This is a genomic window from Pseudomonas panipatensis (genome assembly GCF_900099785.1).
GTDB lineage: Bacteria > Pseudomonadota > Gammaproteobacteria > Pseudomonadales > Pseudomonadaceae > Pseudomonas > Pseudomonas panipatensis.
Map to the genome: position 1 here is coordinate 453,834 of NZ_FNDS01000003.1, position 55,153 is coordinate 508,986.

At 66.5% G+C, this 55,153-nt stretch carries 51 protein-coding genes and 4 pseudogenes (1 of these 55 running past the window's edge); 33 read left to right on the forward strand and 22 right to left on the reverse strand.

The annotated features are described in order from the left end of the window. Both BLQ74_RS09800 and lafA read right to left on the reverse strand, forming a co-directional pair. Positions 1–258, reverse strand: the start of a protein-coding gene (locus BLQ74_RS09800) for a winged helix-turn-helix domain-containing protein (protein ID WP_244507166.1). The gene continues 576 nt to the left of window position 1, outside the view; only the first 258 of its 834 coding nucleotides appear in the window; it begins with the start codon at positions 256–258; its stop codon lies off the left edge, out of view. Between the two features lie 240 nt (positions 259–498). Continuing rightward, the gene (gene lafA / locus BLQ74_RS09805) at positions 499–1,362 is read right to left on the reverse strand and encodes a lateral flagellin LafA (protein ID WP_090262366.1); all 864 of its coding nucleotides are present in this window, start codon (positions 1,360–1,362) and stop codon (positions 499–501) included. Between the two features lie 480 nt (positions 1,363–1,842). Between lafA and BLQ74_RS09810 the strand changes: the two genes are divergently transcribed. From BLQ74_RS09810 to BLQ74_RS09825, 4 genes are read left to right on the forward strand one after another with little or no spacing between them, the layout of a single operon-like run. Beyond that, complete coding sequence (locus BLQ74_RS09810; protein WP_090262367.1) at positions 1,843–5,334, forward strand: glycosyltransferase; 3,492 nt, start codon at positions 1,843–1,845, stop codon at positions 5,332–5,334. Positions 5,335–5,351: 17 nt separating this feature from the next. Beyond that, positions 5,352–6,512, forward strand: a complete 1,161-nt coding sequence (vioA, locus tag BLQ74_RS09815; protein WP_090262368.1) for a dTDP-4-amino-4,6-dideoxy-D-glucose aminotransferase VioA — start codon at positions 5,352–5,354, stop codon at positions 6,510–6,512. Beyond that, positions 6,488–7,210, forward strand: coding sequence for a class I SAM-dependent methyltransferase (locus BLQ74_RS09820; protein WP_090262369.1), 723 nt, complete (start codon positions 6,488–6,490; stop codon positions 7,208–7,210). Before vioA ends, BLQ74_RS09820 begins: the two co-directional genes overlap by 25 nt. A gap of 10 nt (positions 7,211–7,220) precedes the next feature. Further along, the gene (locus BLQ74_RS09825) at positions 7,221–7,817 is read left to right on the forward strand and encodes an acyltransferase (protein WP_212633133.1); all 597 of its coding nucleotides are present in this window, start codon (positions 7,221–7,223) and stop codon (positions 7,815–7,817) included. Here BLQ74_RS09825 and flgA read toward each other — a convergent pair. Next, positions 7,798–8,604: a flagellar basal body P-ring formation chaperone FlgA gene (gene flgA / locus BLQ74_RS09830; RefSeq protein WP_244507167.1), complete on the reverse strand. Its 807-nt coding sequence runs from the start codon at positions 8,602–8,604 to the stop codon at positions 7,798–7,800. The two genes, BLQ74_RS09825 and flgA, sit on opposite strands and share 20 nt — an antisense overlap. An 81-nt stretch (positions 8,605–8,685) precedes the next feature. On the opposite strand from flgA, the gene flgB reads away from it, so the two are divergent. The 14 genes from flgB to BLQ74_RS09900 all read left to right on the forward strand — a co-directional run bounded on the left by flgB (position 8,686) and on the right by BLQ74_RS09900 (position 20,299). Continuing rightward, the gene (gene flgB, locus BLQ74_RS09835) at positions 8,686–9,054 is read left to right on the forward strand and encodes a flagellar basal body rod protein FlgB (protein WP_090262370.1); all 369 of its coding nucleotides are present in this window, start codon (positions 8,686–8,688) and stop codon (positions 9,052–9,054) included. Between the two features lie 4 nt (positions 9,055–9,058). Beyond that, positions 9,059–9,490 (forward strand): flagellar basal body rod protein FlgC, encoded by a 432-nt coding sequence (flgC, locus tag BLQ74_RS09840; protein WP_090262371.1) that lies wholly within the window; start codon positions 9,059–9,061, stop codon positions 9,488–9,490. Beyond that, positions 9,487–10,155 carry a flagellar hook capping FlgD N-terminal domain-containing protein gene (locus BLQ74_RS09845; RefSeq protein WP_090262372.1) on the forward strand — a complete coding sequence of 223 codons (669 nt, stop codon included), beginning with the start codon at positions 9,487–9,489 and terminating at the stop codon, positions 10,153–10,155. The genes flgC and BLQ74_RS09845 overlap by 4 nt, the downstream gene beginning before the upstream one ends. Positions 10,156–10,181: 26 nt before the next feature. Continuing rightward, positions 10,182–11,369, forward strand: a complete 1,188-nt coding sequence (flgE, locus tag BLQ74_RS09850) for a flagellar hook protein FlgE (RefSeq protein WP_090262373.1) — start codon at positions 10,182–10,184, stop codon at positions 11,367–11,369. Between the two features lie 9 nt (positions 11,370–11,378). After that, positions 11,379–12,104, forward strand: coding sequence for a flagellar basal-body rod protein FlgF (gene flgF, locus BLQ74_RS09855; protein ID WP_090262374.1), 726 nt, complete (start codon positions 11,379–11,381; stop codon positions 12,102–12,104). Between the two features lie 52 nt (positions 12,105–12,156). Next, positions 12,157–12,942, forward strand: a complete 786-nt coding sequence (flgG, locus tag BLQ74_RS09860; protein WP_090262375.1) for a flagellar basal-body rod protein FlgG — start codon at positions 12,157–12,159, stop codon at positions 12,940–12,942. Positions 12,943–12,947: 5 nt separating this feature from the next. Next, complete coding sequence (gene flgH, locus BLQ74_RS09865) at positions 12,948–13,610, forward strand: flagellar basal body L-ring protein FlgH (RefSeq protein WP_090262376.1); 663 nt, start codon at positions 12,948–12,950, stop codon at positions 13,608–13,610. 13 nt (positions 13,611–13,623) lie between these two features. Further along, complete coding sequence (locus BLQ74_RS09870; RefSeq protein WP_090262377.1) at positions 13,624–14,727, forward strand: flagellar basal body P-ring protein FlgI; 1,104 nt, start codon at positions 13,624–13,626, stop codon at positions 14,725–14,727. 9 nt (positions 14,728–14,736) lie between these two features. After that, the gene (locus tag BLQ74_RS09875; protein WP_090262378.1) at positions 14,737–15,783 is read left to right on the forward strand and encodes a lytic transglycosylase domain-containing protein; all 1,047 of its coding nucleotides are present in this window, start codon (positions 14,737–14,739) and stop codon (positions 15,781–15,783) included. Continuing rightward, entirely contained in the window at positions 15,780–17,147 is a 1,368-nt protein-coding gene (flgK, locus tag BLQ74_RS09880) for a flagellar hook-associated protein FlgK (RefSeq protein WP_090262379.1), read from the forward strand. Before BLQ74_RS09875 ends, flgK begins: the two co-directional genes overlap by 4 nt. Positions 17,148–17,183: 36 nt before the next feature. Continuing rightward, positions 17,184–18,098, forward strand: a complete 915-nt coding sequence (flgL, locus tag BLQ74_RS09885) for a flagellar hook-associated protein FlgL (protein ID WP_090262380.1) — start codon at positions 17,184–17,186, stop codon at positions 18,096–18,098. Positions 18,099–18,111: 13 nt separating this feature from the next. Beyond that, positions 18,112–19,149, forward strand: coding sequence for a hypothetical protein (locus tag BLQ74_RS09890; RefSeq protein WP_090262381.1), 1,038 nt, complete (start codon positions 18,112–18,114; stop codon positions 19,147–19,149). Between the two features lie 103 nt (positions 19,150–19,252). Beyond that, positions 19,253–19,579, forward strand: a complete 327-nt coding sequence (locus tag BLQ74_RS09895) for a tryptophan synthase subunit beta (protein WP_090262382.1) — start codon at positions 19,253–19,255, stop codon at positions 19,577–19,579. 108 nt (positions 19,580–19,687) lie between these two features. Then, positions 19,688–20,299 carry an eCIS core domain-containing protein gene (locus BLQ74_RS09900; protein ID WP_090262383.1) on the forward strand — a complete coding sequence of 204 codons (612 nt, stop codon included), beginning with the start codon at positions 19,688–19,690 and terminating at the stop codon, positions 20,297–20,299. Here the strand turns inward: BLQ74_RS09900 and BLQ74_RS09905 are convergent. Next, positions 20,277–21,188: a LysR family transcriptional regulator gene (locus tag BLQ74_RS09905; RefSeq protein WP_090262384.1), complete on the reverse strand. Its 912-nt coding sequence runs from the start codon at positions 21,186–21,188 to the stop codon at positions 20,277–20,279. The two genes, BLQ74_RS09900 and BLQ74_RS09905, sit on opposite strands and share 23 nt — an antisense overlap. A 129-nt stretch (positions 21,189–21,317) precedes the next feature. Between BLQ74_RS09905 and BLQ74_RS09910 the strand changes: the two genes are divergently transcribed. After that, a complete protein-coding gene (locus BLQ74_RS09910; protein ID WP_090262385.1) occupies positions 21,318–22,202 on the forward strand; it encodes an EamA family transporter in 885 nt (294 codons plus the stop codon). Between the two features lie 36 nt (positions 22,203–22,238). On the opposite strand, the gene fnr is transcribed toward BLQ74_RS09910, so the two are convergent. Both fnr and BLQ74_RS09920 read right to left on the reverse strand, forming a co-directional pair. Next, positions 22,239–22,997, reverse strand: coding sequence for a fumarate/nitrate reduction transcriptional regulator Fnr (gene fnr, locus BLQ74_RS09915; RefSeq protein ID WP_090262386.1), 759 nt, complete (start codon positions 22,995–22,997; stop codon positions 22,239–22,241). Between the two features lie 106 nt (positions 22,998–23,103). Further along, positions 23,104–25,134, reverse strand: a complete 2,031-nt coding sequence (locus BLQ74_RS09920) for an NAD(+) synthase (RefSeq protein WP_090262387.1) — start codon at positions 25,132–25,134, stop codon at positions 23,104–23,106. A 169-nt stretch (positions 25,135–25,303) separates the two neighbouring features. Here BLQ74_RS09920 and BLQ74_RS09925 point away from each other — a divergent pair, with 169 nt between their 5' ends. The 5 genes from BLQ74_RS09925 to BLQ74_RS09945 all read left to right on the forward strand — a co-directional run bounded on the left by BLQ74_RS09925 (position 25,304) and on the right by BLQ74_RS09945 (position 29,242). Then, the gene (locus tag BLQ74_RS09925) at positions 25,304–26,215 is read left to right on the forward strand and encodes a universal stress protein (protein ID WP_090262388.1); all 912 of its coding nucleotides are present in this window, start codon (positions 25,304–25,306) and stop codon (positions 26,213–26,215) included. Between the two features lie 120 nt (positions 26,216–26,335). Further along, complete coding sequence (locus tag BLQ74_RS09930) at positions 26,336–27,121, forward strand: ferredoxin reductase domain-containing protein (RefSeq protein WP_090262389.1); 786 nt, start codon at positions 26,336–26,338, stop codon at positions 27,119–27,121. Between the two features lie 103 nt (positions 27,122–27,224). Beyond that, positions 27,225–28,121 carry a universal stress protein gene (locus BLQ74_RS09935; RefSeq protein ID WP_090262390.1) on the forward strand — a complete coding sequence of 299 codons (897 nt, stop codon included), beginning with the start codon at positions 27,225–27,227 and terminating at the stop codon, positions 28,119–28,121. Positions 28,122–28,178: 57 nt separating this feature from the next. Continuing rightward, positions 28,179–28,415: a hypothetical protein gene (locus BLQ74_RS09940; protein WP_090262391.1), complete on the forward strand. Its 237-nt coding sequence runs from the start codon at positions 28,179–28,181 to the stop codon at positions 28,413–28,415. Continuing rightward, positions 28,412–29,242, forward strand: a complete 831-nt coding sequence (locus BLQ74_RS09945; RefSeq protein WP_090262392.1) for a CHAD domain-containing protein — start codon at positions 28,412–28,414, stop codon at positions 29,240–29,242. The genes BLQ74_RS09940 and BLQ74_RS09945 overlap by 4 nt, the downstream gene beginning before the upstream one ends. Here BLQ74_RS09945 and BLQ74_RS27420 read toward each other — a convergent pair. The 3 genes and pseudogenes from BLQ74_RS27420 to BLQ74_RS09955 all read right to left on the reverse strand — a co-directional run bounded on the left by BLQ74_RS27420 (position 29,239) and on the right by BLQ74_RS09955 (position 31,369). Then, positions 29,239–29,415 carry a hypothetical protein gene (locus BLQ74_RS27420; RefSeq protein WP_170842786.1) on the reverse strand — a complete coding sequence of 59 codons (177 nt, stop codon included), beginning with the start codon at positions 29,413–29,415 and terminating at the stop codon, positions 29,239–29,241. The genes BLQ74_RS09945 and BLQ74_RS27420 overlap by 4 nt on opposite strands. Before the next feature lie 17 nt (positions 29,416–29,432). Then, positions 29,433–30,008 carry a GNAT family N-acetyltransferase gene (locus BLQ74_RS09950; protein ID WP_090262393.1) on the reverse strand — a complete coding sequence of 192 codons (576 nt, stop codon included), beginning with the start codon at positions 30,006–30,008 and terminating at the stop codon, positions 29,433–29,435. A 532-nt stretch (positions 30,009–30,540) separates the two neighbouring features. After that, positions 30,541–31,369: pseudogene (locus BLQ74_RS09955) on the reverse strand (IS5 family transposase). A gap of 519 nt (positions 31,370–31,888) precedes the next feature. Here BLQ74_RS09955 and BLQ74_RS26985 point away from each other — a divergent pair. From BLQ74_RS26985 to BLQ74_RS09965, 3 genes and pseudogenes are all read left to right on the forward strand, one after another. Then, a complete protein-coding gene (locus tag BLQ74_RS26985) occupies positions 31,889–32,290 on the forward strand; it encodes a hypothetical protein (protein ID WP_139199048.1) in 402 nt (133 codons plus the stop codon). A 171-nt stretch (positions 32,291–32,461) separates the two neighbouring features. Beyond that, positions 32,462–33,445: a hypothetical protein gene (locus tag BLQ74_RS26990; protein ID WP_139199049.1), complete on the forward strand. Its 984-nt coding sequence runs from the start codon at positions 32,462–32,464 to the stop codon at positions 33,443–33,445. Between the two features lie 177 nt (positions 33,446–33,622). Then, positions 33,623–33,937, forward strand: a pseudogene (locus BLQ74_RS09965) (IS5/IS1182 family transposase); the annotation flags it as partial. Positions 33,938–34,239: 302 nt separating this feature from the next. Here the strand turns inward: BLQ74_RS09965 and BLQ74_RS27665 are convergent. The 6 genes and pseudogenes from BLQ74_RS27665 to BLQ74_RS09990 all read right to left on the reverse strand — a co-directional run. Beyond that, positions 34,240–34,362: pseudogene (locus BLQ74_RS27665) on the reverse strand (IS110 family transposase); the annotation flags it as partial. A gap of 7 nt (positions 34,363–34,369) precedes the next feature. Next, a pseudogene (locus BLQ74_RS09970) lies at positions 34,370–34,531 on the reverse strand (IS110 family transposase); the annotation flags it as partial. Positions 34,532–34,631: 100 nt separating this feature from the next. Beyond that, entirely contained in the window at positions 34,632–35,579 is a 948-nt protein-coding gene (locus BLQ74_RS09975) for an aliphatic sulfonate ABC transporter substrate-binding protein (protein ID WP_090262396.1), read from the reverse strand. A gap of 55 nt (positions 35,580–35,634) precedes the next feature. Beyond that, positions 35,635–36,678 (reverse strand): L-glyceraldehyde 3-phosphate reductase, encoded by a 1,044-nt coding sequence (gene mgrA, locus BLQ74_RS09980; protein WP_090262397.1) that lies wholly within the window; start codon positions 36,676–36,678, stop codon positions 35,635–35,637. A gap of 9 nt (positions 36,679–36,687) precedes the next feature. Beyond that, a complete protein-coding gene (locus BLQ74_RS09985) occupies positions 36,688–38,022 on the reverse strand; it encodes an LLM class flavin-dependent oxidoreductase (RefSeq protein WP_090262398.1) in 1,335 nt (444 codons plus the stop codon). 91 nt (positions 38,023–38,113) lie between these two features. Further along, entirely contained in the window at positions 38,114–40,360 is a 2,247-nt protein-coding gene (locus tag BLQ74_RS09990; protein ID WP_090262399.1) for a TonB-dependent receptor, read from the reverse strand. Positions 40,361–40,573: 213 nt separating this feature from the next. Here BLQ74_RS09990 and BLQ74_RS09995 point away from each other — a divergent pair, with 213 nt between their 5' ends. Further along, a complete protein-coding gene (locus BLQ74_RS09995) occupies positions 40,574–41,605 on the forward strand; it encodes a LacI family DNA-binding transcriptional regulator (protein WP_212633134.1) in 1,032 nt (343 codons plus the stop codon). Positions 41,606–41,623: 18 nt separating this feature from the next. Here the strand turns inward: BLQ74_RS09995 and BLQ74_RS10000 are convergent, their stop codons facing one another. Together BLQ74_RS10000 and BLQ74_RS10005 are read right to left on the reverse strand one after the other, a co-directional pair. After that, the gene (locus BLQ74_RS10000; RefSeq protein ID WP_090262400.1) at positions 41,624–42,055 is read right to left on the reverse strand and encodes a GNAT family N-acetyltransferase; all 432 of its coding nucleotides are present in this window, start codon (positions 42,053–42,055) and stop codon (positions 41,624–41,626) included. A 104-nt stretch (positions 42,056–42,159) separates the two neighbouring features. Continuing rightward, entirely contained in the window at positions 42,160–43,497 is a 1,338-nt protein-coding gene (locus BLQ74_RS10005; RefSeq protein ID WP_090262401.1) for a ferredoxin reductase family protein, read from the reverse strand. Between the two features lie 170 nt (positions 43,498–43,667). Between BLQ74_RS10005 and BLQ74_RS10010 the strand changes: the two genes are divergently transcribed. Beyond that, on the forward strand, positions 43,668–44,429 hold the full coding sequence (locus BLQ74_RS10010; RefSeq protein ID WP_090262402.1) for a bestrophin-like domain: 762 nt from the start codon (positions 43,668–43,670) through the stop codon (positions 44,427–44,429). Positions 44,430–44,500: 71 nt separating this feature from the next. Here the strand turns inward: BLQ74_RS10010 and BLQ74_RS10015 are convergent, their stop codons facing one another. From BLQ74_RS10015 to BLQ74_RS10025, 3 genes are read right to left on the reverse strand one after another with little or no spacing between them, the layout of a single operon-like run. After that, entirely contained in the window at positions 44,501–45,175 is a 675-nt protein-coding gene (locus BLQ74_RS10015; RefSeq protein ID WP_090262403.1) for a DUF3313 domain-containing protein, read from the reverse strand. A 47-nt stretch (positions 45,176–45,222) separates the two neighbouring features. Beyond that, positions 45,223–46,500, reverse strand: a complete 1,278-nt coding sequence (locus BLQ74_RS10020; protein WP_090262404.1) for an OmpP1/FadL family transporter — start codon at positions 46,498–46,500, stop codon at positions 45,223–45,225. A 46-nt stretch (positions 46,501–46,546) separates the two neighbouring features. Then, the gene (locus tag BLQ74_RS10025) at positions 46,547–48,154 is read right to left on the reverse strand and encodes an arylsulfatase (RefSeq protein ID WP_090262405.1); all 1,608 of its coding nucleotides are present in this window, start codon (positions 48,152–48,154) and stop codon (positions 46,547–46,549) included. A gap of 427 nt (positions 48,155–48,581) precedes the next feature. On the opposite strand from BLQ74_RS10025, the gene BLQ74_RS28015 reads away from it, so the two are divergent. The 3 genes from BLQ74_RS28015 (at position 48,582) to BLQ74_RS10035 (ending at position 51,545) form a co-directional block, all read left to right on the forward strand. After that, on the forward strand, positions 48,582–49,451 hold the full coding sequence (locus BLQ74_RS28015) for a sulfatase-like hydrolase/transferase (protein ID WP_212633135.1): 870 nt from the start codon (positions 48,582–48,584) through the stop codon (positions 49,449–49,451). An 87-nt stretch (positions 49,452–49,538) separates the two neighbouring features. Then, entirely contained in the window at positions 49,539–51,104 is a 1,566-nt protein-coding gene (locus BLQ74_RS28020; RefSeq protein ID WP_212633136.1) for a sulfatase-like hydrolase/transferase, read from the forward strand. Between the two features lie 111 nt (positions 51,105–51,215). Then, on the forward strand, positions 51,216–51,545 hold the full coding sequence (locus BLQ74_RS10035; protein ID WP_090262406.1) for a hypothetical protein: 330 nt from the start codon (positions 51,216–51,218) through the stop codon (positions 51,543–51,545). A 193-nt stretch (positions 51,546–51,738) separates the two neighbouring features. Here BLQ74_RS10035 and BLQ74_RS10040 read toward each other — a convergent pair whose 3' ends face one another. Both BLQ74_RS10040 and BLQ74_RS10045 read right to left on the reverse strand, forming a co-directional pair. After that, a complete protein-coding gene (locus BLQ74_RS10040; protein ID WP_090262407.1) occupies positions 51,739–53,853 on the reverse strand; it encodes a TonB-dependent copper receptor in 2,115 nt (704 codons plus the stop codon). 299 nt (positions 53,854–54,152) lie between these two features. Then, positions 54,153–54,506, reverse strand: a complete 354-nt coding sequence (locus BLQ74_RS10045) for a DUF2946 domain-containing protein (protein ID WP_170842788.1) — start codon at positions 54,504–54,506, stop codon at positions 54,153–54,155. A gap of 236 nt (positions 54,507–54,742) precedes the next feature. Between BLQ74_RS10045 and BLQ74_RS10050 the strand changes: the two genes are divergently transcribed. After that, positions 54,743–55,123, forward strand: coding sequence for a DUF2946 domain-containing protein (locus tag BLQ74_RS10050; RefSeq protein WP_139199050.1), 381 nt, complete (start codon positions 54,743–54,745; stop codon positions 55,121–55,123). Positions 55,124–55,153 lie beyond the last annotated feature (30 nt).

Genomic DNA, 55,153 nt, shown 5'->3' on the forward strand with positions numbered 1-55,153 from the left:
TTGGTTGAGGCTGCCCTGACCGACCACGCGGTCGCTCCAGGCATGCGCCAGCAGTTCGTCGCGCGGCACCACTTCGCCGGGTTCGCGCAGCAGGCGTTCGAGCAGGCGGCTACCGGAAAAGCCCAGTTCGACCTTCTCGTCGAAGCCGTCGCGCTGCAGCACCAGTTGGTAAAGCTCGGGGTGGAAATGCGCCAGGCAGCCATCCGCCAGGCCGGTGCGGATGATGCGGATGGGTTCGGGGCGGGCGTCGACTGCCAAGGAAATCTGACTCATGTGCATGGGTGAGGGCAGCGACCAGTGATGTAACGAGTTTTTTTAGGTTTGTAAGAAGAGGCCGACATTCTGGCGTCAACAAAATGTTGATACAAGTCCTAAATAAGTCGTATAGCGCTTGACAGAGCGTGCCGCGGGTCGTTCCGGGGCGGCGATTTCCCGGGGGAACGACAAACGCCCCGAACGAGTCGGGGCGCTTGCCGTGGTCTTGCGTGTTGGCGTGGATCAGCCCAGCAGGGACATGACCATGCCCGGCATCTGGCCGGCTTGCTTGAGCATGGAGATGCCGGACTGCATCAGCATGCTGTTCTTGGTCATCGAGGCCGATTCGGAAGCGAAGTCGGCGTCCATGATGGTGCCCTTGGCCACGTCGGTGTTGTCCTTCATGTTGGCCAGGTTGTTGGCGGTGTGGTTCAGGCGGTTGATGTTGGCGCCGAACTGGGCGCGCAGGGAGCCGATGCTGTCCAGGGCGGCGGACAGTTTGTCGATCATCGCGTTGGCGCCGGTCACCGAGGTGATTTCAGTGCCGCCGCTGGTGCCGCCGAAGGTCGCGGAGATGCCGCTCAGGGCGGTGGATACGCCGCTGACGTTGCTCGAAGCGTCCAGGCTCAGGGTTTCGCCGCTGCTGGCGCCGATCTGGAAGGAGATGGCCGCGGTGAACTTGCCGCCAGTGGCGAACAGTTTGTCGCCAGCGTAGCTGGTGTTGTTCATGATGTTGCCCAGCTCTTTGCCCAGCTCGTCGTACTCGGACTGCATGGAGGTCTGGTCTTTGCTGCTGTTGGTGCCGTTGGCCGACTGGGTGGCCAGGTCTTTCATGCGCTGGACGATGTCGGTCATTTCGCTGAAGGAGCCTTCAGCGGTCTGCAGCAGGGAGATGGCGTCGTGGGTGTTGCGGGTGGCGACAGACATGCCGCGCGACTGAGCGTCCAGACGGGTAGCGATCTGCAGGCCGGCGGCGTCGTCGGCGGCGCTGTTCACGCGGTAGCCGGTGCCCAGGCGCTGTTGGTTGGTGGCCAGCTTGGCGTTGGTCTTGCTCAGGTTGGTCTGGGTGACCAGGGCGGAATAGTTAGTGTGAATCGACAGAGCCATGGCGGTATTCCTTCGTTCGAGTGGACGGTTGAAGCCGGCTTAGATCGGCTGCTGAAGGGATAAGGCGACCGCCTTTTGGCGCCACTTAAATGTCTGTCGAAAAAAAGCCGCCAGGCCCGTCGGGCCTGGCCCTGGCCGCGTTTCCCGGGCCATTCCGGGAAAAAAGTGGCGTGGCGTTCCGCGCTATCCGAACAAGGCATGCAGTCCATCGAGCGATGGTCGCGGGTCCATCGTTGGATGGGTTGGAGCGTGCGCGGAAACGCTGCTTCCGCTTGCCGGCGAATTGCCTGCCGCAGCGGAAGCAGCGCTCCTTTCCCGCTGCCGGTTCGCCTTGTTCATTCCTTTTAAAATCAATTGGTTGGATGTTTTTTCAGAGTGGCTCGCTTTGTGCACCCCGGCGGCGGATGACGTTTGCGTTTCCTGCCTGAGAGGTGTGTGTTGAGTCACTGCAAAGAAGCCGGCCCGATAGTCAGCGTGGTGATGCCGGTGTATCGGCCCGATTTCCTCGCCGAAGCGCTGGACAGCGTGTTGCTGCAAACCTATCGGCCGCTCGAACTGGTGGTGTCCGACGATTGCCGCAGCGACGCCGTGCGCGCGGTGGTCGATGCGTTTCGCGCCCAGGCCGACTTCCCGATCGTCTATCGGCACAATCCCAAGGCGCTCGGCGAGCAACTCAACAGCGCCGCCGGCGTCGCCCTGGCTAGCGGCGAATACGTCAAGTTCCTGCATGACGACGACCGTTTGGCGCCGGGCTGCGTGGAAGCCCTGCTGAGCGTGATGCGCAGCGAAAGCCAGGTGGTGCTGGCCAGTTCGCGGCGGCGCCTCATCGACGAGGACGGCTTGCCGCTGCCGGACATTCGCGAGACGCGCTTCCCGTTCGCGGAGGATGTGCTGCTCGATGGTCCTGACCTGGCGGCGTTCTTCGCCGACCACCTGATCAACTTCGTCGGCGAGCCGAGCGCCGTGCTCTGCCGGCGCAGCGACCTGCTGGCACTTGGCGACGAATTGATGTCGCTCGACGGCCAGATGGTCTCCTGGGTCGGCGACCTGACCCTCTATGTGCAACTGCTGCGGCAAGGCAACCTGGCGCTGCTCGCCGAGCCGCTGGTCGATTACCGGGTGAGCGCCTCGCAGACCACGCAACTCGCGCGCGACAACCGCGAGATGGTGAGCCAGAGCCACCAGCAGTTCCAGCAGGCGCTGCGCAAGCTCGGCTGGCACCGTCCGGGCGGCGGGAGCAATTGGGTGCGCATGGCGCCGATCACCCGGCTGAAGGCGCGGGTGTTCAAGGCCGTCGATGTGCTGCTGGCGATCCATCAGGCGAGCGGTTTCGGCGGTCTGTCGCTGAACAACTGGCTGGCGGCGCGGCAACCGAACGAGGTCCAGCGCCGGCTGATCGACGAGCGCCTGGCGGAGCAGGGCGGCGGGCCGTCGATCGAGATTCTGCTGGTCGATCGCCTGGGCGATGCCGAGGCCGTGCGGCGCAGCCTGGAGAGCCTGGCCGAACGCAATCTTTACCGCGCCTTCAGCGTGCGCGTGCTGACGGCGGCGCCGGAGAGCCTCGGGGTGAGCGAGGCGGCGCTGGTGGCGCTGGCCGACGAGCCGCTGCCGCGGGTGATCAACCAGGCGCTGGCATTTTCCCGCGCCGACTGGCTGCTGATCGCCGATGCCGGCGTCGAGTTCACCGTCAGCGGCCTGCTCGTCGCCGCCCTCGATCTGCTCGGCGCGCCCGCCAGTTGCCAGGCGGTGTACGCCGACGAGGTGCTGCGGGTGGAGGAGGGCGAACTCGGCCTGGCCCTGCGTCCGGACGTCAACCTCGACCTGCTGCTCAGCTTCCCTGCGAGCATGGCGCGGCACTGGTTGTTCCGCCGCGCTGCCGTGCAGGCGGCGGGCGGCTTCGACGAGGCGGCGGGCGAGGCCTTCGAGCTGGATTTCCAATTGCGTCTGGTCGAGCAAGAGGGCTTGGCCGCGCTGGGGCACATCAGCGAACCGCTGTTGTTCGCCGCGCATCCGCCGCTGCTCGACAGCCCGGCCGAACGCCAGGTGATCGAACGGCACTTGCGCGCCCGTGGCTACCCGCAGGGGCGCCTGACCTCGCGCTTCGCCGGGCGTTACGACATCGACTACGGGCACAGCGAGCTGCCGATGGTCAGCGTGCTGATCGTCGTCGAGGGCGACCTCAATCGACTGCAGCGCTGCCTGCAGACCCTGCTGGAGCAGACCGCCTACGCCCACTATGAGGTGTCGCTGCTGGCCCTCGGCGAGCAGCCGGCGGCGACCGCCGCTTGGCTGCAGGGCATCGAGGACATGCGCCAGGCGCGGCTGCGCGTGCTGCGCTTCGCCGCCGGCGTGAGTCGCGAGGCGGCCTGCAACGAGGCGGCACAGGCGGCCAGCGGCGACTTCCTGCTGTGGCTCGGCGCGGGCGCCGGCATCCTCCAGCGCGACTGGTTGCAGCAACTGCTCAACCATGGCTTGCGCGGCGAGGTCGGCGCGGTCGGCGGCAAGCTGCTGGCGGCCGACGGCAAGGTCCGCGAGGGCGGGCTGTTGCTGGGCCTGGGCGGGCCGGTGGGGGGCGCCTTCGATGGCGCCCCGCTCGACTCGGCGGGCTACATGAGCCGCCTGCTGGTCGACCAGAACCACGCGGCGCTGAGCGGAGACTGCCTGCTGCTGCGCAAGACGCTGTTCCTCGACGCCGGCGGCTTCGACGACGATCCGCGGCTCTCGCGCTGGGCGGCCGTCGACCTTTGCCTGCGCCTGCAGCAGGCCGGTTACCTGAATGTCTGGACGGCGCGCGCGCAATTGATGATGGACGTGCCGGCGCGAACGGACGCCAGCGCCGCCGACGAGGATGTGATGTACCAGCGCTGGCTGCCGTTGCTGGCCCGCGATCCGTCCTACAACCCCGGCTTCAACCTGAACAGCCGCGAGGGCTACACCCTCGGCGATCCGTTGCAGGTCTGGCGGCCGTTGCAGGCCTGGCAGCCGCTGCCGAACCTGCTGGCGCACCCCGGCGACCTGCATGGCTGCGGGCACTACCGGGTGATCCAGCCGTTCAACGCGCTGCGCGGGCAGGCCGTGCTGGACGGCAGCATGTCCCTGGCGTTGCTCGATGTGCCCAGCCTGGAGCGCTTCCAGCCGGACATCATTCTGTTGCAGCGGCAGTTGGGCGACGACCGCCTGGAAGCAATGCGGCGTTACCAGTCCTTCTCCCGCGCCTTCAAGGTCTACGAGCTGGACGACTACCTGCCCGGCGTGCCGATGAAGAGCATCCACCGCAAGCACTTCGTGCCCAGCGAGATGACCCGCTACCTGCGCCGCGGGCTGTCCTACGTCGACCGCTTCGTGGTGTCCACCGAGCCGCTGGCCGAGGCGCTCGGCCACCTGCACGGAGAGGTGCGGGTCATGCGCAACTGCCTCGATCCGCTCTGGTGGGAGGGCCTGAGCAGCCAGCGCCGGGTCTCCGCCAAGCCGCGCGTGGGCTGGGCCGGCGGCTCCAGCCACACCGGCGACCTGGAGCTGATCGCCGACGTGGTCAAGGAGCTGGCCAGCGAGGTCGAGTGGGTGTTCTTCGGCATGTGCCCGGAGAAGCTGCGCCCCTACGTCCACGAGTTCCACCCCGGCGTGCCGATCCAGAACTACCCGGCGGCGCTGGCTGCGCTCGATCTCGACCTGGCCCTGGCGCCGGTGGAGCAGAACCTGTTCAACGAGTGCAAGAGCAACCTGCGCCTGCTCGAGTACGGTATCTGCGGCTTCCCGGTGATCGCCAGTGACGTGCGCTGCTATCGCGGCGAGCTGCCGGCGACCCTGGTGAAGAACCGCTTCAAGGACTGGGTGGAGGCGATCCGCATGCACCTCGCCGATCTGGACGCCAGCGCGCGCCTGGGCGACGAGCTGCAGGCCGCGGTGCGCCGCGACTACATGCTCAGCGGCGACAACCTCGAACGCTGGCGCCAAGCCTGGCTGCCGAGCTGATCCAGCGGAGACCGTGAATGAGCGACAAACCGATCTACGTCACGCAGCCGCACCTGCCGCCGCTGGAGGATTTCCTGCCTTACCTGCAGGAGATCTGGGACAGGCGCATCCTCACCAATGGCGGTCCTTTCCACCAGCAACTGGAAAAGGCGCTGTGCGACTACCTGGGCGTCGAGCACATCGCCCTGTTCGCCAACGGCACCCTGGCGCTGGTCACCGCGCTGCAGGCGCTGCGCATCACCGGCGAGGTGATCACCACGCCGTATTCCTTCGTGGCCACCGCGCACTCGCTGCTGTGGAATGGCATCAAGCCGGTGTTCGTCGACATCGACCCGCACAGCCTCAACCTCGATCCACGGCGCATCGAGGCGGCGATCACTCCGCAGACCACGGCGATCCTGCCGGTGCACTGCTATGGCCGGCCCTGTGACGTCGAGGCGATCCAGCGCATCGCCGACATCTACAACCTCAAGGTGATCTACGACGCCGCCCATGCCTTCGGGGTCGAGGATGCCGGCGGCAGTCTCCTGCGCCACGGCGACCTGTCGATCCTCAGCTTCCATGCGACCAAGGTGTTCAACACCTTCGAGGGCGGCGCCATCGTCTGCCCGGACGCTAAGACCAAGCAGCGCATCGACCACTTGAAGAACTTCGGCTTCGTCGACGAGGTCACCGTGGTGGCGCCGGGAATCAACGGCAAGATGAGTGAAATCAACGCGGCCCTCGGCCTGCTGCAATTGCAGCGGGTGGATGGCGCCATCGAGCGGCGCCGGCAGATCGACCGCCGCTACCGCGCGCTGCTCGGCGGGATTCCCGGTATCCGCTGCCTGCCGGATAGCGGCGAGGCGCTGGCCAATCACGCCTACTTCCCGATCCTGGTCGAGGACGACTATCCGCTCGCGCGCGATGGACTCTACGAGCGCCTACGCGAGGAGAACATCTATTCGCGGCGCTATTTCTATCCGCTGATTTCCGACTTCCCGATGTACCGCGGCCTGCCATCGGCGCAGCGCGGCAACCTGGCGGTGGCGGCCGAGATATCCAGCCGCATCCTCTGCCTGCCGATCTACCCCGACCTGACCGATGAACAGCAGCTGCGCGTGATCGATGTGCTGCGCGGCTGTTCGATCCCTGCCCGCACGAGGAGCCCTTCATGCGCCAATGTTCCCTGTGCCTGAGCCAGGTGCCCAACTTCCTGCCGCTGTCCGAGAGCTATGTGCGCCTGTTCAACGGCTTGCCGGTGGACTATTCGCTGGAAGACTTCGAGACCCTCAACGTCGGCCAGTACAGTTGCCCGCACTGCGGCGCGGCGGATCGCGAGCGGCTTTATGCGCTGTTCGTGCGCGCCTGCCTGAGCTGGACCGGCGAGCAGCCGATGCGCGTGCTCGACATCGCCCCGGCCGTGGCCCTGTCGCGCTTGCTCTGCGGGCTGCCGAACGTGCATTACCGCTCCGCCGATCTGTGCTCGCCGCTGGCGGATGACCAGGTGGACATCACCGACATGGGCCTCTATGCCGATGCGTCCTTCGATTTCATCCTCTGCTCCCATGTGCTCGAACACGTGCCGGACGACGCCAAGGCGATGGCCGAGTTGTTCCGTGTGCTGGCGCCGGGCGGCGCGGCGATTCTCATGGTGCCGATCCTGCTTACCCAGGCGGAGACCGACGAAGACCCCACGGTCACCGAAGTCAGCGAACGCTGGCGCCGTTTCGGCCAGGACGACCACGTGCGCATGTATGCCCGCGACGACTACCTGGCGCGCTTGCAGCGCGCCGGCTTCCAGGTTCAGGCGCTGGACAGCGCGGCCTTCGGCGCCGGGGTGTTCCGCCATCACGGCATCAGCGAGCAGTCGGTGCTCTACATCGGGCGCAAGTGAGGGATAGGGGATGAGCTGTCTCGACGTCAGCCGCATGGGCTTCAAGCATGTCGGCGAAAACGTGCGCATCTATGCCGGCGCGCGAATCATCGGCTGCGAACACATTCATATCGGCAGCAACGTGATCATCGACGACTTCGTGCTGATCTACGCGAATGCCCCGGTGTACATCGGCAGTTACGTGCACATCGCCTCGTACACCTCGATCTCCGGTGGCGAGGCGCTGCTGGAGGACTTTTCCACGCTGTCTTCCGGGGTGCGGATCATCGCCGGCACCGATGATTTCCTCGGCGCCGGCATGGCCAACTCGACCATTCCGGCGCCTTACCGCAAGGTGCATCGCTCGTTCGTGCACGTCGGTCGCCACGCCATCGTCGGCGCCAATTGCAGCGTGCTGCCCGGCGTCCACATCGGCGAAGGCGCGGCCGTGGGCGCCAGCTCGATGGTCGGCAAGTCGCTGGCGCCCTGGGGCGTCTATGCCGGCGTGCCGGCGCGGTGGCTCAAGGCGCGGGAGTCGGAGACCATCCTGCGCCTGGAGCGCGAGTTGATCGCCGAGCGGCCGTTCGAGCCGCTGCGGCCGCCGCGCTTCACTGATAGGTGCTGCTGACCACGCCGGCATCCACCACCTGGGCCTGAATCACTTTCTGGCTGCCCAGGTTGCGCACCTTGATCACGTCACCCTGTTGTCCGTTGGCCAGCGCCTCGCCTGGGGCGCTGGCTTCGATGCCGTCGCGGCTGGCGTTGATGCGCACCTGCTGGCCGCGCTTGACCACCTGCGCCGAGCCCAGCAGCGCCGGGCTCAGGGGCTGGCCGGCGCGGATGCGGCGGCGCGCGCTCTGGCCGATCACCTGGTCGATGCGGGTGAAGAAACCATGCGGCGCGCGGGCGATGTTCAGGGGCTGCAGCTGCAGGTCCTGGCTGCCGAGGATGGCGCCGCGCTCCAGCACGCCGCTGGAGTACACCACTGGGAGGAAGGCGCTGGCCTGGGTGCTGACCATCAGCGTCCAGCCCTCGGTGTCGGCGCAATGCACCTCGAAGCGCTGGCGGGCGAGGGGCGAGGCGTCTTCGCTGCGCCGCTGTACCTGTAGCGCGCTGGCGCAGGCGAGCGCCGGCGGCGCGCCGAGCAGTTCGTGGCTGTATTGCGTGCGCAGGCCCTGCCAGCCATTGCGCCGGGCTTCCTCGGCGAATTGCGCGTCGAGCTGCGCGCCGATCGCCTGTTCGATCTGCCCGCGGGCATCGTCGGCGGCCAGGGTCGGGGACGCGCCGAGGCCGCCGGCGAGGACCAGGAAAAGGGCGGAAAGGGCTTTTCCGCATACCGTCGCCGGGCGACGCGAAAGCGGAAGCAGGCGCCCGGTCAGGCGCCCGGTGTGGTTGATGAAATTCAATGAAATCAAGGCTTTGCTCTCTATCTGAAAGATCGGCACGGTTCCTGCTGAAGAGCACGCCAGCAAGAGTCAGGCCGGAGAGCACCACCGATGAGCATACGGGTAGATGAAGCCTTGGGCGTGCATGTGCGCGCGCTCCAGGTGCGTACGCAGCGCAGCGAGATTCTCGCTGCCAACCTGGCCAACCAGGACACCCCCGGATTCCTCGCCCGCGATATCGATTTCGCCGGCGAGATGCAGCGCCTCGATCCGCATGGCGAGGACGCCGATCTGGCGTTCGCCGACGAACCGGCGCAACTGAAGTACCGCATCCCGAACCAGCCGTCGGAAGACGGCAACAGCGTCGAGCAGGGTGTCGAGCAGGCGGAGTTCTCGCGCAACGTCACCGGCTTCCAGACCAGCCTGACCTTCCTCGGCATGAATTTCCGCGGCCTCAAGCAGGCCATCGAAGGACGTTGAGCCCATGGCATTCGATTCCATCTACCGCATCGCCGGGTCGGCGATGAACGCCCAGACCGTGCGCCTGAACACCGTCGCCAGCAACCTGGCCAACGCCGACTCCGCGGCGTCCAGCGCCAGCAGCGTGTACCAGGCGCGCAAGCCGATGTTCGCCGCGGTGTACGGCAACGACGAGCTGAGCCGTGGCGCCGGCATGGGCGGCGCGCGCGTGCAGGTGCTCGACGTGGTCACCTCCGGCCGCGACCCGCAGCGCCGCTACGAACCGAACAACCCACTGGCCGACCGCGACGGCTATGTGTTCTACCCCGACGTCAACGAGATCGAGGAAATGACCGACATGATGTCGGCCTCGCGCAGCTTCGAGACCAGCGTCGATGTCCTCAATCGCGTCAAGAGCATGCAGCAGGGCCTGCTCAAACTGGGAGAAGACGTATGAGCAGTGTGACCGGCACCAGCGGCACCAGCGCCGCTTCGCAGAGCAGCGACAGCGGCAACCCGAGCGCCAACCTCACCGACGTTTCGCAACTGCAGAACAACTTCATCTCGCTGATGGTGGCGCAGATCCAGTACCAGGACCCCACCAACCCGGTGGACAGCACGCAGTTCGTCAACCAGTACTCGCAGCTGTCCCAGGTGAAGAGTCTGGAGAACCTCAACACCATCCAGAAGAACAGCCTGGTGCTGGCCGACAACCTGCAGAACCTCTCCGCCGCCGGGCTGGTCGGGCACCAGGTGATGGTCTCGGCGGACAGCCTGCAACTGGACAGCGCCGTGGTCGGTGGCCAGGCGCAACTGGAGCACGCCTCCAGCACCACCACGCTGCAACTGACCAGCGCCGCCACCGGCGAGGTCAGCGAAGTTGCCCTCGGTCCGCAGGACGCCGGCAGCGTGTCGTTCAGCATCGATCCCCAGGCGCTCGGACTGGCTCCCGGCAAATACAGCGTCGCGATCAAGACCAGCAGCGGCGAGACACCCAAGGTAGAGATCGGCGGCAAGGTCAGCCATGTACGGGTCAGCAACAACGGCCCAGTGCTCGAAGTGGACGGCGTCGGCACCGTGCCCTTCTACAACATCGTCGAATTCGGCAGCAGCGCTGCCTGAGCCCCTTTGCAGAGGATCTACGCCCGATGAGCTTCAACATTGCCTTGACCGGCCTGAACGCGGTCAGCGAACAACTCGACACCGTCAGCAACAACATCGCCAACGTCGGCACCGTCGGCTTCAAGTCGTCGCGCAGCGAGTTCGGCAGCGTCTACGCCGACAGCCAGGCGATGGGCGTGGAAGTGCTCGGCAACACCCAGAGCATCAGCCTCGGCGGCAGCCTCACCACCACCAGCCGCAGCCTCGACCTGGCCATCTCCGGGGCCGGCTTCTTCGTCATCAAGGGCAGCAACGGCGAGCGCCAGTACAGCCGCGCCGGGGTGTTCAACACCGACAACTCCAACTACCTGGTGAATGCCTCCGGCCAGCGCCTGCAGGGGTACTCCACCGACGCCGCCGGCAACCTGCTGGCCGGCACCGTCGGCGACCTGCAGGTGAAGAGCGCCAGCCTGCCGGCCAAGGCCACCGACAGCCTGAGCTTCGTCGCCAATCTGAACGCCGACAGCGCCGTGCCGGCCACCGCCTTCGATCCGGCCACGGCGAGTAGCTACAACTCCACCTACACCACCAAGGTGTACGACTCCCAGGGCAAGCAACACACCCTGACCCAGTACTTCGTGAAGAACGCCGACAACGACTGGACCAGCCACTACTACGTCGATGGCACCGCCACCGGCACCCAGGCGCTGACCTTCGACAGCGCCGGCATGCTCACCGCCCCGGCGGCTCCGGTGACCCTGGCGGTTGGCGGCCTGGCGGGCGGCGTCGCGCCGCTGTCGATCGCGGTCAACTACGCCGGCACCACCCAGTACGGCTCCGACTTCACCGTGACCACCAACCAGGCCAGCGGCTATGCCTCCGGGGACAAGACCGGCCTGACCGTGGATGACGCCGGCATGGTCTACGTCAACTACAGCAACGGCGAGCGCCTGCTGCAGGGCCAGGTGGTGCTGGCCAACTTCGCCAACGCGCAGGGCCTGAAGGCCGTCACCGGCACCGCCTGGACCGAGACCTCGGCCTCCGGCGCCGCGCTGGTCGGCGCGCCGGGCAACGGTCAGTTCGGCAACCTGACCAGCGGCGCCCTGGAAGGCTCCAACGTCGACCTCACCGCGCAGTTGGTGACCCTGATGGAAGGCCAGCGCAACTACCAGGCCAACACCAAGGTGCTGACCACCGACAAGGAACTCACCCAAGCGCTGTTCAGCGCCATCTGAGGCTGAGCCATGGACCGACTGGCCTATACCGCGATGACCGCCGCCAGCCGCACGATGCAGTCGCTGCAGGTGCGCGCGAACAACCTGGCCAACGCCAACACCCCGGGCTTCCGCGCCGACATGGAGCGCGCCCGCGCGGTCGACGTGAGCGGCTACGGCTACGACAGCCGGCACCTGGCGAGCGTGGAGAACAACGGCGTCGACATGACCCCGGGCACCCTCACCGTGACCGGCCGCGACCTCGACTTCGCCATCCGCGGGCAGGGCCTGATCGCCCTGCAGGACGGCAACGGCGAGGTCTACACCCGGCACGGCAGCATGGTCGTCGACAGCGAAGGGCGGCTGACCATCAACGGCCGCCAGGTGATGGGCGAGGGCGGTCCCATCGTGCTGCCGGAATACGACAGCGTGAACATCGGCGAGGACGGCACCGTCTCGGTGATCCCGCGCGGCGATTACCTGACGACCGAGGTCGACCGCATCAAGCTGGTCGATGCGCAGGCCTCCGAGCTGAAGAAGAACGACGCCGGCCTGCTGGTGCGCAAGGACGGCCAGCCGGCGCAGACGAGCGCCGGCGTGCGCCTGGTCAGCGGTTACCTGGAGGCGAGCAACGTGTCCTCCATCGACCAGCTCACCGCGACCATGAGCCTGAGCCGCATGTTCGAGACCCAGGTGAAGATGATGAAAGCCGCCGAAGACATGTCCTCGGCCGGCGACCGCCTACTGCGCGAATGACGCCCCACAACCCCCCGGCCGCGCAGGGCGCGGCCCGTGAAGGAGAAACACGATGAGTTCGGCACTCTGGGTCAGCAAGACCGGTCTGGCGGCGCAGGACACCGCGCTGTCGGCGGTCGCCAACAACCTGGCCAACGTCAACACCACCGGCTTCAAGAGCGACCGCGTGGTCTTCGAGGACCTGTTCTACTCGATCGACCGCCAGCCCGGCGCGCAGGCCGACCAGGTCAACACCGTGCCCTCGGGCATCCAGCTCGGCAGCGGCGTGCGCGTCGCCGGCACGCAGAAAGTCTTCACCGAAGGCAGCATGCAGACCACCAACCAGCCGATGGACCTGGCGATCGTCGGCCGTGGCTTCTTCCAGGTCGAAGCGCCCAACGGCGACACCCTGTACACCGAGAACGGCCAGTTGCAGCTCAACAACGACGGCATGATCGTCAACGCCCAGGGCCTGCCGCTGATGCCGAACATCGTGGTGCCGACCGGCGCCACCAGTTTCACCGTCGGCAGCGACGGCACCGTCACCGCGATCCTTCCGGGCGAGACCCAGCCGACCCAGCTCGGCCAGATCACCATCGTCAACTTCACCAACCCGGCCGGCCTCGAAGCTCTCGGCGGCAACCTCTACCGCGAGACCGTGGCCAGCGGCCAGCCGGTGGAAGGCACGCCCGGCGACCAGGGGCTGGGCACCATCAAGCAGGGGGTGCTGGAAGGCTCCAACGTGCAGGTGGTCGAGGCCATGGTCAACATGATCGCCATCCAGCGTGCCTACGAGGCCAACGCCAAGGTGCTGGATGCCGCCTCCGGCATGCAGCAGTTCCTCAACCAGAACGCGTGACGCCGATGAAACGCCTGCCGTTGCTGCTCGCCGCGCTGTCCCTCAGCGGTTGCGCGAGCTTCCACGAGATGCTCCCCGACGAGGACTCCAGCGCCTACCAGCCGCCGGCGCTGGACTACAGCCTGCCGCCGACCACCGGCGGCGGCCTGTTCCGCTCCGGCTACTACGGCGGCCTGGTGCAGGACCAGCGCGCCGTGCGTGTCGGCGACATCCTCACGGTGGTGCTGGAAGAACAGACCCAGTCGAGCAAGAGCGCCGGCACCAGCTTCGACAAGAACTCGAACGTGGGCATCGGCATTCCCAAGGTGCTCGGGCACAACTACGACCGCCTGGAAAGCTCGGCCAAGGGCACGCGCGACTTCAAGGGCGACGCCAAGAGTTCGCAGCAGAACTCCCTGCGCGGCTCCATCGCCGTCACCGTGCACAAGGTGCTGCCCAACGGCACGCTGCTGGTGCGCGGCGAGAAGAACCTGCGCCTGAACCAGGGCGAGGAGTTCATCCGCCTCACCGGCCTGGTGCGCATGGAAGACATCAACCGCTTCAACCAGGTGTCCTCGCTGAACGTCGCCAACGCCAACATCTCCTATGCCGGGCGTGGCGTGCTCAACGACAGCAACTCGGCCGGCTGGCTGACGCGCTTCTTCACCCACCCCATCTTCCCGTTGTGAGGCTCGGCCGGTCATGCGCCTGACGCTCAAGTTATTCTTGCCCCTGGCGCTGCTCTGGCTGCCGCTGTCGGCCCGCGCCGTGCCGCTGCTCGACCTGGTCGACGTCGAAGGCATCCGTGGCAACCAGTTGGTCGGCTACGGCCTGGTGGTCGGCCTCGACGGCACCGGCGACAAGACCCAGGTGAAGTTCACCAGCCAGTCGGTGGTGAACATGATCAAGCAGTTCGGCGTGAACCTGCCGAGCAACGTCGATCCCAAGCTGAAGAACGTCGCCGCGGTGAGCATCACCGCCAGCGTGCCGCCGTCCTACAGTCCGGGGCAGACGGTGGACGTCACCGTCTCCTCGCTGGGCGACGCCAAGAGCCTGCGCGGCGGCCAGTTGCTGCTCACGCCGCTGCGCGGCATCGACGGCGAGACCTACGCCCTGGCCCAGGGGTCGGTGGCCGTCGGCGGTCTCAACGCCACCGGGCAGAGCGGTTCCAGCGTGGCCATCAACACCGCCAACGGCGGACGCATCCCCAATGGCGCGACCATCGAACGGATGATCCCCAGCGACTTCGCCAGCCGCCCGGACATCATGCTCAACCTGCGCCAGCCGAGCTTCCAGACCGCCGCGCACATCGTCACCGCGCTGGAGAACGTCTTCGGCCGCGGCACCGCCCAGGCCCTCGACGGCACCAAAGTCAGCGTGCGCGCGCCGGCCTCGGCGAACCAGCGCACCAGCTTCATGGCCCTGCTGGAAAGCGTCGAGGTGCAGGAAGGCCGCGAACGGCCCAAGGTGGTGTTCAACAGCCGCACCGGCACCGTGGTCATCGGCCAGGGCGTGCGGGTCAAGGCCGCCGCGGTGTCCCACGGCACCCTCACCGTGACCATCAGCGAGAACCCCCAGGTCAGCCAGCCGGCGCCGTTCTCCCAGGGACAGACCGCGGTGACGCCGCAGTCCAACGTCAACGTCAGCCAGGACAAGAAGCCCATGTTCAAGTGGCCCGAGGGCGCCAGCCTGCAGAGCATCATCGACACCGTGAACAGCCTGGGCGCCACCCCGGACGACGTCATGAGCATCCTCCAGGCGCTGGAGAAAGCCGGGGCGTTGAACGCCGAACTGATCGTCATCTAGGCAGGCCGCATGAGCATCGTTTCCCTCCCCACCACGCTGAACGCCGCGCGTACCCAGCAGGGCAACCCGCAGGCCCGCCTGGAGGCCGCTTCCGAGCAGTTCGAGGCGCTGTTCCTGCAACAGATCCTCAAGCAGATGCGCAAGGCCGGCGACGTGCTCTCCGCCGGTGGCCTGCTGCGCAGCCGCGACCTCGACACCATGCGCGACTTCTACGACAGCGCGCTGGCCGACAACCTCGCCCAGCGCAAGCAGACCGGCATCGCCGACCTGCTGGTGCGCCAGCTCTCCGGGCATGCCAGCGAGAGCCAGGGCGAGGCCCTGGCCGGCGGCGACGCGCGCGGCATGCCGCGCAGCCTGCAACAGGCGGTGGCGGCCGACTGGCAGCGCGGCGTGCAGGCGGTCAGCCGGGTCTGGCAGCGTGGCAGCACGGCCTTCGGCCAACTGGTGGACAGCCTGATCGACCATGAATCGGCCGGCGATGTCGCCGCCGTGTCGCAGCGCGGCGCCCGTGGCCTGATGCAACTGATGCCGGACACCGCCAAGGAGATGGCCGCCAAGCTCGGCCTGGACTTCGACGAGCAGCGCCTGACCAGCGACGGCGAATACAACAAGCGGCTCGGCAGCGCCTACCTCGACGAGCTGCTGCAACGCTACGACGGCCATCGTGCCCTGGCCCTGGCGGCCTACAACGCCGGTCCCGGCCGCGTCGACGAGTGGCTGAAGAGCAACGGCGATCCGCGCACCGGCGAGATCGGCAGCGACGCCTGGGTGCAGCGCATCCCCTTCGAGGAAACCCGCAACTACACCCGCGGCATCCTCGACGACCTGGCGCGGCGGCCGCGCAGCGTCAGCGAGCAGCCGACCGCGCAGCAGCAGGTCGAACCGGCGCTGGACGCCGGCGAGCGCCTGAGTCTGGCGCCGGCGCTTAATCCGCAAGGCGATTCCGTCGCCTATCAGGGGCATAGCCCGGATGTTCCGCCGGTGGCCCGCCACCAGGCGCTCTCCGCGGCATTCGCCCAACCGATACGCCTGGAGCCGAGAGGGAAGCAGTCGTGAGCAATTTGACGCAGATCGCCTACAGTGGCGTGCGTGCCTCGGAGATCGCCCTGTCGGTCACCGGGCAGAACACCTCCAACGTCAACACCCCCGGTTTCAGCCGTCTGTCCACGGTGATGAGTTCGCTCGCCGGCGAGGGCGCGCGCAGCCCCGGTGGCGGCGTGCAGGTGACCAGCATCCGGCGCATGTCCGACGACTTCCTCAGCCAGCAACTGCGCCGCGCCACCACCGCGCAGAACTACTACAGCAACTCGCAGCAGTACCTCGGCTCGCTGGAAGACCTGATGTCCAGCGATGGCGCCAGCATCAGCGTCGGCCTCGACAACTTCTTCGCTGCCATCAGCGCCGCCAGCGCCACGCCGGACTCCATCGCCCTGCGCCAGCAGATCATCGCCGAGACCGGCAACCTGGCGCAGCGCTTCAACACCCTCAGCGGCAACATCGCCACCCAGCTCACCTCGCTGCAGGAGCAACGCGGCACCATGGTCGGCGAGATCAACGGCCTGACCAGCAATGTCGCCCTGCTCAACAAGAAGATCACCGCCGCGCAGTCCGCCGGCGCCGACGCCACGGCACTGCAGGACCAGCGCGACAACCTGATCACCCAGCTCAGCCAGTACAGCAGCATCCGCACCACCACGGCCGCCGACGGTTCGCTCTCGGTGTCCCTGGCCAACGGCCAGCCGCTGGTGGCCGGCGCCTCCGCCGCGCAGCTGAGCGTGAGCCTGACCAGCACCGGCGAACAGGATGTCAGCCTGTCCTTCGCCGGCACCCAGTTCGCCATCGACCAGCAAGGCCTGGGCGGCTCCATGGGCGCGCTCTATGACACCGAATACAAGACCCTGCGACCGAATTTGGGCGCCATCAGCGGCATGGCCAGCCAGATCGCCGGCCTGGTCAACAGCACCCTGGCCGGCGGCTACGACCTCGACGGCAACGCCGGCCAGCCGCTGCTGCAATACAACAGCGGCAGCACCAGCAAGCTGCTCAGCCTGACCGGCCTGCAGCCGCGCCAGTTGGCGCTGTCCGACAGCCAGGGGGAGAGCGGTAACAACGGCAATCTGCTCGCCCTGCTCAACCTGAAGAACCAGAACATCACGGTCAACGGCAGCTCGGTCTCGGTGAACGACGCCTATGCCGGGCTGATCGGCCAGGTGGCCAGCGCCAGCCGGCAGAACCAGGCCGACCTGACCACCGCCACCAGCGTTACCCAGCAGGCGCAGAAACAGCGCGACAGCGTCAGCGCGGTGAACCTCGACGAGGAAGCGGTGAACCTGATGACCTACCAGCAGGCCTACCAGGCCAACATGAAGGTCATCAGTACCGCCAAGAGCCTTTTCGACAGCATGCTCGCGGCGTTCTGAACGCCGCCCAGCCCGTAACCGAAGCCGAGACGCCCCATGCGCATCACCAACTCGCAGAGCACCTCCATCCTGCTCAACTCGATGAATCAGAACACCTCGAAGATGTCCGAGCTGATGCAACAGATGTCGAGCAGCAACCGTATCCAGCACCCCTCGGACGACCCCATCGCCAGCGTGCGCATCCTGCGCATCCAGCGTTCCGAGGCGAGCCTGACGCAATACGGCAGCAACATCACCAACGTCTCGGGCAACCTGTCGACCCAGGAAACCAACCTGCAGTCCACCTCGGACACCATGCTCAACATCCGCGACCTGTTGCTCTGGGCGGCCAACGGCTCGAACTCCACCGAGCAGCTCAACGCCATGGCCGGCGAGCTGTCGACCCTGGAGTCGACCCTGGTCAGCTACCTCAACGTGCGCGACGAGGAGGGCCGCTATCTGTTCTCCGGGACCCTCAGCGATCGTCCGGCGGTGGTCTACGACTCGGTCACCGGCACCTACGCCGCCAACGGCAATGACAAGACCCGCCAGGCGGCGGTGGCCAATGGCGTGCTGGTCGACGAGAACGTGCCGATCCAACCGCTGTTCGGCACCGGCATGGACCTGCTCAACAAGCTGCACGGCCTGGTGGCCACCTTGAAGAACCCGGCACTGAACGCCAGCGACCCGGCCACCGTGCAGAGCATCCGCGACACCATCAACCAGCTCGACGACAGCCACGGCAAGGTGCTCGGCGCCATCACCGACCTCGGCGGCCGGCAGAACACCCTGACCCTGCTGAACACCAGCAATCAGGACGTTTCCCTGGTCAACCAGAAGATCGAAGGCGACCTCTCGGCGCTGGACTACAGCAAGGCCAGTATCGACCTGGGCAACTACAAGCTGGCGCTGCAGGCGACGCAGAAGACCTACATGACGGTCAACGGCCTGTCGCTGTTCAGTCTGCTCTGAGGAGGCGCGCGGCATGAAGGTCGAGAACCGCTTCCCGGCGGTCGCCGCCATCGATGGCCAGGAGCGTCCGCCCTTGCAGGGCGCCAGCGGCCTTGCGCAACCGCGCAAGGGCAGCGGCGCGAGCAGCGCCGGCGCGCGCAGCGAGCGTGGCGCGGGCCAGGCCGCCGGCTTCAGCATCCAGCTCAACCAGCAGCTCAGCGCCATGCAGACCGCCGAGGATTACCTCGGTGAGCTGGCCGATCGGCTGAACCAGCTCAAGCTCAGCATCGGCCGTGAGCTGAGCGGTGCCCAGGGCAGCGCGCGGCAGGCGCTGGAGCAGCAGCTCAAGCAGGTCGACGAATTGCTCGCGCAGCGCAGCGAACGCACCGGCGGCAGCCTCGACGCCAACCTGCAACTGCGCCTGCACGAACCGGCGCGCGCGCGTTTCAGCATCGATGGCCTGGCGACCCTCGACCAGGCCCGCAACGGCGGCCGCGAAACCCTGCTGTTCAGTGCCGGGCGTAGCCTGAGCGAACCGGGCGTGGTGGTGCTGGACGATGCCATGAGCGACCAGCAGTTGCTGCGCAGCTTCAATATCGGCCTGGCTGCCTCGGGCATCCGCGCGGAGGTGGGGCAGGGCGGCACGCTGACCTTCTCGGTGGCGGAAAGCGAATGGCCGCAGCTCAAGGAACAGTTGGCCTTGCAGGGCGAAGGCAAACGCTTCGCCAAGGAACGCGCGAGCCATGTGCAGGTTCGCGAGGAGCGCCTGCTGGATCTTCCCGCCAGCGTCTCGGGCAACGACCAGCGCGAACTGCGGCGGATGCTCGACGGGGTGATCGGCGCCCTCGACCGCATCGGCACGCTGCGCGACCAGTTGCGCCAGCGGCAGAGCGAGATCCGCGAGTTCCTCGCCCGCCAGGCCAACCAGGACGAGCAGCAATGGGCGGAAGACTACGCGGCCAACGTGTTCAACCTGGTGCGCAACAGTGACGCCAGCTATGCGGCGGTGACACAGACGGTGGTGGCCCAGGCCAACCTCAGTCGTTTCGCGGTGGTAAGCCTGCTTTCTTGATTGCTAAGCTGCACCGAACCTAGCGACCGATTGGCGGTCCGAGCAGGCGGAAAGGGGGAGGGCCCCCTTCGCTCCTTTGGCAACGACGGTGAAGGCGATTCGAATGGTCTATGTACAAAGGGATGGGCAAGGCAGGTTGCTGAGAGTGGAGAGCCAGCCATTCGAGGGCATGAACGACACCCTGGCCTATCAGAGCGAGGAGCTAAAGGCCTGGCTCGACGCGCGCACCGAGGTGCGTAGCCGGCTGGACCTGCTGCGGCAGTCCGACCTGGACGTGATCCGCGTGCTCGAAGACGTGGTCAACGTGCTGGTGGAGCGCGGCGTGATCCGCTACACCGACCTGCCGGAAGCCGCCCGGCGCAAGCTCGACGAGCGCGCCGTGGCGCGCGCCGAGCTGGAAGGCCTGGCCGACCACGCCGACGAGCCGTAGCGCCGCCGCGCGGACCTGGCCGTCCGTCGCCTGCAACGCTTGCGCGGCGCTGCGGTCTATAGGCGCTGCGGGTATCCTCGCCCGCCTGTCGTCCCCCAGGAGCGCCAATTGCCCCACCTTCGTGCACCGCGCGCGCGCCGTCTGGCCGCGCTGATCCTCTCTGCATTCATCAGCACGCCACTGCTGGCCTGTCCGGCCGGCCAGGTCGAAGTCTGCCTGGCCCAGTGTCTCTGCGTATCCGATCCCGATGGCAGCCTCGACGCGCTGCAGAAGCAGGTGCGCCAGGTCGCCGCGCCGGCCCTCGCCGGCTGGCTGCAGCGCGCCCGCGACCAGGCCGTGGCCGAGGGCGTCGAGCCGATCCCGCTCAACCTGCGCGTGCAATTGCGCGACTACTACCCCGACGAGGTGTTGGACGCGGCGCGCTACCGGGTCGGCGACAGCCAGCAGCTCGACGCCGCCAACGCCATGCTGCAGAACGAAGACGTCGCCGCCGTGACCCTGGTCGATGTCATCGTCTTCCGCGACGCCAAGGCGGCACAGAACGACCTGGCGCTGTGGGCCCACGAACTGCAGCACGTGCAGCAGTACCGCAAGCTCGGCGTGGACGGCTTCGCTGAACGCTACGTGCGCAACTACAACGAACTGGAAAGTCCCGCCTACGCCATCCAGAACCAGGTGGAGCAGGCGCAGCGCCGGGTTACCCAGCAGACCCACAAGTGAGCGGTTCGCCGAGGATTTCCAGGAGAAAGTCGATGAAGGCGCGCACCTTGGGGTTCAGGTAGCGCGCGGAAGGGTAGAGCGCATGCACCTGGATACGCACTTTTGTCCAGTCATCCAGCGCGCTCTGCAAGACGCCGCGCTCAAGGTCTTCACGGACATAGGCCAGCGGTACCAGGCTCAGCCCCAGGCCCGCGCGTAGCGCATCGCGGATCGCCAGGCTGGAGCTGACCTGGTAGCGGCCTTTCACCGGCACCGTGACGTCCTTGCCGTTCTTGCCGAAGGTCCAGGTGTTGGCGTGCCCTGACAGACTGAAGCGCAGGCACTGGTGCTGCTGCAGGTCCTCCGGCCGGTGCGGCTGTCCGTGCCGTTGGAAGTAGGCCGGGGACGCGCAGATCACATGTTCCAGGGTGGTCAGATGACGCGCGACCAGACTGGAGTCCTGCAACTGGTCGCTGCCGCGGATGGCCAGGTCGAAGCCTTCCTTGACGATATCGACGCGGCGGTCATCCAGTTGCAGGTCGAGGGCCAGTTGCGGGTGGCGTTCGAGAAAAACCGGGATATGCCGGGTCAGGCATTCCAGGCTGAAGGTCATGGGCGCGCTGACCCGCAGGGTGCCGCTGAGGTGGTCTCGCAGCGGCCCCAGGGAGCGGTCGGCGTCATCGAGGTCGTCGAGAATCCGCGCCAGTTGCTGGTAGTACTGCCTGCCGGCTTCGGTCAGGCTCATGCGCCGGGTGGTGCGGTTGAGCAGGCGAGTGGCAAGGTGTGCTTCCAGTTCGCCAATGTTTTTGCTTATCGCCGCTGGGGACAGTCCCAGCTTGCGCGCAGCGGCGGCGAAGCCGCCCTGTTCGACGACGTTACGGAACACGCGAAGGGCGGTGAGCTGGTCCATGCATTGATCACTTCTGGTGAATGGTGAAGTGAACGTAGTGTGTATTCATTCGTTGGATGACGGCAATTAGTCTGGCCCGGCGGCGCTATTCAGGGCGTCCGCCCCTTCCAGCCCGAGAGGTCCGTCCGCATGAGCCGTCACTCCGACCTGTTCCTTACCGCCTTGGCCCCAACTATCTGGGGCAGTACCTACATCGTCGTCACCAGCCTTCTACCGGCGGGCTACCCGCTGACCCTGGCGATGCTGCGTGCGCTGCCGGCGGGGCTTTTGCTACTGCTGGCGGTGCGCTGCTTGCCGCAGGGGATCTGGTGGTTGCGCATAGCGCTGCTCGGCGCCTTGAACTTCTCGCTATTCTGGGTGCTCTTGCTGGTCGCCGCCTACCGCCTGCCGGGCGGTGTCGCTGCCACGCTCAGCTCGGTGCAGCCACTGCTCGTGGTGCTGCTGGCGCGTTTACTGCTGGGCAGCCCGGTGCGCGCGCTGGCATTGCTCGCCGCAGTGGCTGGCAGCGGCGGGGTGGGTCTGCTGGTGTTGACGCCAGCGGCTACGCTGGATCCGCTGGGCGTCCTTGCCGGCCTGCTCGGCGCCTTGAGCATGGCCTTGGGCACGGTACTCAGCCGGCGCTGGCAGCCACCGGTGCCGGCATTGACCTTCTGCGCCTGGCAACTCAGCGCCGGTGGGCTGCTACTGGTGCCACTGGCGCTTTGCCTGGAGCCGGCATTGCCGCCTTTGAGTGGAGCGAACCTATTGGGCCTGGTCTATCTGGGGGGAATCGGTGCGGCGCTGACCTACGTGCTGTGGTTCCGCGGCGTGGCGCGCCTTGAGCCGGCGCTGGTGTCGTCGCTGGGCTTCCTCAGTCCGCTCAGTGCGGTGATGCTTGGCTGGGCTTTGCTCGATCAGCGCCTCAACGCCCCGCAGTTACTCGGCATGCTGGTGGTGCTCGGCAGTGTCTGGCTCAGCCAGCGGGCGCAGCGTCCGCGTGACGGCCAGGCATCCGCGACCGCCGTGCGTGGCTGAAGCAGGCGAGCATGCTGTCTCTGTCAGGAGGGAGGCTCAGGACTCGGCGGCGGCCCAGCGCAGTCCTTCGTCCTCGTGCAGGCCGCCGAGGCGGCACAGTGCGCCGCGGTCGAGCAGGCGCACTTCGCGGCCCTGGCACTCGATCAGGCCGCTCTGCACGTAGCGGGTGAACAGGCGGCTGACGGTTTCCACGGTGAGGTCCAGGTAGTTACCGATTTCGCTGCGGGTCATCGGCAGGATGAAGTTGTTCGGCGACAGTCCGCGCTGGCGGTAGCGCGCCGACAGGCCGAGGAGGAAGGTCGCCAGGCGCTGTTCCGCGCGTTCGCGGCTGTGGCCGATGTGCTGGTGCTCGGAGTGGATGCCGTGGCTGAGGATCTGCAGCAATTGGTGGCGCAGGCTGGGGATGCGCCCGGACAGCTCTTCCAGTTGCGGCAGGGCGATGGTGCAGGCCAGCGAGGTTTCCAGGGCCATGGCATAGCCGCGGAAACGCTGCGAGCCGATGGCGTCGAGGCCGAGCATTTCGCCGGGGAGGATGAAGCCGGTGATCTGCTCCTTGCCGTCCTTGTCCAGCAGGTAGGTCTTGAGCGCGCCGGAGCGCAGGGCGAAGACGTGCTGCATGGGGTCTTCGGCACGGAACAGGTAGTCGCCTTTGTGCAACGGGCGATTGCGCCGGACGATATTGTCCAGTTCGGCGATCTCATCGTCTTCCAGGCTGGCCGGCAGACACAGCCGGCTCAAGGAGCAGGACTGGCAGCTGACCTGGGCGCGCGGAACGGGTGGGCTCGCGTCTGACATGGCGGAGTTCTGTCGTGATCGGGAGAGTGGGGTCCTTCAAATATAGACAGCCGACGGCAAAGTGCCGCCCTTTCGTCGCGCCGGGCGACACCCGGCAGCGTACCGCTCATGGCGGTGTCCAGCGGCGCAGGGCGTCGAGCCAGGCCTCGGCCCCGGCGTCGCTGGGCGCGCGCCAGTCGGCGCGGGGCGACAGCGAGCCGCCGGAGCCGACCTTGGGGCCGTTGGGCAGCGCCGAGCGCTTGAACTGGCTGCCGGCGAAGAAGCGTTGCAGGAACACCGCCAGCCAATGGCCGATCTGCGCCGGGGCATAGGCCACGCGCTCGGCTTCGGGCAGCAGCGCCGGCCAATCACCGCGCGCGGCGTCGCCCCAGGCCTGCTCGGCGAGGTAGGCGACCTTGGCCGGGTGGTAGCCGAAGCGGCTCAGGTAATAGAGGAAGAAGTCCTGCAGGGCGTAGGGGCCGACGGTGTCCTCCGCGCGCTGCGGGCTGTCGCCGGGCACCAGTTCCGGCGAGGCGGCGCTGGCCAGGATGCGCCGCAGGACCCGGCGCACCGCCGCTGGTTGGCGCGGTAACTGCCAGTGCAGCAGGTGGCGGATCAGGGTCTTGGGCAGCGAGGCGTTGACCGCGTAGTGCGACATCTGATCGCCGACCCCGTAGGTGGTGTAGCCCAGAGCCAGCTCCGAGAGGTCGCCGGTGCCGATCACCAGCCCGCCATGCTGGTTGGCCAGGCGGAACAGGTGCGAGGTGCGCTCGCCGGCCTGGACGTTCTCGAAGCTGATGTCGTAGACCGGCTCGCCGCGTGTGTAGGGGTGGCCGATGTCCTCGAGCATTTGCAGGCAGGACGGGCGGATGTCGATTTCCGCCGCGCTCAGGCCCAGCCCCTGCATCAGCGCCAGGGCATTGCGCCGGCTCTGCGCACGGGTGGCCAGGCCCGGCAGGCTGTAGCCGAGTATCTGCGTGCGCGGCAGGCCGAGCTGGTCGAAGGCGCCGGCGGCGACCAGCGCCGCCTGGGTCGAATCGGCGCCGCCGGATATACCGATCAGCACCTTCTGCACGCCGCAGGCCTGCAAGCGTCTGGCCAGGCCTTGCTGCTGGATGGCGTAGACCTCGGCGCAGCGCGCGTCGAGGCTGGCGCTGTCGCTGGGGACGAAGGGGAAGCGGGCGATCCGCCGCGCCAGCGCCAGCGGCCTGACGGGCGGCTCGAAGTCCACGGCGATGCGCCGGAATGCCTCCAGGCGCGCGCGGTGCAGGCTGGCGCAGTCGGTGAAGCTGGTGGTGCGCTGGCGATCCTGGCGCAGGCGGTCGAGGTCGATGTCGGCGAAGATCAGGCCGGGGGCGTTGGCGAAGCGCGGGCTCTCGGCGAGCAGTTCGCCGTTCTCGTGGATCATCGCGTGGCCGTCCCAGGCCAGGTCGGTGGTCGATTCGCCATAGCCGGCGGCGCTGTAGACGTAGGCGGCGATGCAGCGCGCCGACTGCCCGGCGCCGAGCTGGCGGCGGTACTCGGCCTTGCCCACGGTGGCGTTGCTCGCCGACAGGTTGGCCAGCAGCGTGGCGCCGGCCAGGGCCGCGTAACCGCTCGGCGGCGCCGGCACCCAGAGGTCCTCGCAGATTTCCGCGTGCAGGACCAGGCCGCGCAGGCGCGGGAAGTCGAGAAGGATGTCGCTGCCGAAGGGCACCTGGCGGCCGGCGACGCGCAGCTCGCCGCCGCGGGCATCGGCGGCCGAGGCGAAATGGCGCTTCTCGTAGAACTCCCGGTAGTTCGGCCGGTAGGTCTTGGGCAGGGCACAGAGGATGCGTCCGCGATGGATCGCCACGGCACAGTTGAACAGCGCCCCCTCGGCCCGCAGCGGCGCGCCCACCAGCAGCACCGGCAACAGCGCCTGGCTGGCCCGGCAGAGGCTGTCCAGGGCGTCTTCCACGGTGTCGAGCAGGGCGTCCTGGAACAGCAGGTCGTCGATCGCGTAGGCCGACAGGCCCAGTTCCGGAAACACCGCCAGGCCGGCCTGGTGCTGGTGGGCCTGCTGCGCCAGTTGCAGGGTCGCGGCGAGATTGGCGGCGGGGTCGGCGGGCGTCACCCGCGGGGTGCAGGCGGCGACGCGGAAAAAGCCCTGGGCATAGGGCGATGCGCTGCTGGACATGGGCCTTCCTCACGGCGCCGGGTATTCGTCCAGCATAGCCAGGGACGCGCAAGGGGCCGGTTTGATGCAAATCAAAGTGCCCGTGGCCGTCGCGCTCCAGGCTGGCTGACAGCACCCTGGGAAGCGTTCGGGCGTGCCTCACTCGGGACAGGGTTGCGCGGAGCGGAGCATGGGTCAGTACCAGCGGTTATTCCTTATTGGCGACTCCCGACAACTGGATTCGGCGGCGTTCCGGCGTGCCGCGGCGATCGCCCGCCAGAGTGGCGCGAGCCTGCACATCGGCCTGTACCTGGAAACCCCACACGGGCTGGCGCTGCTCGACGAGCGCCTGCGCGACAGCGCCCGCCAGCGTCACCTGACGGAGCACACGAACAACCTGCAGCGGGCCGCGGACGAACTGCACGCGCTGGGCGTGACGGTCACCCGCGAGGTGCTCTGGAGCCAGGACGCGCTGGGCGAAATCCTCGCGCGCATCAGCGCGCTGCAACCGGACCTGGTGATCAAGGACATTCAGCACGAGCCGGTGCTCAAGCGCGCCTTCGTCACGCCGCTGGACTGCCATCTGCTGCGGGCCTGCCCGGTGCCCCTGCATCTGGTCGCCGAGGCCCGTCATCCGCTGCCCTACAAGGTGCTGGCGGCGGTCGACGTGGCGCGCCCGGAGTTGCAGATCAGCGGCCTCAACGAGCAGGTCATCCAGACCGCCAGCGCGCTGGCCCTGCAATGCGGCGCCGAACTGCACCTGCTGCACGCCTGCGACCTGACCCAGGCCAGTCTCTACGATGCCTTCAGTGCCAATGGCACTTGGGACCTGACCTTCTCGGAGCGGCTCTGCGACAGCCTGCAACACAGCTTCAACAGCCTCGCCGAAAAGCATGCCGTGCCGGCGGAGCAGCGGCATTTCCTGCTTGGCCCGGCGCTGGCCGGCATCGCTGACTTCGTCGCGGATTTCCAGGTCGACGTGGTGGTGATGGGGACGGTCAGTCGGCATGGCCTGGAGCGCATGCTCGGCAGCACCACCGAACACATGCTGTACCGCGTGCCCAGCAGCCTACTGACGGTGCGCAGCGGGCGCGCGCCGTGAAGCGCGGCTTTTCTTGATGACCATCAAATCGCCCCGCAGCGCGGCTGCCTAGTCTGGAGGCCGCGGCGGTTGCAGGAAATGGGCTGCCGACCGGCCATTGGCAGAGGAGCGAACACCAGCATGGGACAGGCGATCCGCGCTCAGGCGCGGCTGCTGCAGGGCTATGACGATGGCCGCGATGTGCGTCATCTCAGCCTGCGTATCGAGGGCGGCGACGGCCAGGCGGCCGGCGCCATTCCCGGGCAGTTCTGCCTGCTCGGCCTGCCGGGACGCGGCACCGCGCCGTTCAGTTTCGTCAGCCTGCCGGACGGCGACGGACGCTTCGTCGTCGCCATCCATCGCTGCGGCGGCCTGAGCGATGCGCTCTTCGCCCAGGCGCCCGGCGCGCTGCTCGATTACCACGGCCCCCTGGGCGACGGCTGGCCCCTGCCGCTGCGCGCGGTGAGCCTGCTGATGCTGGCCGAGGAGCGCGGCCTGCTGGCCCTGGCGGCGGCCATCGACGAAGCCGCCGACTGGGCGCCGCCGCTGCGCCTGCGGGTGCTATACGGCGCCGCGCAGCCGGCCGCCCGGGTGCTTGCCGAGGAGCGCCGGCGCTGGGGGCGGGCGCTGAACTACATCGAAGCCCAGGGGCACGCCGAGTCAGGCCAGGCCGGCGCTTCGCCGTTGCAACTGCTGCCGGCGCTGCTCGCCGCGGGGCTGCCCGACGAGGTCTTCTGCGCCGGCCCGGAAGCCTTCACCCTGAGCGCCGCGCGCGCCTGCCAGGACAGCGGCGTGGCGGCCTCGCGCATCTGGTTGCACAGTGACTACCGGCTGCGCCTGGCCTGCGCCGGCGGGCGCGGTGAGCAGGCGCGCGGGCCGGTGTGCCGCTACGACCTCTACCTGCAAACCCGCTGCGAGCCGGTTTGATGCACATCAAAGTCGCGGCGCGGCGATCGGCCCACCCTGCATCCATGATTCGCGCGCCGCGCCTGTCGCGGTGCTCGCGCAAAGCCCAGCCACGGAGGTCATCATGAATCCCTACAAGCGCCTGCTGCTGATCTGCGATCCCGCCATGCACCTGTCTCCCGCCATGACCCGGGCCCAGGCCCTGGCCGGCTCCAGTAGCGCGGTGTTGCACATGGTCGCCCTGGGTAGCCTGCCGCCCAGCCTGCGCATCCTCGATGAAACGCTGCAGGATCGCGCGCGGCTCGACTGGCTGGAAAAACACCAGACCTGGCTGGACGACCAGTGCCAGTTGCTCAGTGCGCGGGGCATCGACGTCAGCGCCCAGGCGCTGTGGAGCGACGAACCGATGAAGGAAGTGCTGCGCCTGGCCGAGGACATGAAGGCCGACCTGCTGATCAAGGACCGCGAGTACGAGCCGGCCTTGCGCCGCGCCCTGATCACGCCGCTGGACTGGCAGGTGTTGCGCGAGTGCGCGGTGCCCTTGCACCTGGTCAGCGTCGCCGAGCACGCCTTGCCACGCAAGGTGGTGGCCGCCATCGACCTGTCGCAGAGCGATCCGCAGATCGACGCGGTGAACGAGCGCATCATCGAGGCCGCACAGAACTTCGCCGTGCAGTGCGATGCCGATCTGCACCTGCTGCAGGCCTATGAAGCACCGTCGAGTTTCCTCGCCTATGCCGCCGGCCCGGTGGCCTGGACCAAGGAAATGCAGGAAGAAGCCAGCGGCCGCGCCCAGACCCGCATGGCCCGCCTGGGCGAGCGCTTCGGCGTGCCGCAGCACTACCAGCACCTGCTCAAGGGACCGGCGACCAAGGTCATCGCCCAGTTCGCCGCCGAGCAGCACATGGACGTGGTGGTCATGGGCACCCTGTACCACAGCGGCCTGACCAAGGTCCTCGGCAGCACTACCGAGCAGGCGCTCTACCAGGTGCCGTCGAGCATTCTCGCCATCCGCCCCTGAGCGATCGCATAGGGCAGCGTCGGCGCGCGAGGCGGTAGACACCCTGAGGAGACACGAATGAAGATCGTCGCCTTCCTGAGTGTGCTGCTGTCGTTCTGGGCCGTCGCCTGCGTGGCCTGGATGGAGTTGCGTTACGCCCCGGCCGGCGGCGATGCGCAGTACGTGTTCCTCTGGGACCGCTGGGAAAACCGCCTGTGCCTGGTGTCGGTGGATGCTCCCGCGCGGATCATCTGCGACCCCCGCACGCTCTGGGTCTCGCGCGGCGGCGCGCGCCACGAGGGGCCGGCGCCATGAGCCGTGCCGAGGCGCTGATCGAGCGCCTGTTCGCCGCCGAGGTCGCGTTTCTGCATGCGCTGGCGCGCAGCGCCGCGTTGACCGACGCCGAGGCCCTGCATGACCTGCGCCTGAGCCTGCGCCACCTGCGCGGCCTGCTTTGGCCGTTACGCGAGGACGCCGCCCTGGCTGACCTGGACCGCGCTGCCTTGGCGTTGCTTCGGCAGACCAGCGCCTTGCGCGACACCCAGGTGCTGAGCACGGAACTGTCCCGTCTGGGCTTGCACGCCGAGGCCGGCGCGCGGCAGGCGTGGGTCGAGGAGGGCTGTCAGGCGCTGCCCGCATCGGCTGTCGTGCACGACCTGCTGCGCGCGTTCGATGGCGCTCCGCCGGCCCTGCGCCAGGCTGTCCGCGCCGGGCGTCTGAAGGGGCTCAAGGGACGCTTGCGGCGCCACCTGCGGCGCCAGTGGCGAAGCCTGTGTCCGCTGCCGATCGCCTCGCCCGAGGAGCAGCATGTGACCCGCTTGCGGGTCAAGCGCCTGCGCTATCTGCAGGCGAGCTACCCCCGGCTGATGCCCATGGCGGAACCGCTCAAGGCGTTGTTGCAAGGCTTGCAGTCGGCGCTGGGCGATGCCCATGACCTGGACTTCTGGTGTCGCCAGGTTGCTGGCGATCCGGCATTGCGCCCGGCCCTGGCCGGCTGGCGCGAGGCCAAGGCGCAGGCCGTGGCGCGGGCGCGGATCCTCGGTGGGCAACTGGAACAACAGCTGGGGAGCAGCGCCGGCCGCGTTACGCCGGCGCGGGTGCCGGCACTGCGCCGGGTCGACGCCGGGGATCAGGCGCGTTAGTGCGCGCCGACCGCGCGTCGCGCCGAGTAGGGCAGGCTGTGCGGCGCGGCGAGGCGCTCGCGGAGTTTGCTCAGGTATTCGCGGGCCTGCCGCTCGTCACGGAAGGGCACCCGGTACTGGTCGAGCTGGACGTAGCAGCAACCATCGGCAGCGCAGAGCAATTGCATGTGCATAGTGGTCTCCGGAATCTTCAGGCTCCTGGTTGGAGTGACAGGGTATGGATGACCTGGGTGGCATCGTTCGGGTCTTGCCGGGTGGTGAAACCGAGGAAGCGCACCAGCTCGTGCATGCCGGTGTTGGCCGCCGAGTCGAGCGAGAACATCTGCTTCAGGCCGTTGCGCCGGGCGGTTTCAATCAGGTGGCGCATCAGCGCCACGGCCAGGCCCCGGTGTCGCCAGGCGTCGGCCACGGTGATCGCGCATTCGCACTGCTCGCCGTCGCCGCCGACCGCGTAGCGGCTGACCCCGACTTCGATCAGCTTGCCGTCCTGATGCGCCACGGCGATGTAGGCGACGCTGTCCTTGAAGTTCACCGCCATCAACTGGTCGAGCAGCGCCGGGGACACCTCGCGCATGCTGCAGAGGAAGCGGAAATGCCGCGCCTCGGCGGACAGCCCGGCGATGAAATCGGCTTCGCGCTGGCGGTCCTCCGGCTTCAGCGGGCGGATCAGCACATGGCTGCCATCGTTCAGCGGTTCGATCCAATGCTCCTCGGACAAGGTGCCGAATTCGGAGCTGGTAGCGGGGGATGAGGGAGCGGTGGACATGTGACCTCCAGGGACGATGAGCCTTAGGCAAACGACGCCCGAACCACTTGTACGCCGCGCAGCCCGGTGTGGATTGATCAGGATCAAAGGCTGCCGAAGCCGCGCGCGGCGGCGGCTGAACGGTGCAACCGAGGCCATCCGCCCAACGCGCAAGGGCGGATTGGCGGCGATGATGGGCATCGCTGCGCTCAACCGCATCCTAGGAGACCGGCCGTTTCCCTCCGGCATGGATTGGCGGATAGCGCTGGGGCGTTGTTCGTATACGGACTCCTCCCGGTTTGCCAGTGTTTGGCGTTGTTCAAACCTAGGTACGACTGCTTCCGTATATCCGGCTTGGTGGAGTGATGTTGCAGCTCGCGAGCCCATGATTAAATGTGCGCCTGTCTGTCCGATCGCCCTAAGGATGCTCTGAACTAGTCCTGAATTTTCATGTTGGCAGCCCTGTCCGTTGAAAAAGTGCCTGCGAATCCAAGGGGGGCTTGAGCCTCTAGCTCCGCCCTGTTTGGGTACTTGGTTGGGGCATTTCCTCGCATTACGGGCGAACCTCGCCTGGGGTGGACAGCAACTGTCGGCGCCCCATCCATAGGTTTGACAAGACGAATAGGGTGACCCGCTGCGCGGTATTCTTCGCCAGGCGCCGGAAGCACACGTTCACGCAGCCGAACTGGCGCTTGACCACCCGAAACGGGTGCTCGACCTTGCGCTTGGCTTTGTACAGAGCGCTGCGCCTGCTCAGTTGCTTGTAGCGCTTCGCCGAGTGGCGATTTTCCAGATGACTTGGCGACCTTCAGGCTCGGCGCGCTTCTCCACTCCGGCGTAGCCCGCATCGGCACAGACCACGCTCTCTGCGCCATGCAGCGGTTTACCGAGTTGGGTAACATCGGCCACGTTGGCCGCTGTACCCACACAGGCTGTATATCAGCCCGACCCAGCAGCGGTGCGGATATGTGCCTTCACGCCGAAGGAGTGCTGGTTACCTTTCGTGGTTTGGTGCGTTCCGGGGCGCGCTTGCCGTCCTGCTTCTGGGTCGAGTTGGGCGCTTGGATCAAAGTGGCATTGACGATGGTGCCCCGGCGCAGCAATAACCCACGATCTCCCAGATAGCCGTTGCTCACGCCAAAGATGCCGGCTGCCAGCCCATGTTTTTCCAGAAAACGGCGCAAGTTGAGGACGGTGGTTTCGTCGGAAATGCGCTCCATACTCAATCCAGCGAACTGGCACAGGATGGTCGTCCATACAGCGTCTTCTGCATCGCCGGATCGCTGTAACCGAACCTGATCCATCTCAATCAAAAGTAACTCCTTGCGGGTCTGCTTGCACTTGCCGGCGTACTCGGTATCGACGCAGGTCAACTGCTTCATCGGGAACTCGGGCTACGTGATCGGCGCATTTCACCAGATTCGGGAAGTCTTCTTCAGGTTCAGGGCTTCCCTAGTTGTTCACTATCACTCAATGACAACTCATTGAGTTGGTTGAGAATTAATTCCGATCCCATGTTGCCGAGGGAAAGACGTTGTCGCGGACAGTCGGGACAGATTGGTTGCGATGATAGTGCTGAGGAAATTTCACTCATTAACCAAGGAAAATGCTGACTCGGCCAGCGCATGAATCGGCACTAGCGTGTTTCCTTGTGGTTTTCGTAACGAGCCTGTCGATATGGGTATCCGCTGCCCGCCATACCTAGCAATCGCCTGCGCCTTGATCGGTATTCTGTTCCTCGATCCAATCGCCGCCACAGCGGCACAATTGACGGTAGATGCGGCAGCGGGAATTACCCAGATCGGAACCTATCAGGGGCGTTGTGTATACGACGTTCTCCACTGCGTAAAGTCAGCAGGGTTGGATGTCTCGATGCTGTTAATTTAATTAGGTGGCTGCAAATGAAAAAATTGGCTCTGGTTTCTATTATTTCATTTTCTGTATTTTTTACAGTTTCCTCTCAAGCAAATACTGTAACTCTGACCGTGGAAAACAACAGCGCTGAGAAGATAGATTTAAGCGCTGGATCTCCTTATGGTCTGCCTGCCTCGGTGCCACCAAAAACAACTAAGACCGTTATACTTGAGTTCGGGGGAACTAGATCAGATATTACTGCAATCTATCAGCGATTTGGCAATAAAGCAGCTTGTAAATTTACGGCGTCGCACATTGTCAAAGGGCAAAATAGTGTGACTTTTAATAAAAGCGCTGCACAGTCAGGCACTATAAAGGCAACCTGCAGGGCCGATCAATCCCCAAATTACACAACCCATAACTACTCAGCAACCTTTGCCGTTTATTGAAACGCGCATAAGGCCCGCAGGCATTGCGATTTAAAATAGTGGAAACACAATGTTTAAATAAAATATTGGAGAAATGTTAAGTTTTAATATTTGCATGTCGATACAGTGTGTGCAGGCAATCTACATGTGAAAGTTAACCTTCAAGGAGCGGCCTGCTGGGAGGCGAAAGAAATGAATCCTATTATCGCAGAGTCAATCATGGCAGTCGCTGGTAGGGCAGTTGGTATGACCGTTAAGACAACGGCTATGGGATATAATACTTTTCTGCCAGCTACCAGTGATCAGGGTCGAATAGCAGATGAAGGCATAAGAGTAAGCTTATCAGCTGCCGCGAAACAAATTTCACAAATATTGAAGGAAGGATCCAATAGTTCTGCTTCGTCAGCTGATGGTTTTGATGATTTCATACAGGAAATGCATAAGCAGCTCCTTTCAAAAGGCAAAACAGCGGAAGCTCTTACTAAAATTCCCAAAAATAGCAGCCCTGCCCGGACAACTTTAGCTCAACAGGCAGCCAATTATCTTTCGGTTGGTCTGTACGGCGGCGACAAGGTTTACGAAGGCGTCTCTTCTGATAATCCTTTTGCGAGCTTAGACAGGGCTAGCCTTTCAAGTATGGCCTTTGATAGCTCTGGGTCCTTCACGTCAGCCGAGAGGCAAGTGGCATTTCTGGAAATGACTAAACGTGATACAGAGTATGAAAACAAGACCTTTGATTTTCAGGGTTCACTCTCGGGGAAAGATAGTAGTGTTCCTTGGGGTGATATAATTAGTAATCTCCGAGATTCAGAACTCGCTTCAACAATGAGTGAGGGTGAAAGGTTGTGGCGAAAATGGCCGTCGGCGGACGAGCTTAAGAATAATGCTGAGCGGCTTATAAAGCAGTTCAATGTAAAGCCTCCTGTACTTCCTTGGTCTGCCAATTTGCAAAATTCCAATAGTACTGCCCTTGCTGCTACAGCAGGTCATGACGGTTCGGCCTCTTGGAAAACCATTGCTATCAATAAGTCTACATCTATGGATTTTGATATCAGCTTGATTCGGTCTGTTGAGAAAATTGATGGTCCCTTCAGCACTGAAAAGCCTTCCACTGATAGCGCCATCGATGGAAAATCCTTGATCTATCAAGAGATAGATAATTTCAAGTCGGAGTAGGGGTTCGTGATATCTGCGAATTGAGATCAGTTATCGCGGTCAAGAGCTAAAACAAAGTTCCCCACCGTAGCGGTGGGGAACTTTTACGTCAAGCCATCGACTTAGACCTTCCCGGCATTACTGCTGATTGAATTTCTACCTGATTCATTCAACTGAAGTGCCCCGAAAGACAGCATTGATAACACCGTCTGTCTCGATGCTGGCTATACCAGGGGCGAGAAGTATGAAGAGCATGGGGGCGTTAGCTCATCTGGCAGATTGCGGCTTGGTGCAGCACTTACAAGACGCACGATAAGCGCAGCGCCTTGTTGAAGGTGATCCGCAAGGTTGAGCATCTATTTCGAGTGATCAAGCGCCATTTCGGTTATGCGATAGGTGCGTTTCCGTGGCCAAGCCAAGAGTACGACGCAGCTGGCCACGTTATTTACCCTGTCGAATCCGTGGATGGCTCGCCGACATTGGCTAGCTAATGCAAAAGAGGTGCGCCTGTAGTGCGGGGGCCGCGAGTTGCTTGTAGCGGGTCAATACATCGGAAAAAGCGGATGATCTGGGTGTTGGGAGCTACGGGCCTCTTTCTAAAGTTGGCCAGTTTGAATTCAGGCAGAAATATATGGCTATCTTCAGACCATTTCTAACGAATTTGCTTCACAGCAGCAGGGAGCCCGTGAATAACCCAGGTTTCATACAGGCCGGTTCGACCGGTTCGTCATCATTGCTATTCACTGTGCAATCGTTGTGGCGCGTTTCTACAGCGGTGTTGCCGGTAATGCTCAGGCGGGCTGGTAAGTGGTTTCCTAACTGAGCAGGGCCCAGATGATCCGGGCATTCTTGTTCGTCAGGGCAACGGCGACGAGGTTGGCATTACGTCGCTGCAGCAGGCCTTGTAGCCAGCGGCTGCGGGCATCGGTTTTGCTGGCGCAACAGCGCACTACCGCAGGCCTCCATCGCCACCAGGCAGGGCGGCAATTGGAGAAAGAAATCCCGCATCTGCGCCCGCTTGAGTTGGCGACGGCACACCACCTGCTCATGACGATCAACGCCATGCACCTGGAATACCTGCTTTGCCAGATCCATACCAATGTTCATGCTGACTCCCCCTCCGGGACTTGTGGCTGCACCATCAGTCTGGCGCTTGACGCCGTAGGAGGGAGGAGTCCATTTCATTGCCCTGCGCGGGCGTGGCGTCCTAGGGCGTCGGCCAGTGCCAGACGGCCGGGGCGATCTGCAGCGCGTGCGGCAGCAGGTGTTCGGCGTAGAACAGGTCGGCGGTGCGCTGCTGGGCGGCGATGTCTTCGGCGTTCAGCGGGCGGATCGGCGAGGCCGCCGGGCGGTGGCTGAAGCTCTGCCGGATCACCGCGTCGGGCAGGCCGGTGACGCGGGCCATGATCGCCACGCTGGCGGCTTCGTCGCTGCGGGTCAGGGCTTCGGCCTGGCTGAAGCTGTCGAGCACCTGGCGGAGGAATTCGCCGTGGGCTTCGGCGAACGGCCGCGCGGCCAGGTAGAAGGGGCCGCTCAGTCCCAATCCTTCGCCGTTGGCCAGCAGGCGGGCGCGGCCTTCCAGTTCGAGCTGCGAGTACCACGGGTCCCAGATCGCCCAGGCGTCCACCTGGCCGCTTTCGAAGGCGGCGCGGGCGTCGGCCGGGGTCAGGTACAGCGGCTGGATGTCGCGAATGCTCAGGCCGGCTTGCTGCAGCGCGCGCAGCAGGGTGTTGTGCGAGCTGGAGCCTTTCTGCAGGGCAACGCGCTTGCCCTTGAGTTCGGCGACGCTGTGGATCGGGCTGGCGCTGGGCACCAGCAGGGTTTCCGCCTGCGGCTTCGGCGGCTCGACGCCGACGTAGAGCAGGTCGGCGCCGGCGGCCTGGGCGAACAGCGGCGGGATGTCGCCGCTGCCACCGAGGTCGATGGCGCCGACGTTCAGCGCTTCGAGCAACTGTGGCCCGGCGGGGAACTCGATCCAGTCGATGCGGGTGTGCGGGAAACGCTGTTCCAGCAGTTGCCGTTCCTTGGCCAGCACCTGGCTGGTGGCGGCTTTCTGGTAGCCGATGCGCAACTGCGCCGGGTCGTCGGCGTGGGCGCCGGGGCTGCCGAGCAGGAGCAGGGCGAGGAGGGCGCCGAAGCGTTGTTTGAGGTTCATCGGGTGATCTCGCAAGACACAGGATGGCGGGCGCCGGGCGCCCGCCGGGAAGGCCTCAGGCCTGCCAGTCGGTGGAGGGTTTTTCCCAGAGGTTGATCCCGCCTTCGACGGCATGGCGGTCGATCTCCGCCAGTTCCTCCGCGCTGAAGTCGAGGTTGTCCAGGGCGGCGACGTTCTCGACGATCTGCTCCGGGCGGCTGGCGCCGATCAGCGCCGAGGTCACCCGCGGATCGCGTAGGGTCCAGGCCAGCGCCAGTTGCGCCAGGCTCTGGCCGCGGCGCCGGGCGATCGCGTTGAGCGCGCGGGCGCGCTGCAGGTTCGCCTCGGACAGGTGCTCGGGACGCAGCGAGGCGCCGCCGGGCTGGTTGACCCGGGCGTCGGCGGGAATCCCATCGAGGTACTTGTCGCTGAGCAGGCCCTGGGCCAGCGGGGTGAAGGCGATGACCCCGCTGCCGAGCGCGTCGGTGGTCTCCAGCAGGTCTTTCTCCACCCAGCGGTTGAACAGGTTGTAGGCCGGCTGGTGGATCAGCAGCGGCACCTTCCATTCGCCCAGCAGCGCGGCGATCTCGCGGGTCTTGCCCGCCGAGTAGGAGGAGATGCCGACGTACAGCGCCTTGCCCTGCTGCACCGCGCTGGCCAGCGCGCCGGCGGTTTCTTCCAGCGGCGTGTGCGGGTCGAAGCGGTGCGAGTAGAAGATGTCGACGTAGTCCAGGCCCAGGCGTTGCAGGCTCTGGTCGAGGCTGGCCAGCAGGTACTTGCGCGAGCTGCCACCCTGGCCGTAGGGACCGGGCCACATGTCCCAGCCGGCCTTGGTCGAGATGATCAGTTCGTCGCGGTAGGCGGCGAAGTCCTCGCGCAGCAGGCGGCCGAAGTTGCTTTCCGCGCTGCCGTAGGGCGGGCCGTAGTTGTTGGCCAGGTCGAAGTGGTTGATGCCCAGGTCGAAGGCGGTGCGCAGCAGGGCGCGCTGGCGTTCCAGCGGCGTGCTGTCGCCGAAGTTGTGCCAGAGGCCGAGGGACAGCGCGGGCAGCACCAGGCCACTACGGCCGACGCGGCGGTAGGGCAGGCGCTGGTAGCGCGCGGGGGCGGCGAGGTAGGTCATGGGGTTCTCCTAGATCGAAGCGAAACGGTTGGCCGGGCGCGCCAGGCCCAGGTGCTCGCGCAGGGTGCGGCCGCTGTACTCGGTGCGGAACAGGCCGCGTCGCTGGAGTTCCGGCACCAGCAACGTGGCGACGTCTTCGAGGCCGCCGGGCAGGTGCGGCACCAGCACGTTGAAGCCATCGGCGCCGCCCTGCTCGAACCAGGCCTGGAGTTCGTCGGCGACCTGCGCCGGCGTACCGATCAGGCTGTAGTGGCCGCGGCCACCGGCGATGCGCCGGCCGAGCTGGGCCAGGCTGAGGTTTTCCTTGCCGGCCAGTTCGGTGAGCAGCAGCTGGCGGCTGCGCTGGCCGCTGTCGGTCAGCGGCAGATCGGGCAGCGGGCCGTCCAGCGGGTAGCCGGACAAGTCGAAGTTGCCGAGCATGCGCGACAGCAGGGCGACGCCGACCGCCGGCTCGACCAGCGCCTGGAATTGCTCGAATTTCTCCTGTGCCTGGCTCTGGCTGTCGCCGAGCACGATGAACACGCCGGGCATGATCTTCAGCGCGTCGGCCGAGCGTCCGTACTTGCCCAGGCGCCCCTTGAGGTCGCTGTAGAAGTCGCGCGCGGCGGCCAGCGAGGTCTGCGCGGTGAACACCACTTCGGCGGTCTGCGCAGCCAGCTCGCGGCCGGTCTCCGAGGAGCCGGCCTGGACCACCACCGGACGCCCCTGGGGCGAGCGGGCGACGTTCAGCGGCCCGCGCACCTGGAAGTGGTCACCGTGGTGATCGAGCACATGCAGCTTGGCCGGGTCGTAGTACTGCCCGCTGGCCTTGTCGCGGACGAAGGCATCGTCTTCCCAGCTGTCCCAGAGGCCGCTCACCACCTCGTGGAATTCGCGGGCGCGGGCGTAGCGCTCGGCGTGGCCGAGGTGTTCGCTGCGGTTGAAGTTCAGCGCTTCGGCGGCGGCGTCCGAGGTCACCAGGTTCCAGCCGGCGCGGCCGCCGGACAGGTGGTCCAGCGAGGCGAACTTGCGCGCCACATGGAAGGGCTCGTTGTAGCTGGTGGTGACGGTGGCGATCAGGCCGATGCGCTCGGTCACCGCGGCCAGCGCGGAGAGCAGGGTGAGCGGCTCGAAATGGTCGGAGCGGGCCATGCGGCTGGCGATCGGCGCGTCCGGCGCGGCCGCGCTGTCGGCGAAGAACAGGGCGTCGAAGCAGGCCGCTTCGGCGATCTGCGCCAGGCGCTTGTATTGCTGGAAGTCCAGGCCGCCATCGGCCGGCACGTCCGGGTGGCGCCAGGCGGCGATGTGGTGCCCGGTGGCCATCAGGAAGGCGCCGAGGGAAAGGGTGCGTTTGCTTGCGGTCATGATGCAGTCCTCTGCGTGAAGGGAGGCACGCCAGGCGGATTCGGGTTTCTCATCGAGGCCCCGCCGGCGAGGGCGGGGCCGTGTGGCGGAATCAGAAGTCCTTGCGCAGCTCGACGCCGAAGTAGCGGCTGTCGTCGCGCGGCACCAGCCGGTAGACGTAGCCGGTGCCGGTGGCGATCAGCGGCGAGTAGGACTTGTCGGTGAGGTTCTTGGCCAGCAGCGCCACGCGCCAGCCCTGGCTGTAGTCGGCGAGGGCGACGCTGGCGTTCCAGATGCCGTAGGCGCCCTGGATGGTGTTGGGGTTCTGGCTGAGGTCGTACTGCACCTTGTCCTGCCAGCTGTAGTCGCTGCCCAGTTCGACATCCAGGCCGTTGTCCAGCGGAATGTCGTAGTCGGCGCGCACATAGCTCTTCCAGTCGGGCGAGAAGGGCAGCGGCTTGCCGTTGACGTTGCAACTGGCCGCCGCGCCCGCCGGGCAGTTGAAGCTCTCGATGCGGGCGTGGGTGTAGGCCACCGAGCCGGACAGCTTCAGGCGCCGGGTGGCCTGCCAGGCGAGGTCGGCTTCGGCGCCTTCGGTCTTCACCGAGCCGGCGTTGATCAGGCGGGTCACCACCTGGCCGGCGACGGTGTCGTAGAAGTTCGCCTGGTAGTTGTCGTAGACCGTGTGGAACAGCGCGAAGTTGGCGGTCAGGCGATTGTCCAGAGCGTTGGCCTTCAGGCCCAGCTCCCAGGAGTTGGAGGTTTCCGGCTTGAGCGCCTGGGTGTCGCGCGGCTGCATGTTGAAGAACACGTTGTAGGCCGGGCCCTTGTAGCCGCGCGAGTAGGTCAGGTAGCTGGTCAGGTTGGGGTTGAGGTCGTACTGCAGGCCCAGGCGCCCGGACCAGCCGTCTTCGTCGGTGGAGCCGGAGCTGCTGGTCGAGGGCTGGATGCCGGTGACCGCGGTGGCCGAGGTGGAGCGCCGACGGTGGTCGTATTCCAGCTCGTCGTGGGTGTAGCGCAGGCCGGCGATGCCACGGAACGACGGGGTGAAGTTCAGGGTGCTTTCGCCGAACGCCGAGTAGCTGTCGCTGCGCGTGCCGAAGTCGGCCACGCCGCTGTTCACCGCGCTGCTGCTGGTCAGCACGCGGCGGTAGGTTTCGTCGTCCTTGGCGTGCATGTAGTACAGGCCGGTGACGTATTCGAGGAATTCGCCCTTGGGCGAGGCCAGGCGGATTTCCTCCGAGTACTGGTCGTAGGACAGGTCGCCCTTGTCGTCGGAACTGGGGAAGGCGCTGCTCACCTGCGACAGGCGATCGCCGTCCTGGTACTGGGTGTTGTCCCAGCCGCGCCAGGCGCTGATCGAGGTCAGGGTGTAGTCGCCCAGGCTCCAGTCGACCTGTGCCGAAAGGCCCTTGTTGATGTCCTCGACGTGGGAGCGGTAGTCGGTGTTGATCCGGCGGTTGTCGCTGCTCGCCACCACTGGGCTCAGCGCCTTGGCGAAGGCCGCGCTGCTGGTGCTGGTGATCACGCCGTTGGGGCTGTCGTCGTCGGCCTGCATGTAGTCGGCGATCAACGTCACCTTGAGGTCGTCGTTCGGCGTCAGCTCGAACTTGGCGCGGCCGCCCTTGCGGTTGTAGCCGTTGACCTCCTGGCCGTTGTAGACGTTCTTCACGTTGCCGTCGTAGCTGCCCAGCAGTGCGCTGAAGCTGGCCTTGAGCTTGCCGGGCAGCAGGGTGCCGCCGATGCCGAAGCGGGTGCGGTTCTCGTTGCCGCCGCCGAAGTGCGAGTAGTCGACGTAGCCGCTGCTGTCGTCCGGCGCGTCCTTGGTGACGATGTTGAGCACGCCGGCCGAGGCGTTCTTGCCGAACAGGGTGCCTTGCGGCCCGCGCAGGACCTCGATGCGCTCCAGGTCGAGCAGGTCCAGGGTGGCCATGCCCGGGCGGCCGTAGACCACGCCGTCGACCACGGTGGAGACGCTCGGCTCGACGCCGGGCGAGGTGGTCACGGTGCCGACGCCACGGACGAACAGCGAGGTGTCCTTGTTCGAGGCGCCGGCGCGGTAGTTCAGGCTCGGCACTTCGCTGACGATGGTCGAGACGTTGTTACGGTTGTCGCGCTCCAATTGCTCGCCGCTGATCACGCTGACCGCCACCGGCACTTTCTGCAGCGATTCCTCGCGGCGCGTGGCGGTGACTGTCACCGCGTTGAGGGTCGGTGCCGCGTCATCGGCCTTGGCGCTGTCGCCGTCGGCCGCGCTGGCCGGCAACTGTGCGCCGCCGACCAGCGCGGCGATGGCCAGCGTCAAGGCGCTGAGCCGGGGAAATTCTTCGCGGGTGTGCGCCCGGTACTGCTGATTCATAGCCACTCCTCTGATGCCCTGTCCGCCGCCGATCTCTTCTGCTGGATCGCTGCGGCGCCGTTTCGCTGGAGACCGTCACGAGCGCTCGCTCGTGCGAGTGGCTAGGGGGCGACAGTCTTCGTTGTTAGCGCTAACATCGGCGAGTATCGGGAATGGCTGTTTAGATCGTCAAATACTTAAAAATTACTTTGATATTCCAGAATGGAGATTTCCATGGATAGCCCACGCAAACGCCGCGGCGCCGGCCGCGTCACCCTCAGCGCCGTGGCCGAGCGCGCCGGGGTTTCGGCGATCAGCGTGTCGCGCTATTTCAACCAGCCGGGGCAGCTCTCCGAGGACCTGCGCGAGCGCATCGGCGCGGCGGTGGCGGCGCTGGGCTATGTGCCCAACCAGGTGGCCGGCGGCCTGGCCTCGGCGCGCGGGCGCATCGTCGGCATGGTGGTGCCGAACATCTCCGGGCCGATCTTCGCCGACACCATCCAGGCCTTCAGCGACGCCCTGGCCGCAGCCGGCTACCAGGTGCTGCTGGCCTCCAGCTATTTCTCCGAGGACAAGGAAGAAAGCGCGGTGCGCGCCTTCCTCGGCTGGAACCCGGCGGCGCTGGTGCTGACCAGCCATTTCCACAGCGCGGCCTGCGAAGCCTTGCTGGCCGCCGCCGACATCCCGCTGCTGGAAATGTGGGACTACCAGCCGCAGCGCGCGCCCATCCAGATCGGCTTCTCCCATTACCAGGTCGGCGTCGACGCGGCGCGCTACCTGTACGGCAAGGGTTATCGGCGCATCGCCTTCGTGCAGAACAGCGCGCCGGGCGACTACAGTGCCCTCGACCGCCGCGACGGCTACGCCGACACCCTGCGCGCCCTCGGCCTGCAGCCCTGGATGTTCGTGCCCACCGCCGCCGCGCCCTTCGAGGCCGGCAGGCAGGCCATGGAAGCGCTGATGGCGCGCAGCGAACGCCCCGACGCGATCATCTTCGCCAACGACAACCTCGCCGCCGGCGGCCTGCTCGCCGGCCAGCGCGCCGGCCTGCGCATTCCCCAGGACTGCGCGGTGCTCGGCTTCGGCGACTACCCGTTCGCGGAGATGCTCCTGCCCAGCCTCACCACCCTCAAGCCGCCGGCCCGCGAGATCGGCGAACGCGCTGCCGAGCGCGTGCTCCAGGCCATCGGCGCGCGGCCGTCGGAGCAGGCGCCGGAGCGCCTGAATCTGCTGCACTGCCGGGTGGTGGAGCGGGAGAGTTGCTGAGCGCCGCCGACCTGGCGCTCACAGCGTGCTGAGGCGTTTCTTCAGGTAGAGGCGCTGGTGTCCCGGCGGGCAGTCTTCGAGGACGCCCATCACCTCGAAGCCCTGCTTCTGGTAGAAGCCCGGCGCCTGGAAGCTGTAGGTGTAGAGGAACACGCCGACGCAGCCGCGGCGCCGCGCTTCCTCTTCGGCCAGCGCCAGTAGGTGCGCGCCGAGCCCGGCGCCGCGCTGCGTGGCGTGCAGCCACAGGTAGTCGATGTACAGCCAGCCCATGCCCGAGTGGCCGAACAGGCCGCCGACCAGCTGCCCGGCGCCATCGTGGGCGTACAGCTCGATATCTTCGTAGGCGTAGGGACCGATGCGCTCGATGTTGTACGCACGCAATTCCTGGTGGATGACTTCCCGGGCCTGCGGGTCGGCGCCGAGGGTGAAGCGGTAGCTGGGGTGTGCCATGTGGCCTCCTGAGCGGACGAAACGCCGAGTCTAGGGAAAATCCCCAGGTGCTGTCCGCTGCATTCGCTCTCGGCACCTCGCAGCAGGACGTGCCGCCAGGGCAGTCAGCGCATCTGGAACAGCTCCTGGTGGAAGTCGCGGGCGTTCAGACCGTGGGCCAGCAGGTCATGGCGCAGCGCCCGGCCAAAGGCGGCCGGGCCGCAGAACCAGACGCTGGCGTCCTGCCAGTCGGGCAGTTCCTGGCGCAGGCGCTCGCCGCTGAGGCGGCCATTCTGGCCGGCCAGCAGCAGGTGCAGGCGCACCCCGGCCGCCATGGCGTCGGCATACAGGTTGTCGATGGCTTGGGCGGAGTACTCGCCGGATGGGTGGTAGAGGTCGATGTCGTGCTGCCGATCGGGTTCCAGCGCCAGTTGCTTGAGGCGGGCGACGAAGGGCGTGATGCCGATGCCGGCGCCGATCCAGATCTGGCGCTTTTTCTGGTCCTCGAAGGTGAAGCAGCCGTAAGGCCCCTCCACGGTCACCGGCATGCCCAGGCGCAGGCGCTGCGGCAACTGACTGGTGTGGTCGCCCAGGGCCTTGGTGATGAAGGTGATCTCCGGCTGCTGCGGGCGCCAGGCCGAGGCGATGGTGTAGGGGTGCGCGCCCTCGCGGGCCGAGGAGGTGACGAAGGCGAACTGACCGGCCTTGTGTCCGGGCCAGCCGGGTTCCAGGGCGATGCGGGTTTCCAGCACGTCCAGCTCGGGGTAGGGGATCAGCGTCTGGATGCTGCCCCGCACCTTGCGCTCGGCGCCGATGCGCTTGAACAGCGCCTTGAGCGCCGCCAGGCTGCCGCCGACCAGCAGCAGCGCGGTGAACAGGCCGACCGGCGCGCTCCAGTAGCTGAACTTGAGCAGCACCACCGAGTGGTACGCCAGCAGCAGATAGAGCGCGGCGAGGAGGATGTGGGTCTTGGCGAACCAGCGGTAGGGGAAGCGCTTGAACAGCGCCAGCACGATCAGCACCACGGCGGCGTAGAACGCCCATTCGCCGAGGCTCTCGGCCAGCCCGCGCTGATCGTGCAGCCACTGCTCCAGCGGGCCCAGTTGCGCCGCCGCGCCGCCAGCGCGCGGCGGTCGGGTCAGCCAGCCCCAGCCGACCGCCCACTTGGTGCCCTTGGCCCAGACCCAGTGCGCGCTGGCGAATGCCAGGGCGCTGATGCCCAGCCACTTGTGCAGCCGGTACATCTTGTCGAGGCCGCCGAGCAGCGGCTCGATGCGCCGCGGGCGCACCGCCAGCAGCAGGGCCACGCTCATCGCCGCGATGGCGAGGATGCCGGTGTACTGCACCTGCAGGGTACGCAGGGCGAAGTAGCTCAGCGGCTGCGGCAACACGCTGTCCGCCAGCGCCCAGAGCAGGCTCAGGCCGATCAGCAATGCCCACAAGGCGATCTTGATGTTCTTCATGGCGAACTCCGCTGGCGGCGACTGCCGGCCATTTTCAGGCAAAAGGCGCCCACGCAGAAGCACCGTCGGCGCGGGCGCTGCCGGCCAGCGATACGCGTGGGCGGAATCGCCAGGCCGACTACTATCAATAGGTGCCCGAGCGGCGGCGAAGACAGGACAAGGAGAAGCGCGTGAATCATCTGCTGGTCGCAACGATCGTGTTCGTCTGCCTGTTCGGCAGCGCGCTGCTCGGCTCGCTCCTGCGCAGGTGCCTGCCCACGCACCACCTGAGCGAGGATTCGATCAGCGTGGTGAAGCTCGCCACCGGGTTGATCGCGACCATGGCCGCGCTGGTGCTGGGCCTGCTGGTGTCGTCGGCCAAGGGCACTTTCGATACGGCCAATGCGCAACTGGTGGGCGCGGCGGCGAAGGTCATTCAGTTCGACCGCACGCTGTCCCAGTACGGCACGGAAACCGAGGAAATCCGTGGCCTGCTCAAGCACAACTTCGCAGCCGTGCTGCAGGTGCTGGAAAGCCGCGATTCCGCGCAACTGGCGCTGCTCGACAAGGAGCCGGCGGTGAGCCGCGCGGAAGATTTGCAGCGCCGTGTGCAGGCCCTGCTGCCCGCCACCGATGCGCAGCGCCAGCTCAAGGCGCGCGCCCTGCAATTGATGGATGAGGTGTTCGCCATGCGCTGGCTGACGCTGCTCCAGGCGAATGGCTCCATCCCGCTGCCGATGCTGGCGATCCTGGTGGTGTGGATCTGCGTCATCTTCGCCACCTTCGGTCTGTTCGCGCCGGGCAACGGCACCATCATGGCGGTGGTGGGTATGTGCGCGCTGTCGGTGGCCTCCTCGGTGCTGCTGGTCGAGGAGCTGAACCGGCCGCTGGATGGGCTCATCAGTGTCTCCCTCGAACCGATGCGCCACTCCCTCAGCCGGCTCGGCGAGTAGCGCGCCGCCCGCGCTTCGCCCCCTTGGCCGGCGCCGTCAGGCCGGCCCCGGCGCGCGCGGGCGGCGGGCCGTCATTTGAAGAACGCCGCCATGTCGCCGGTCAGCCCGCGGATCGCGGTCTTGAAGTCGTCGGCGGTGATCTTCTCGCTCTCGTTGCTGAGGGTCTCGCCGAACACCTTGCGCACCACTTTCGCCACCGTCTGGCCGCTGCCGGCATCGACGAAGTAGGCCTCCACGTACAACTCGGTGTTCTGGTCGCGATGGCCGCTGGCGGCGGAAACCGCGCCGACCACCGCGGCGACCGGCACCACTTCGTACCAGTGCATGCCCTCGTTGGATGCGCTCACGCCGGTGATCGCCGCGTGCATCTCCAGCACGTGCGAGCCGGGTGGCGCGGCCTGGCGCTCGGGGACCAGCAGATAGCGCTTGGAGAGCACCGATTTGACGCTGTTGCTGGCGTAGAGCTGCAGCTCCTGCAGGGTCTTCAGGTCGACCCGATCGTCCGGCTTCGGCGCCGGGTAGAGCACCAGCTTGTCGAAGGCCACGGTGTCGTAGTTGGCGGAGTCGAAGCTCGGCGAGACCCAGCGCAGCACCGGCTGGCCGCTCGGCGACTTGGCTTCCTGCAGGTTCTGGTAGCCCGGCAGGAAGCCGGAATACTGGGTCTGCTCGGTGGTCTTCGAGACGCAGCCAGCCAGCAGCAGGCTGCCCAGGGCGAGGGCACCGCAGAATGTCGCGTAGGTGGGCATGGGTCGTGTACTCCCGGGGACGGTGGGTTGGCGGCGCTCGCGCACGCTCAGAAGCGCCAGGTCATGCTGCCGCCGATGGTTTGCAGCCACGCGTTGTCGTAGGTGCCGGAGGTGCGCTTGCCTGACAACGGCTTGCTCTGGTCGACCGTCATGTCGCCGATCCACACCAGCGACCAACTGAGGTTGACCTCGGTGTCCTTGTCCAGCGCGTAGGTGGCGCCGGTGGCCAGGCGCCAGGAGGCGTCCATGGGCAGCACGACGCTGCGGTTGCTGCTCGATACCGCCGAGCTGTCATAGGCGATGCCGGCGTTCCACAGCAGCTTGGGGGTGGCCTGGAACTGCGTGCCGAGCGCCAGTTGCCAGGTGTCCTTGAAGTGCGCGTTGACCGTGGTCGCCTGCGCGCGGCCGGCGCTGGTGTCGACATCCACGGCGATGTCGCCGAAGCGCGACCACTCCTGCCAGTTGAGCGTGGCGAGGAACGCCCAGCGCGGGTCGAGGCGCTGGTACAGGCTGAGGGTGGCGGTCTGCGGCACGCGGGTCTTCAGCTTGGTCTCGGTGTCGTTCAGGCGCTCGATCAGCGGGCCGCTGCCGTCGATGTCCAGGCGATCCTTGAAGTTGAAGGTGACCGAACTGGTGTAGCCCAGGCCGATGCGGGTCTCCGGCTGCGGGCTGTAGATGGCGCCCAGGGTGGCGCCGTAGCCCCAGGTACTGTCCGAGTACTTGACCTGGCCGTCGCTGCGGTCGCTCAGGCCGAATGGCGAGCGATCGATCGCCGTCTTGGCGTCGAGCATGCCGTACATGGCCTTGAAGCCCAGGCCCAGCGACCACTGATCGTTGAAGCGGTAGGCCACGCTGGGGACCAGCGAGAGGGCGGCGATGCTCTCCTTCTGGGTGCTGTAGCGCCCGGTCCAGTCATTGTTGTAGCTGGCCGCCAGGCCGAAATCGCCGTAGCTGCCGAAGCCGATGCTGACGTGATCGTCCAGCCGATGGCTGATGAAGAAGCTGGCGCTGGGGGTCGTGCCCAGCGCGTTGCCGCCATTGCCGCCGGGCACGTTGTTCTGCGCGTCGGCGTCGAAGCGCAGGTCGCCGAAGAGCAGTTGCCCGCCGGCGCTGATCTGGGTGCCGTCGAGGTAGCTCAGGCCGGCCGGATTGGCCGCGATGGTCGAGGGCCCCTGGGCCCGCGCGGCGACCCCGGCGTTGGCCAGCCCGGCGTTATCGCTGGCGTATTCGTAGAGCATGATGCCGCCGGCCTGGGCCTGGGCGCTACAGCCGAGCGCCAGCACGGCCAGGGCCGAGGCGGGTAGCACCGATGATTTCGCTGACATGACGACTCCTTGTTTGCTCGGGATCATCGCCGCGGGGCGGCTGCGCTCATTGCCCGGCCTGGGTCGCCATGGCCTTGGCGATCTGCGCCTTCACCGCTTCGAGGTTGAAACTCGCGCCGCGCTGCATCGGCGGGAACTCGATGGCCGTCGCCGCCAGCTTGGCCACTTCCTGCTGGACGAAGACGAAGCGCCAGAACTCGTAGGTGAACCAGTCGAAGTACTGCAACGAGCCGTTGTTGCCACGCCGGTAGTCGGTGCGCTCGAAGGGGTCCAGGCGCAGGTTGGTGAGCACCGGCGCATCGACTTTGGCCTTGCTGCCGATCCAGCCATCGGGCTGCTCGATGAAGCGGTACTTGAAGTCGTCGATACGCACGGCGGCGAGTTCGCTTTCGGTGAAGTAGAAGACCTCGTGACGGTTCGACGGCCCCTTGCCGGTGATCATGTCGGTCTGGTCATAGCCGTCGAGGTGCACCTTGTAGGTGGTGCCGCCGAAGTCCTTGCCCTTCTTCAGCTCGTCGACGATGTTCGCGTCGCCGGCCGCGGCGACCAGCGTCGGGAACCAGTCCAGGCCGGAGATGATGCCGTTCTCGACCTTGCCGGCCGGTACCTTGCCCGGCCAGCGAATGATCGCCGGCACGCGGAAGCCGCCTTCGTAGCCGGTGCCCTTGCCGCCGAAGAATGGCGTCTGTCCGCCGTCCGGCCAGGTGAAGTTCTCGGTGCCGTTGTCGGTGGTGAAGATGACGATGGTGTTGTCGCTGACGCCCATGTCGCGGAGCTTCTTCAGCACGTCGCCGACGATGTCGTCGAGTTGCGCCATGCCGGCTTCATGCTGGGTCCAGCCGTTCTGCGCGTTGCGCATCTTCTCGTACTTGTCCGAGAGGTGGGTGACGATGTGCATGCGCGTCGGGTTGAGCCAGAGGAAGAAGGGCTTGCCGTCCTGCTTGGCCTTGCCGATGAAGTCCATGGCCTTGTCGCGGATCTCTTCGTCGACGGTTTTCATGCGCTCGGGATAGAGGGTGCCGGCGTCTTCGATCTTCTGCTTGCCGACCTTGCCCCAGCGCGGCATCACGGTCGGGTCGTCGGTGTCGCTGGCCCAGCTGTGCACCATGTTGCGCGGGCCGATGCTGTTCAGCAGTTCCTGCGGGTAGCCGGGATGCGCCGGGTCTTCCATGGCGTCGAGGTGATAGAGGTAGCCGAAGAACTCGTCGAAGCCATGCACCGTGGGCAGGAATTCGTTGAGGTCGCCCAGGTGGTTCTTGCCGAACTGGCCGGTGGCGTAGCCCATGGATTTCAGCGCGGTGGCCAGGGTCACCGCCTGGGCGGGGAGGCCCACTGGCGACCCGGCCTGGCCGACGGTGGTCATGCCGGTGCGGATCGGTAGCTCGCCGGTGATGAAGTTGGCGCGTCCGGCAGTGCAACTGGCCTCGGCGTAATAGTCGGTGAAGCGCATGCCCTCGGCGGCGAGCTGGTCGAGGTTCGGTGTGCGGCCGGCCATCATGCCCTGGTTGTAGGCGCCGATATTGAGCCAGCCAACGTCGTCCGCCATGATCACCACGATGTTCGGCTTGTCGTTCGCCGCCTGGGCCAGGCTGGGCGCGATGCTGGCCGCCAGCAGCGTCAGCGCGGCGAATGCGCTGGAAAGGATCTTGCTCATGCTCGGGTTCCTGTGCGACGGGGTGAATCTCTCGAGGCACGCAGCACATAGGCCCCCGAACGGCAGATTTCCCTACGAAGTCTAGGTACATCTCTTGCCGCGCAAAGATCGTTTCGCAACTAACAGGCAGCCGTCCTAGATCGATTCATGGGCGAGCGCGGCCCCGCACCCACCTGTCTCGGCCGGCCCCGGACGACACGCGCGTGCCGTCTAGGGCGGCGGCAGAGGCCCACCCCAGGTGGCTCCGACCGCATGGCCGGATCGCTGCGCGGCGCCTGCAACCGGCGCGGCGCGCCTGGCGACGCAGCCCTCGGGGCGGCGTTGGACAGCGCCGATGCCTGCTGCTAAGCCCTATGTACTTCAGTCTCGCGCACGCTCGGCAGTCGAGGCGCGCACTAACGCAGGCACCTGACACGGGAAAGGCATCATGAATGAAGATCGAGGCATGCCCTGCCGCGTCTTCTTCGGCGTGATTGGATTAGCGGTTCTGATCGCCTCGGCGGCAGTAAGAGCGGAAGACGTCACCGGCACCCTGGGTTCGCCCAGCGCCACCACCAGCATCAGCGGCAAGCAACTGCCGCCCCCCGACCCACCGTTCGGCGGCGTGATCAAGGAAGGCGCCCTGCAATCCACGGCCTGGTGGGCACCGCGCGTGGTGCCGCCCAAGGGCGCGCCGAACGTACTGCTGATCATCACCGACGACGCCGGCTTCGGCGTGCCGAGCACCTTCGGCGGGGTGATTCCGACCCCCTCGCTGGACCGTATCGCCAACAACGGCCTGCGCTTCAACAACATCTACTCCACGGCGCTGTGTTCGCCGACGCGTGCGGCGCTGATCACCGGGCGCAACCACCACTCGGCGGGCTTCGGGGTGGTCTCCGAACAGGCGACCGGCTTCCCCGGCTACAACAGCATCATCGGCAAGGACAAGGCCACCATCGGCCGCATCCTCCGCGACAACGGCTACGCCACCTCCTGGTTCGGCAAGGACCACAACACCCCGGCGTTCGCCGCCAGCGCGCTCGGGCCGTTCGACCAATGGCCCACCGGCCTGGGCTTCGAGTACTTCTATGGTTTCGTCGGCGGCGACGCCAACCAGTGGCAGCCCAATCTGTTCCGCAATACCACGCAGATCTATCCGTTCCAGGGCAAGCCGGGCTGGAACCTGGTCACGGCGATGGCCGACGATGCCATCGACCACCTGCACAAGCTGAACCAGATCGACCCGGACAAACCCTTCTTCATCAAGTACGCGCCCGGCGCCACCCACGCGCCTTTCCATCCGACCCAGGAGTAGATCGACAAGATCAGGAGCCTGAAGCTCTTCGACCAGGGCTGGAACACGCTGCGCGAAACCATCTTCGCCAACCAGAAGAAACTCGGCGTGATCCCGGCCGACGCCAAGCTGCCGCCCTGGCCGAAAGAGGTGCTGCCGGAGTGGGACCAGTTGAGCGCCGACGAGAAGAAGCTGTTCATTCGCCAGGTCGAGACCTTCGCCGCCTACGCCGCCTACAGCGACCACGAGATCGGCCGGGTGATCCAGGCGGTGGAAGACATCGGCAAACTGGACAACACGCTGATCATCTACATCAACGGCGACAACGGCAGCAGCGCCGAAGGCGGCCCGATCGGCACGCCCAACGAAGTGGCCTTCTTCAACGGCGTCAGCGTGCCGGTCGAGGTGCAACTGAAGAAGTACTACGACGACTGGGGCAGCGAGAAAACCTATAACCACATGTCCGCGGGCTGGGCCTGGGCCTTCGACACGCCCTTCAGCTGGTTCAAGCAGAACGCCTCGCGGCTCGGCGGCATCCGCCAGGGCATGGCCATCTCCTGGCCGGCGCGGATCAAGGACAAGGGCGGCCTGCGCGAGCAGTTCGTGCATGTCATCGACGTCATGCCGACCATTCTCGAAGCCGCCGGCATCCAGGCGCCGGAGGAGGTCGATGGGATCAAGCAGGCGCCGATCGAGGGCACCAGCTTCGCCTACACCTTCGATGCGCAGAACGCCAAGGCGCCATCGCGGCATAAGCTGCAGTACTTCGAGATGTTCGGCCAGTACGCCCTCTACGACGACGGCTGGCTGCTCAGCACCAAGGTCGACCGCGCGCCCTGGCAGGTCTATGGCGCGGCCAACAGCGACCCGTTGAACAACCAGGTGCTGGAACTCTACGACCTGAACAAGGACTTCAACCAGACCCAAGACCTGGCCGCGCAGTACCCGGACAAGGTGCAGGCGTTGAAGAAACGCTTCATCGAGGAGGCGCACAAGTACCAGGTGTTCCCGATGGACGATTCGGTCGCCGCGCGCATCGTCGCGCCGCGCCCGAACATCACCGCCGGGCGCAAGACCTTCGTCTACACCCGGCCGATGACCGGCCTGCCGCAGGGCGACTCGCCATTGCTGCTGGACGCTTCCTATCGCATCAGCGCCGACCTCGAGGTGCCGCAGGAGGGCGCCGAGGGCATGATCCTCACCTCGGGCGGGCGCTTCGCCGGCTATGGCTTCTACCTGCTCAAGGGCAAGCCGGTGTTCCTCTGGAATCTGCTGGATCTGGAGCGCGTCAAATGGGCCGGCTCCGAGGCGCTGTCGCCCGGCAAGCACCAGGTCGAGTTCGACTTCAGCTACGACGGCAAGGGCGCGGGCACCCTGGCCTACAACAGCTACAGCGGTCTCGGGCAGTCCGGCACCGGCACCCTCAAGGTGGACGGCAAGGTGGTGGACAGCAAGGTCATGGAGAAAACCCTGCCGATGATCCTGCAGTGGGACGAATCCTTCGACGTCGGCTCCGACACCCTGACCGGGGTCAACGACGAGGACTACCTGCCGCCCTTCACCCTCACCGCCAAGCTCGACAAGCTGAGCATCGAGGTCGATCGGCCGCAGTTGTCGCCGGAAGACATCCAGAAGCTCGAGGCCGCGATGCAAGCCAAGAGCGCCAGCGATTGACACCGGGAACGCGGCGGATGGACTAGCCTCAGAGCAGGGGCCGCGCCCTGGCCGTTGCCGTCGAGTGGCCAGGGCGAGCGGCCGTCGATTCACCTCACGGAGGCGATCGCCATGCAGCGCATTCCCTTGATCATCGCCACGCTCGCCCTGGGGGCCTGGGCACCGCTGGCGCTCGCCGATGCGCAATGCCAAGGCCCGGTGAAAGACGGCAATACCTGGAACCTGGTGTGCAGCGCCGATCCTTCCGATGGTTCCGACGACTCCGATTACCAGTGCGACTACGAGCTGTCGCTGACCAACGCCCAGGGCCTGACCCGGAGCGTCGAGGCGAGCGGCAGCGTTTCGCCGGGGCAGAGCGGGGTGATTCTCTGGTCGGCCATCCAGAGCGACAACGCCGACATCGTTTCCGCCAGCATCGCCAGCGGCTCCTGCGGCCTCTGACGGCTGCCCGGCGCGCTGGCGGCCGCCGCGGCAAAGAAAAGGCCCGCGCGAAGGCGGGCCTTTGCCTGCCACCAGCGAAAGGCCGCAATGCCTTGGAGGTCGCTGTGCAGGCGGTCGCGGTTTTTCAACGGGCACTCACGACTGACCCCGATTCCTTGCGCCCGAGCCGTTCCGTTCGGCCCGGCGCCTCAGCTCAGAAGCTGAAGTCCGCTTTGGTCCAGAGCGTGCGTCCCGGTTCGTTGATGGCCTGGTCGCCGGGGAAGCCGAAGCCCGCGTCACCGGCCAGGTTGAGGTGCTCGGCGTAGGTCTTGTCGAACAGGTTGTCGACCCCCGCGCTGAGCTTGAGGTGGTTGCTGACCTTGTACGCACCATTGAATGAGAACACGGCGAAGCCGGGCGTCTTGCCGAAGTCCTGGCCGACCACGTTGCCCTCGCCGATCGCGACGCGGTTCTGCGCCGCGACCACGCGCCAGAGACCGCCGACGCTCCACAGGTCGCGCTCGTAGGTCAGGCCGAGGCGCGCATCCAGCGGCGGCATCTGCGGCAACGCGCGACCGTCGGTGGTGTTCTTGCCCCAGGCATAGGCCAGGGTGGCATCGGCCTTCCAGTTCGAGTCGAGCTTGTAGGCGGCGCCCAGTTCGCCGCCCATGATGCGGGCGTTGACGTTGCGCGCTTGCGAGGTGCTCATGCCCATCATGTTGGTGCTGTAGTCGAACAGGATGAAGTCGCGCACTTCGCCGACATAGCCGGACGCCCAGGCTTGCAGGGTGTCGTCGTTGTACTGGGCGCCGAAGTCGAACTGCGTGGTCTTCTCCGGCTTGATGCCATCGAAGGCGTTGGCCGAGCCGCTCGGCCCGCTGCCGGCGGAGAACAGCTCCCAGTAGTCGGGGAAGCGCTGCACGTGGCCGATGCCGGCATAGAGGGTGGTGGGCGAGTCGGCCAGGTCGTATTCGTAGCGGGCGAAGCCGCTCGGCAAGGTGTCGGCGCGGGTATCGCCGGCGGTGGGGTTGGGCTGGCTCATCGACTTTTTGCCAAGGGTCTGGCGGTAGTCCTCGGCGTCGGCGCGGTCGATCCGTGCGCCGGTCACCACGCGGCTGCGCTCGGCGGCGTACCAGGTCAGTTCGCCGAAGGCGCCGTAGTCGTGCATGAGCGCGTCCTTGCTCCACGGGAAGGCGTCGGCATCGGTGAAGGTGCCGCTCATCATGTTGTAGGTCGAGCTGCGCTTGCGGTGTTCGCTGCGCATGGCGTCGACGCCGGCGACCAGTTGCAGGTCGGTCCATTTCAGGGTGGCGGCCAGGCGTCCGCCGATCGTGCGGCGGTCGACCTGGGAGGCCATGGGCATCGGCATCATGCTGCTCGGGTCCGGTGAGCGCAGGCGGAAGTTGTCCATGATATGGTCGGCGTAGTTGTAGTAGACCTGCGCTTCGAGCTTGTCGAAGACCTCGCCGAGGTTGCGCTTCTCGAAGCGCAGGCCGAGGCTTTCGCGCTCGAACTGGGTGCCGTCCATGCCGCGCCCGGCATAGCGTGCCTCGCCGTTGCCCTTGCCGGCGCTCAGCTCGACCAGGGTGTCGGCATCCGGTGTCCAGCCCAGGGCGACATCGCCGTTCCACTTCTGCCAGCGCGACGGCACGCTATCGCCATTGCCGTCGTGGTAGTCATCGGCGCTGGACTGGTTGCCCACCGCGCGCAGGTAGCCCTGCGGGCCGCCCAGCGCGCCGTCGAGCACCTTGTCGAAGCGCCCGTTGGAACCCACCAGGACGCTGCCGTCGAGGCGCCCGCCGAGTTCGCTGAAATGCTCCGGTTCGCGCTCGAAGAGAATGGTCCCGGCCGAGGCGCCGGGGCCCCAGATCACGCTCTGCGGCCCCTTGATGACGGTCAGCTTGTCGAAGGTTTCCGGGGCGATGTAGGAACTGGGCGCGTCCATGCGGTTGGGGCAGGCGCCGATCATCAGGCCGCCGTTGCTGCGCAGGTTCAGCCGCGAACCGAACATGCCGCGCAGCACCGGGTCGCCGTTGGTGCCGCCGTTGCGGATGGCGGAGAAGCCCGGAATGGTCTTCAGGTAGTCGGCGGCGTCGCTCGCCGGGACCGGCTGGCGGGCGTCCTTGGGGTTGGCGACGATGGTCAGCGGCGAACTCTGCTGCACCGCGGTGATCACCTGCGGTTGCAGCACCAGGGTGTTGTCGGGCAGCTCGCTGTCGCTGTCCTGCGCGCCGGCCGCCAGGCCGATGCTCGGCAGCGCCAGGCCGAGCAACAGCGCCAGGGCCTGGTTCAGCGGGGTGGTGAGGAAGGGGGGATTCTGCAGTTTCATGGTTGCGTTGGCTCGATCGAATCGTTGTCTGCGGGCCTTGCCAGGCACGGCGCTTGCGTTCGCCGCGTCCGTCCAGGGCAGGACCGCGCGCCGCCGTCGCTGGGCGTGCTGTGCGTGGTCGGCAGCCGGTGGCGCGTTCAGGTGTGGGGCATCCCGGCGATGCGCAGCCCGCTGCTCCACGGCGCCGCGCTGCCGGCGCAGCCCGCCCGCCGCGCGGGGGCGAAAGCCTTTGCGCAGGCGTGCGACAGCGGCCGGGGAGACGGCAGGGCGGTCAGGTCAGGTCGGGACGGCGGGACGGATCAGGCGTGTGGCGAGGCGCGCGGATTGGCCGAGGGCCAGACGTGGCGAGGGGCGAGCCTGGGCGAGGCGTCGTCGGGGAGGGCCACGATGGTCGCCGGCCTGGGCAGCCAGGTCACGGCCAGCAGCGGCGGCGCGCTGAAACCGGCGCCGGCGCAGACCGGGCACTTGAAGGTGGCCAGCAGGCCCTCGGCGGTGGAGGACTTGCCGCTGCCGTCGGACCAGGCGCCAGCCTGGGACAGCGAGCAACTCATGCCGTCGATGCCGCTCAGGCGCAGGCCCATGGCCTGGCCGTGGGCGATGCCACAGGCGAGCAGGTTGACCAGGACACAGAGGTAAAGTGTCCAAGCGATCAAAGGGCGATTATGGCGAACGGCTTTCATGGCTAATCAATCTAACAGCCGCGCGGAAGCGCAGGGAAGCGCGGCAGGGCGGTCGAGTGCCGCTGGAAACGCGCCTGGCAACCGGCGTCATCCGGCACGCTGCTTGGGGTGAAGGTCGCTGGCTGTGGCAAATCGGCGCACCACTCGGCGCTTTGCAGGCCTCGGCAATCTCGGGCTAAATAGCGCACCTCTCACCGCAGTGGCCGTTCGTGAAGCGATCGAAATACGTCTGGCTCGCCTGTTTCGCAGTGCTGTTCAACCTGCTGGCGATGCCCCTGTGCCGTTCAATGCCTGCCCCCCAGGGTGACCTGGTGCTGTGGGGCGGCTTCTGCTCGGCGACAGGTCAGGCGGAGCTGCCCCTGGTGATCAAGGGCGGCGATCGCAGCGACAGCGGCCTGCCCGCCGCTGGCCAGCAGCAGGGCTCCTGCTGCTGCACCCAGGCGAGCGGCGCGGCGCCGCTCGCCGCGCATTACCGGCCGCTGCCGCCGCTGGTTGCCGGCGCGGTTGCCGAGGTCCAGCCGATCCTGCCCTGGCAGCCCAGCCATCTGCGCTGGCCACGCCTGAATCCGCGCGCCTCGCCACTGGCCTGAGCGCCGCCGCCAGCGCGCGGCCGTCGCTTG

Coding starts and splice junctions, on each gene's coding strand:
- flgL (WP_090262380.1), top strand. CDS start 17,184: ATGCGCATCACCAACTCGCAGAGCACCTCCATCCTGCTCAACTCGATG.
- BLQ74_RS09985 (WP_090262398.1), bottom strand. CDS start 38,022: ATGACCGCAAGCAAACGCACCCTTTCCCTCGGCGCCTTCCTGATGGCC.
- lafA (WP_090262366.1), bottom strand. CDS start 1,362: ATGGCTCTGTCGATTCACACTAACTATTCCGCCCTGGTCACCCAGACC.
- BLQ74_RS09825 (WP_212633133.1), top strand. CDS start 7,221: ATGAGCTGTCTCGACGTCAGCCGCATGGGCTTCAAGCATGTCGGCGAA.
- fnr (WP_090262386.1), bottom strand. CDS start 22,997: ATGTCAGACGCGAGCCCACCCGTTCCGCGCGCCCAGGTCAGCTGCCAG.
- BLQ74_RS26990 (WP_139199049.1), top strand. CDS start 32,462: ATGAATCCTATTATCGCAGAGTCAATCATGGCAGTCGCTGGTAGGGCA.
- flgF (WP_090262374.1), top strand. CDS start 11,379: ATGGACCGACTGGCCTATACCGCGATGACCGCCGCCAGCCGCACGATG.
- BLQ74_RS09935 (WP_090262390.1), top strand. CDS start 27,225: ATGAATCCCTACAAGCGCCTGCTGCTGATCTGCGATCCCGCCATGCAC.
- BLQ74_RS28015 (WP_212633135.1), top strand. CDS start 48,582: ATGAATGAAGATCGAGGCATGCCCTGCCGCGTCTTCTTCGGCGTGATT.
- BLQ74_RS09820 (WP_090262369.1), top strand. CDS start 6,488: ATGCGCCAATGTTCCCTGTGCCTGAGCCAGGTGCCCAACTTCCTGCCG.
- flgG (WP_090262375.1), top strand. CDS start 12,157: ATGAGTTCGGCACTCTGGGTCAGCAAGACCGGTCTGGCGGCGCAGGAC.
- flgH (WP_090262376.1), top strand. CDS start 12,948: ATGAAACGCCTGCCGTTGCTGCTCGCCGCGCTGTCCCTCAGCGGTTGC.
- vioA (WP_090262368.1), top strand. CDS start 5,352: ATGAGCGACAAACCGATCTACGTCACGCAGCCGCACCTGCCGCCGCTG.
- BLQ74_RS09950 (WP_090262393.1), bottom strand. CDS start 30,008: ATGTCCACCGCTCCCTCATCCCCCGCTACCAGCTCCGAATTCGGCACC.
- BLQ74_RS09925 (WP_090262388.1), top strand. CDS start 25,304: ATGGGTCAGTACCAGCGGTTATTCCTTATTGGCGACTCCCGACAACTG.
- BLQ74_RS09920 (WP_090262387.1), bottom strand. CDS start 25,134: ATGTCCAGCAGCGCATCGCCCTATGCCCAGGGCTTTTTCCGCGTCGCC.
- BLQ74_RS10000 (WP_090262400.1), bottom strand. CDS start 42,055: ATGGCACACCCCAGCTACCGCTTCACCCTCGGCGCCGACCCGCAGGCC.
- flgC (WP_090262371.1), top strand. CDS start 9,059: ATGGCATTCGATTCCATCTACCGCATCGCCGGGTCGGCGATGAACGCC.
- BLQ74_RS10015 (WP_090262403.1), bottom strand. CDS start 45,175: ATGCCCACCTACGCGACATTCTGCGGTGCCCTCGCCCTGGGCAGCCTG.
- BLQ74_RS10020 (WP_090262404.1), bottom strand. CDS start 46,500: ATGTCAGCGAAATCATCGGTGCTACCCGCCTCGGCCCTGGCCGTGCTG.
- mgrA (WP_090262397.1), bottom strand. CDS start 36,678: ATGACCTACCTCGCCGCCCCCGCGCGCTACCAGCGCCTGCCCTACCGC.
- flgB (WP_090262370.1), top strand. CDS start 8,686: ATGAGCATACGGGTAGATGAAGCCTTGGGCGTGCATGTGCGCGCGCTC.
- BLQ74_RS09945 (WP_090262392.1), top strand. CDS start 28,412: ATGAGCCGTGCCGAGGCGCTGATCGAGCGCCTGTTCGCCGCCGAGGTC.
- BLQ74_RS10040 (WP_090262407.1), bottom strand. CDS start 53,853: ATGAAACTGCAGAATCCCCCCTTCCTCACCACCCCGCTGAACCAGGCC.
- BLQ74_RS27420 (WP_170842786.1), bottom strand. CDS start 29,415: ATGCACATGCAATTGCTCTGCGCTGCCGATGGTTGCTGCTACGTCCAG.
- BLQ74_RS26985 (WP_139199048.1), top strand. CDS start 31,889: ATGAAAAAATTGGCTCTGGTTTCTATTATTTCATTTTCTGTATTTTTT.
- flgE (WP_090262373.1), top strand. CDS start 10,182: ATGAGCTTCAACATTGCCTTGACCGGCCTGAACGCGGTCAGCGAACAA.
- BLQ74_RS10025 (WP_090262405.1), bottom strand. CDS start 48,154: ATGAGCAAGATCCTTTCCAGCGCATTCGCCGCGCTGACGCTGCTGGCG.
- BLQ74_RS09940 (WP_090262391.1), top strand. CDS start 28,179: ATGAAGATCGTCGCCTTCCTGAGTGTGCTGCTGTCGTTCTGGGCCGTC.
- BLQ74_RS09975 (WP_090262396.1), bottom strand. CDS start 35,579: ATGAACCTCAAACAACGCTTCGGCGCCCTCCTCGCCCTGCTCCTGCTC.
- BLQ74_RS09910 (WP_090262385.1), top strand. CDS start 21,318: ATGAGCCGTCACTCCGACCTGTTCCTTACCGCCTTGGCCCCAACTATC.
- BLQ74_RS09895 (WP_090262382.1), top strand. CDS start 19,253: ATGGTCTATGTACAAAGGGATGGGCAAGGCAGGTTGCTGAGAGTGGAG.
- BLQ74_RS09995 (WP_212633134.1), top strand. CDS start 40,574: ATGGATAGCCCACGCAAACGCCGCGGCGCCGGCCGCGTCACCCTCAGC.
- BLQ74_RS09905 (WP_090262384.1), bottom strand. CDS start 21,188: ATGGACCAGCTCACCGCCCTTCGCGTGTTCCGTAACGTCGTCGAACAG.
- BLQ74_RS09930 (WP_090262389.1), top strand. CDS start 26,336: ATGGGACAGGCGATCCGCGCTCAGGCGCGGCTGCTGCAGGGCTATGAC.
- BLQ74_RS10005 (WP_090262401.1), bottom strand. CDS start 43,497: ATGAAGAACATCAAGATCGCCTTGTGGGCATTGCTGATCGGCCTGAGC.
- BLQ74_RS09845 (WP_090262372.1), top strand. CDS start 9,487: ATGAGCAGTGTGACCGGCACCAGCGGCACCAGCGCCGCTTCGCAGAGC.
- BLQ74_RS09875 (WP_090262378.1), top strand. CDS start 14,737: ATGAGCATCGTTTCCCTCCCCACCACGCTGAACGCCGCGCGTACCCAG.
- BLQ74_RS09870 (WP_090262377.1), top strand. CDS start 13,624: ATGCGCCTGACGCTCAAGTTATTCTTGCCCCTGGCGCTGCTCTGGCTG.
- BLQ74_RS09990 (WP_090262399.1), bottom strand. CDS start 40,360: ATGAATCAGCAGTACCGGGCGCACACCCGCGAAGAATTTCCCCGGCTC.
- BLQ74_RS09810 (WP_090262367.1), top strand. CDS start 1,843: ATGCCGGTGTATCGGCCCGATTTCCTCGCCGAAGCGCTGGACAGCGTG.
- BLQ74_RS10035 (WP_090262406.1), top strand. CDS start 51,216: ATGCAGCGCATTCCCTTGATCATCGCCACGCTCGCCCTGGGGGCCTGG.
- BLQ74_RS09890 (WP_090262381.1), top strand. CDS start 18,112: ATGAAGGTCGAGAACCGCTTCCCGGCGGTCGCCGCCATCGATGGCCAG.